Origin of the sequence: Phenylobacterium sp., from assembly GCF_046463815.1 — a bacterium.
Lineage (GTDB): Bacteria > Pseudomonadota > Alphaproteobacteria > Caulobacterales > Caulobacteraceae > Phenylobacterium.
This window is the reverse complement of sequence record NZ_JBKBRO010000012.1, coordinates 54,841-109,650: the sequence shown is the minus strand read 5'-3', so window position 1 is coordinate 109,650 and position 54,810 is coordinate 54,841. Positions and strand designations below refer to the sequence as shown.

At 71.7% G+C, this 54,810-nt stretch carries 55 protein-coding genes and 1 other RNA gene (2 of these 56 cut by a window edge); 31 read left to right on the top strand and 25 right to left on the bottom strand.

Annotated features, from left to right (window positions below; translation table 11 throughout):
- The 6 genes from ACK4TT_RS10125 to ACK4TT_RS10100 form a co-directional block, all read left to right on the top strand.
- Positions 1–76 carry the final stretch of a tyrosine-protein phosphatase gene (locus ACK4TT_RS10125; protein WP_409642643.1) on the top strand. Its footprint begins 698 nt before the window's first position, so only the last 76 of its 774 coding nucleotides appear in the window; its start codon lies beyond the left edge, outside the window; it ends in the stop codon at positions 74–76.
- 238 nt (positions 77–314) lie between these two features.
- Positions 315–1,721, top strand: a complete 1,407-nt coding sequence (locus ACK4TT_RS10120) for an MFS transporter (protein ID WP_409642641.1) — start codon at positions 315–317, stop codon at positions 1,719–1,721.
- 239 nt (positions 1,722–1,960) lie between these two features.
- Complete coding sequence (locus ACK4TT_RS10115; RefSeq protein WP_409642639.1) at positions 1,961–2,137, top strand: Flp family type IVb pilin; 177 nt, start codon at positions 1,961–1,963, stop codon at positions 2,135–2,137.
- Positions 2,138–2,245: 108 nt separating this feature from the next.
- Positions 2,246–2,764: a prepilin peptidase gene (locus ACK4TT_RS10110; protein ID WP_409642637.1), complete on the top strand. Its 519-nt coding sequence runs from the start codon at positions 2,246–2,248 to the stop codon at positions 2,762–2,764.
- Between the two features lie 60 nt (positions 2,765–2,824).
- Positions 2,825–4,198: a leucyl aminopeptidase family protein gene (locus ACK4TT_RS10105; protein WP_410212933.1), complete on the top strand. Its 1,374-nt coding sequence runs from the start codon at positions 2,825–2,827 to the stop codon at positions 4,196–4,198.
- On the top strand, positions 4,195–5,028 hold the full coding sequence (locus ACK4TT_RS10100; RefSeq protein ID WP_409642633.1) for an NlpC/P60 family protein: 834 nt from the start codon (positions 4,195–4,197) through the stop codon (positions 5,026–5,028). Before ACK4TT_RS10105 ends, ACK4TT_RS10100 begins: the two co-directional genes overlap by 4 nt.
- 134 nt (positions 5,029–5,162) lie before the next feature.
- On the opposite strand, the gene ACK4TT_RS10095 is transcribed toward ACK4TT_RS10100, so the two are convergent.
- Entirely contained in the window at positions 5,163–5,879 is a 717-nt protein-coding gene (locus ACK4TT_RS10095) for a c-type cytochrome (RefSeq protein ID WP_410212932.1), read from the bottom strand.
- Between the two features lie 128 nt (positions 5,880–6,007).
- Between ACK4TT_RS10095 and ACK4TT_RS10090 the strand changes: the two genes are divergently transcribed.
- Together ACK4TT_RS10090 and ACK4TT_RS10085 are read left to right on the top strand one after the other, a co-directional pair.
- Positions 6,008–6,754 carry a 3-deoxy-manno-octulosonate cytidylyltransferase gene (locus tag ACK4TT_RS10090; RefSeq protein WP_409634921.1) on the top strand — a complete coding sequence of 249 codons (747 nt, stop codon included), beginning with the start codon at positions 6,008–6,010 and terminating at the stop codon, positions 6,752–6,754.
- The gene (locus ACK4TT_RS10085) at positions 6,751–7,599 is read left to right on the top strand and encodes a prephenate dehydratase (protein ID WP_409634918.1); all 849 of its coding nucleotides are present in this window, start codon (positions 6,751–6,753) and stop codon (positions 7,597–7,599) included. The genes ACK4TT_RS10090 and ACK4TT_RS10085 overlap by 4 nt, the downstream gene beginning before the upstream one ends.
- A gap of 123 nt (positions 7,600–7,722) precedes the next feature.
- On the opposite strand, the gene nudC is transcribed toward ACK4TT_RS10085, so the two are convergent.
- Complete coding sequence (nudC, locus tag ACK4TT_RS10080; protein ID WP_409634915.1) at positions 7,723–8,655, bottom strand: NAD(+) diphosphatase; 933 nt, start codon at positions 8,653–8,655, stop codon at positions 7,723–7,725.
- A gap of 211 nt (positions 8,656–8,866) precedes the next feature.
- Here nudC and ACK4TT_RS10075 point away from each other — a divergent pair, with 211 nt between their 5' ends.
- The 10 genes from ACK4TT_RS10075 to ACK4TT_RS10030 all read left to right on the top strand — a co-directional run bounded on the left by ACK4TT_RS10075 (position 8,867) and on the right by ACK4TT_RS10030 (position 17,236).
- A complete protein-coding gene (locus ACK4TT_RS10075) occupies positions 8,867–9,253 on the top strand; it encodes a calcium-binding protein (protein ID WP_409634912.1) in 387 nt (128 codons plus the stop codon).
- Positions 9,223–9,513 (top strand): hypothetical protein, encoded by a 291-nt coding sequence (locus ACK4TT_RS10070; RefSeq protein ID WP_409634909.1) that lies wholly within the window; start codon positions 9,223–9,225, stop codon positions 9,511–9,513. Before ACK4TT_RS10075 ends, ACK4TT_RS10070 begins: the two co-directional genes overlap by 31 nt.
- 91 nt (positions 9,514–9,604) lie before the next feature.
- Positions 9,605–9,703: signal recognition particle sRNA small type (gene ffs, locus ACK4TT_RS10065), an RNA gene on the top strand.
- Positions 9,704–9,760: 57 nt separating this feature from the next.
- Positions 9,761–11,353 (top strand): family 43 glycosylhydrolase, encoded by a 1,593-nt coding sequence (locus ACK4TT_RS10060; protein ID WP_409634907.1) that lies wholly within the window; start codon positions 9,761–9,763, stop codon positions 11,351–11,353.
- A 55-nt stretch (positions 11,354–11,408) separates the two neighbouring features.
- Positions 11,409–13,226 (top strand): DNA polymerase III subunit gamma/tau, encoded by a 1,818-nt coding sequence (locus ACK4TT_RS10055; RefSeq protein ID WP_409634904.1) that lies wholly within the window; start codon positions 11,409–11,411, stop codon positions 13,224–13,226.
- Positions 13,227–13,328: 102 nt separating this feature from the next.
- A complete protein-coding gene (locus ACK4TT_RS10050; RefSeq protein WP_409634901.1) occupies positions 13,329–13,652 on the top strand; it encodes a YbaB/EbfC family nucleoid-associated protein in 324 nt (107 codons plus the stop codon).
- Positions 13,652–14,809, top strand: a complete 1,158-nt coding sequence (locus ACK4TT_RS10045; protein WP_410212931.1) for a M23 family metallopeptidase — start codon at positions 13,652–13,654, stop codon at positions 14,807–14,809. The genes ACK4TT_RS10050 and ACK4TT_RS10045 overlap by 1 nt, the downstream gene beginning before the upstream one ends.
- Before the next feature lie 11 nt (positions 14,810–14,820).
- On the top strand, positions 14,821–15,423 hold the full coding sequence (recR, locus tag ACK4TT_RS10040) for a recombination mediator RecR (RefSeq protein ID WP_409634896.1): 603 nt from the start codon (positions 14,821–14,823) through the stop codon (positions 15,421–15,423).
- A 32-nt stretch (positions 15,424–15,455) separates the two neighbouring features.
- Complete coding sequence (locus tag ACK4TT_RS10035; RefSeq protein WP_410212930.1) at positions 15,456–16,676, top strand: DNA recombination protein RmuC; 1,221 nt, start codon at positions 15,456–15,458, stop codon at positions 16,674–16,676.
- 50 nt (positions 16,677–16,726) lie between these two features.
- Entirely contained in the window at positions 16,727–17,236 is a 510-nt protein-coding gene (locus ACK4TT_RS10030; protein WP_409634891.1) for a peptide deformylase, read from the top strand.
- A 131-nt stretch (positions 17,237–17,367) separates the two neighbouring features.
- Here ACK4TT_RS10030 and ACK4TT_RS10025 read toward each other — a convergent pair whose 3' ends face one another.
- Positions 17,368–19,809: a hypothetical protein gene (locus ACK4TT_RS10025; protein ID WP_410212929.1), complete on the bottom strand. Its 2,442-nt coding sequence runs from the start codon at positions 19,807–19,809 to the stop codon at positions 17,368–17,370.
- 247 nt (positions 19,810–20,056) lie between these two features.
- On the opposite strand from ACK4TT_RS10025, the gene ACK4TT_RS10020 reads away from it, so the two are divergent.
- On the top strand, positions 20,057–20,287 hold the full coding sequence (locus tag ACK4TT_RS10020) for a hypothetical protein (protein ID WP_409634885.1): 231 nt from the start codon (positions 20,057–20,059) through the stop codon (positions 20,285–20,287).
- 32 nt (positions 20,288–20,319) lie between these two features.
- Here the strand turns inward: ACK4TT_RS10020 and ACK4TT_RS10015 are convergent, their stop codons facing one another.
- A complete protein-coding gene (locus tag ACK4TT_RS10015; RefSeq protein ID WP_409634882.1) occupies positions 20,320–20,643 on the bottom strand; it encodes a hypothetical protein in 324 nt (107 codons plus the stop codon).
- Between the two features lie 82 nt (positions 20,644–20,725).
- Between ACK4TT_RS10015 and fmt the strand changes: the two genes are divergently transcribed.
- The 3 genes from fmt to ACK4TT_RS10000 are packed head-to-tail and all read left to right on the top strand — an operon-like array spanning position 20,726 to position 22,835.
- Positions 20,726–21,652, top strand: coding sequence for a methionyl-tRNA formyltransferase (gene fmt / locus ACK4TT_RS10010; RefSeq protein ID WP_410212928.1), 927 nt, complete (start codon positions 20,726–20,728; stop codon positions 21,650–21,652).
- Positions 21,652–22,389, top strand: coding sequence for a tRNA pseudouridine(38-40) synthase TruA (truA, locus tag ACK4TT_RS10005; protein WP_409634877.1), 738 nt, complete (start codon positions 21,652–21,654; stop codon positions 22,387–22,389). The genes fmt and truA overlap by 1 nt, the downstream gene beginning before the upstream one ends.
- A 32-nt stretch (positions 22,390–22,421) precedes the next feature.
- Positions 22,422–22,835, top strand: coding sequence for a hypothetical protein (locus ACK4TT_RS10000; protein ID WP_409634874.1), 414 nt, complete (start codon positions 22,422–22,424; stop codon positions 22,833–22,835).
- 59 nt (positions 22,836–22,894) lie between these two features.
- Here ACK4TT_RS10000 and ACK4TT_RS09995 read toward each other — a convergent pair whose 3' ends face one another.
- Positions 22,895–23,236: a hypothetical protein gene (locus ACK4TT_RS09995; RefSeq protein WP_409634872.1), complete on the bottom strand. Its 342-nt coding sequence runs from the start codon at positions 23,234–23,236 to the stop codon at positions 22,895–22,897.
- Between the two features lie 117 nt (positions 23,237–23,353).
- The gene (dapE, locus tag ACK4TT_RS09990; protein WP_410212927.1) at positions 23,354–24,496 is read right to left on the bottom strand and encodes a succinyl-diaminopimelate desuccinylase; all 1,143 of its coding nucleotides are present in this window, start codon (positions 24,494–24,496) and stop codon (positions 23,354–23,356) included.
- 42 nt (positions 24,497–24,538) lie between these two features.
- Here dapE and ACK4TT_RS09985 point away from each other — a divergent pair, with 42 nt between their 5' ends.
- On the top strand, positions 24,539–25,018 hold the full coding sequence (locus tag ACK4TT_RS09985) for a cupin domain-containing protein (protein WP_410212926.1): 480 nt from the start codon (positions 24,539–24,541) through the stop codon (positions 25,016–25,018).
- Here the strand turns inward: ACK4TT_RS09985 and ACK4TT_RS09980 are convergent.
- Positions 25,015–28,353: a CHAT domain-containing protein gene (locus tag ACK4TT_RS09980; RefSeq protein WP_410212925.1), complete on the bottom strand. Its 3,339-nt coding sequence runs from the start codon at positions 28,351–28,353 to the stop codon at positions 25,015–25,017. The genes ACK4TT_RS09985 and ACK4TT_RS09980 overlap by 4 nt on opposite strands.
- Between ACK4TT_RS09980 and ACK4TT_RS09975 the strand changes: the two genes are divergently transcribed.
- Complete coding sequence (locus ACK4TT_RS09975; protein ID WP_410212924.1) at positions 28,352–29,536, top strand: S1C family serine protease; 1,185 nt, start codon at positions 28,352–28,354, stop codon at positions 29,534–29,536. The genes ACK4TT_RS09980 and ACK4TT_RS09975 overlap by 2 nt on opposite strands.
- 4 nt (positions 29,537–29,540) lie before the next feature.
- Here ACK4TT_RS09975 and ACK4TT_RS09970 read toward each other — a convergent pair whose 3' ends face one another.
- The 4 genes from ACK4TT_RS09970 to argB form a co-directional block, all read right to left on the bottom strand.
- The gene (locus ACK4TT_RS09970) at positions 29,541–29,990 is read right to left on the bottom strand and encodes a hypothetical protein (protein ID WP_409634859.1); all 450 of its coding nucleotides are present in this window, start codon (positions 29,988–29,990) and stop codon (positions 29,541–29,543) included.
- Positions 29,991–30,083: 93 nt separating this feature from the next.
- Positions 30,084–30,914: a 2,3,4,5-tetrahydropyridine-2,6-dicarboxylate N-succinyltransferase gene (dapD, locus tag ACK4TT_RS09965; RefSeq protein ID WP_409634857.1), complete on the bottom strand. Its 831-nt coding sequence runs from the start codon at positions 30,912–30,914 to the stop codon at positions 30,084–30,086.
- Positions 30,914–31,591 carry a pyrimidine 5'-nucleotidase gene (locus tag ACK4TT_RS09960; RefSeq protein ID WP_410212923.1) on the bottom strand — a complete coding sequence of 226 codons (678 nt, stop codon included), beginning with the start codon at positions 31,589–31,591 and terminating at the stop codon, positions 30,914–30,916. The genes dapD and ACK4TT_RS09960 overlap by 1 nt, the downstream gene beginning before the upstream one ends.
- Complete coding sequence (gene argB / locus ACK4TT_RS09955; protein WP_409634852.1) at positions 31,588–32,502, bottom strand: acetylglutamate kinase; 915 nt, start codon at positions 32,500–32,502, stop codon at positions 31,588–31,590. Before argB ends, ACK4TT_RS09960 begins: the two co-directional genes overlap by 4 nt.
- A gap of 171 nt (positions 32,503–32,673) precedes the next feature.
- Between argB and ACK4TT_RS09950 the strand changes: the two genes are divergently transcribed.
- The gene (locus ACK4TT_RS09950) at positions 32,674–33,906 is read left to right on the top strand and encodes an amidohydrolase family protein (RefSeq protein ID WP_409634943.1); all 1,233 of its coding nucleotides are present in this window, start codon (positions 32,674–32,676) and stop codon (positions 33,904–33,906) included.
- On the opposite strand, the gene ACK4TT_RS09945 is transcribed toward ACK4TT_RS09950, so the two are convergent.
- On the bottom strand, positions 33,903–34,796 hold the full coding sequence (locus ACK4TT_RS09945; RefSeq protein WP_409634849.1) for a LysR substrate-binding domain-containing protein: 894 nt from the start codon (positions 34,794–34,796) through the stop codon (positions 33,903–33,905). The genes ACK4TT_RS09950 and ACK4TT_RS09945 overlap by 4 nt on opposite strands.
- A 107-nt stretch (positions 34,797–34,903) precedes the next feature.
- Between ACK4TT_RS09945 and ACK4TT_RS09940 the strand changes: the two genes are divergently transcribed.
- Genes ACK4TT_RS09940 through ACK4TT_RS09930 form a run of 3 tightly spaced genes read left to right on the top strand, consistent with a single transcriptional unit; the run spans position 34,904 to position 36,806 of the window.
- Positions 34,904–36,346, top strand: a complete 1,443-nt coding sequence (locus ACK4TT_RS09940) for an NADP-dependent isocitrate dehydrogenase (protein ID WP_409634846.1) — start codon at positions 34,904–34,906, stop codon at positions 36,344–36,346.
- Between the two features lie 9 nt (positions 36,347–36,355).
- Positions 36,356–36,577, top strand: coding sequence for a hypothetical protein (locus tag ACK4TT_RS09935; RefSeq protein WP_409634843.1), 222 nt, complete (start codon positions 36,356–36,358; stop codon positions 36,575–36,577).
- A complete protein-coding gene (locus tag ACK4TT_RS09930; protein WP_409634840.1) occupies positions 36,558–36,806 on the top strand; it encodes a hypothetical protein in 249 nt (82 codons plus the stop codon). The genes ACK4TT_RS09935 and ACK4TT_RS09930 overlap by 20 nt, the downstream gene beginning before the upstream one ends.
- A 6-nt stretch (positions 36,807–36,812) precedes the next feature.
- On the opposite strand, the gene ACK4TT_RS09925 is transcribed toward ACK4TT_RS09930, so the two are convergent.
- The 13 genes from ACK4TT_RS09925 to ACK4TT_RS09865 all read right to left on the bottom strand — a co-directional run bounded on the left by ACK4TT_RS09925 (position 36,813) and on the right by ACK4TT_RS09865 (position 49,807).
- Positions 36,813–37,955, bottom strand: coding sequence for an acyl-CoA dehydrogenase family protein (locus ACK4TT_RS09925; protein ID WP_409634838.1), 1,143 nt, complete (start codon positions 37,953–37,955; stop codon positions 36,813–36,815).
- Positions 37,956–38,030: 75 nt separating this feature from the next.
- Positions 38,031–38,681 carry a ribosome biogenesis GTP-binding protein YihA/YsxC gene (gene yihA, locus ACK4TT_RS09920; RefSeq protein WP_410212922.1) on the bottom strand — a complete coding sequence of 217 codons (651 nt, stop codon included), beginning with the start codon at positions 38,679–38,681 and terminating at the stop codon, positions 38,031–38,033.
- Between the two features lie 3 nt (positions 38,682–38,684).
- Complete coding sequence (gene yidC / locus ACK4TT_RS09915) at positions 38,685–40,475, bottom strand: membrane protein insertase YidC (RefSeq protein ID WP_409634833.1); 1,791 nt, start codon at positions 40,473–40,475, stop codon at positions 38,685–38,687.
- A gap of 36 nt (positions 40,476–40,511) precedes the next feature.
- A complete protein-coding gene (gene rnpA / locus ACK4TT_RS09910) occupies positions 40,512–40,880 on the bottom strand; it encodes a ribonuclease P protein component (RefSeq protein WP_409634830.1) in 369 nt (122 codons plus the stop codon).
- A gap of 167 nt (positions 40,881–41,047) precedes the next feature.
- Positions 41,048–41,182: a 50S ribosomal protein L34 gene (gene rpmH / locus ACK4TT_RS09905; RefSeq protein ID WP_293482274.1), complete on the bottom strand. Its 135-nt coding sequence runs from the start codon at positions 41,180–41,182 to the stop codon at positions 41,048–41,050.
- Positions 41,183–41,269: 87 nt separating this feature from the next.
- Positions 41,270–42,019, bottom strand: a complete 750-nt coding sequence (gene map, locus ACK4TT_RS09900) for a type I methionyl aminopeptidase (RefSeq protein WP_410212921.1) — start codon at positions 42,017–42,019, stop codon at positions 41,270–41,272.
- Positions 42,020–42,021: 2 nt separating this feature from the next.
- Positions 42,022–43,002 (bottom strand): NADPH:quinone oxidoreductase family protein, encoded by a 981-nt coding sequence (locus ACK4TT_RS09895; protein ID WP_410212935.1) that lies wholly within the window; start codon positions 43,000–43,002, stop codon positions 42,022–42,024.
- Positions 43,003–43,016: 14 nt separating this feature from the next.
- Positions 43,017–44,063 carry an alpha/beta hydrolase gene (locus tag ACK4TT_RS09890; RefSeq protein WP_410212920.1) on the bottom strand — a complete coding sequence of 349 codons (1,047 nt, stop codon included), beginning with the start codon at positions 44,061–44,063 and terminating at the stop codon, positions 43,017–43,019.
- Positions 44,064–44,068: 5 nt separating this feature from the next.
- Positions 44,069–44,689, bottom strand: coding sequence for a TetR/AcrR family transcriptional regulator (locus tag ACK4TT_RS09885; protein WP_409634820.1), 621 nt, complete (start codon positions 44,687–44,689; stop codon positions 44,069–44,071).
- 102 nt (positions 44,690–44,791) lie between these two features.
- Positions 44,792–46,390, bottom strand: coding sequence for a tetratricopeptide repeat protein (locus ACK4TT_RS09880; protein ID WP_410212919.1), 1,599 nt, complete (start codon positions 46,388–46,390; stop codon positions 44,792–44,794).
- Positions 46,387–47,208, bottom strand: a complete 822-nt coding sequence (locus tag ACK4TT_RS09875; RefSeq protein WP_409634815.1) for a DUF72 domain-containing protein — start codon at positions 47,206–47,208, stop codon at positions 46,387–46,389. The genes ACK4TT_RS09880 and ACK4TT_RS09875 overlap by 4 nt, the downstream gene beginning before the upstream one ends.
- Before the next feature lie 110 nt (positions 47,209–47,318).
- Positions 47,319–48,974, bottom strand: coding sequence for a M28 family metallopeptidase (locus ACK4TT_RS09870; RefSeq protein WP_410212918.1), 1,656 nt, complete (start codon positions 48,972–48,974; stop codon positions 47,319–47,321).
- Between the two features lie 59 nt (positions 48,975–49,033).
- Positions 49,034–49,807, bottom strand: coding sequence for a TetR/AcrR family transcriptional regulator (locus ACK4TT_RS09865; protein WP_410212917.1), 774 nt, complete (start codon positions 49,805–49,807; stop codon positions 49,034–49,036).
- A gap of 183 nt (positions 49,808–49,990) precedes the next feature.
- Between ACK4TT_RS09865 and ACK4TT_RS09860 the strand changes: the two genes are divergently transcribed.
- The 3 genes in view from ACK4TT_RS09860 to ACK4TT_RS09850 are tightly spaced (at most 11 nt apart) and all read left to right on the top strand, a layout consistent with a single transcriptional unit that may run on beyond the window.
- Complete coding sequence (locus tag ACK4TT_RS09860) at positions 49,991–51,475, top strand: efflux transporter outer membrane subunit (RefSeq protein ID WP_410212916.1); 1,485 nt, start codon at positions 49,991–49,993, stop codon at positions 51,473–51,475.
- 11 nt (positions 51,476–51,486) lie between these two features.
- Entirely contained in the window at positions 51,487–52,563 is a 1,077-nt protein-coding gene (locus tag ACK4TT_RS09855) for an efflux RND transporter periplasmic adaptor subunit (RefSeq protein ID WP_410212915.1), read from the top strand.
- On the top strand, positions 52,560–54,810 hold the 5' portion of the coding sequence (locus ACK4TT_RS09850) for an efflux RND transporter permease subunit (RefSeq protein WP_410212914.1). It continues 881 nt past the right edge of the window; the window shows 2,251 of its 3,132 coding nt (coding positions 1–2,251); it begins with the start codon at positions 52,560–52,562; its stop codon lies beyond the right edge, outside the window. The genes ACK4TT_RS09855 and ACK4TT_RS09850 overlap by 4 nt, the downstream gene beginning before the upstream one ends.

The following is a 54,810-nucleotide window of genomic DNA, read 5'->3' as shown; positions in this document are numbered from 1 at the left end:
GGACGGCTATCTGGAAGCCGAACTGGGCCTCACGGGCGAGCTGCGCGAGAAAATCCACGACCGGCTGCTGGCCTGATCGGCGCGCCGGCTTGGTCTGGACGGGAAAGCGCCCGCCGCGGGCTCCGCAACCCGCGACGGGCGCTCTTTCAGGGACAGACCTCAAGAGAAGCCTGGGGGAAGTCTGCGCCCCGCGGGACGCTCGCGGCCAATCACCTGAGCGTGAATCACGGACTGATGATTGCAGGCGCGCCCGGCGGCGCTAACCTGCGGCCCTGAGCCGGGGGCTGAACCGCGGCCTCCCCGGGGAAACTCACGTGATCCGACCTGAAAGCCTCGCCGCCGGCGACGGCCGCCTCGACCGCGGCGGACTGTCCTGGTCCGTCTTCCAGGGCGGGCGCGACCCCTTCATCATCCTGGTCGTCATCTACGTCTTCATGCCCTACGTGGCCTCGGTGCTGGTGGGCGATCCGGTGCAGGGCCAGGCGATGATCTCGCGCTGGGACCAGTACCTGGGCTGGACGGTGATGGCGACCGCGCCGTTCCTGGGCGCCTCCATCGACAAGCTGGGGCCGCGCAAGGGGTGGCTCGGCCTGTGCGTGGGCCTGATGATCCCGGCCGTCGCGGCGCTGTGGTTCGCCAGGCCCGGCGGGCCCCTGCCGCTGACGGCGGTCCTGTTCCTCGCGATCTTCGCCCGCGTGCTCTACGTCTATTCCGAGGTGCTGCACAACTCCCTGCTGGTGCGCGCGGCGGGCATGGCCGGAGCGCACCGGGCCTCGGGCCTGGCGCTGGCGCTGGCCAACCTCTTCTCGGTGCTGGCGCTCGCCTTCGTGGCCTGGGCCTTCGCCCTGCCGGGCAAGGTGGACTGGGCCTGGGTGCCCGCCGCGCCGCTGTTCGGCCTCGACCCCGCCAGCCACGAGCCCGAGCGGGTCGTGGCGCCCATCGCGGCCCTGCTGATGGCGGTGGGGGCGATCCCGCTCTTCCTGTTCACCCCCGACGCGCCGCGCACCGGCACGCCCGTCCTGCGCGCGTTCGCCGAAGGGGCGGCCGAGCTCTGGCGGATGGTGCGCACCGTGGGCCACTTCCGCGACGCCGCCGTCTACCTCGCCTCGCGCATGTTCTTCGTGGACGGGATGAACGGCATCCTGATCTACGCCGGCGTGCTGGCGGTCGGCGTGATGAAGTGGGGGCCGCTGGAGATGCTGGCCTACGGCATCCTGCTCAGCGTCTTCGGCGTGCTGGGCGGCTTCGTCGCCCGCTGGCTGGACGGGACGATCGGCCCGCGCGCGGCCCTGCAGGTCGAGATCGTGATGTCGATGATCGGGCTCGCCGCCATCCTGGGCATGGGCCCCGACCGCATCCTCTACCTGTGGGCCTACGATCCGTCGGCGCACGCGCCGCTGTGGGCCGGGCCGGTCTTCCGCACCCTGCCGGACTGGATCTACGTGGGCTTCGGCTTCGTCTGCGCGACCTTCATCACCGCCCAGTACGCCTCCAGCCGGACGCTGCTGACGAGGCTCGCCCCGCCCGAGCAGGCCGGCGCGTTCTTCGGCGTCTATGCGCTGTCGGGGGTGGCGACGGCGTGGCTCGCGCCCACCCTGGTCAACATCGGAACCAACGTCACCCGGACCCAGCAGGGGGGCGTGGCGATGGTCCTGGTGCTGCTGGCGGTAGGCCTCGCGGGCCTTTTCTTCATCCGCCGGAACGCCGCCGCCTCGCCCTGACGCGGCGGTCGGCCCCAGGCGCGAAGTCCTGTTTTCATTGAATAAAAGGCGGACGCGATGCTGCCTTGGTTAACGAGTATCAATGCTGAATACAAGTAAACCATAGAATATTCAGACAAGAATTCGATTCATTTACTGTGGATTAAGCGCGTTGCGCGACATTGGTCGAGCTATCGGGGCGAGCAGGCGAACGCTTCAAGCCCCCCAACGTCTGCTCGCTGCTTTGAGGAGAGAGATCCATGACCAAGTTCGTTTCGCGTTTCATGAAGGACGAGTCGGGCGCCACGGCCATCGAATACGGCCTGATCGCCGCGCTCATCGCGGTGGTCCTCGTGACCGCCCTCGGCGCCATCGGCACCTCGCTGAACGAGAAGTTCACGAGCATCAGCACGACGATCGAGAACGCCGGCAGCTAATCGCCGCCGCATCTTCTGCATGACGAGGGGCCCCGGCGACGACGCCGGGGCCCTTTTCCATTCGTTCATGGCTGGCGGGCATGCTCGCGCCCCATGGACGCCTCCGCGATGCTCCCGATCCTGGCCATGATCCTGGCGCTGGTCCTGCCGGCGATTCTCCTGGCCGCGGCGGTCAGGGACGCCACGAGCTTCACCATCCCCAACTGGATGAGCCTGACCCTGCTGGCGGTCTTCCCGCTGGCGGGCCTGGCCGCGGGCCTGCCGCCCGAGGTCCTCCTGGCCCATGCGGGCGCCGGCGCGGCCGCGCTCGTGCTGGGCATGGCCCTCTTCGCCTTGCGGCTGCTGGGCGGGGGAGACGCCAAGCTGTTCGCCGCCACGGCGCTGTGGATGGGCTGGGGCGCGGCCGGGCCGTTTCTGCTGGCCACCCTGCTGGCCGGCGGCGCGCTCTCGGTCGGGCTGATCCTTCTGCGCGCCCCGCTGCTCAGGCCCTATGTGCTCTCGGGTCCGGCCTGGTTCGTGCGCCTGGCCGAGCCCAAGGAGGCCGTGCCCTACGGCCTGGCCATCGCGGCGGGGGCGCTGACCGCCTTTCCCGAGTCGCCCTTCATGGCCGTCTTCGCCGCGCTGTAGGTTGCGGGCGCTTCCCACATGGGCGACACGGGAGGCTCCAGTCTCCAAGGCCAGTCCGTCATGTCCGATGTGATCCTCGACGCCTGGGACGGCCAGGCCGTCCCCGTCCACGCCCTCCTGGAAACCGAGGTCGAGGCGGCCCTGGCCGCCGATCCCTTCGCCCAGGGGCTGGCAAGGACCGCCGAGTTCAAGGGCAAGGCCGGCCAGGCGCTGCTGGTCCCCGGCGCGGACGGGACGCTGGAGCGCGTGCTGTTCGGTCTGGGCGGGACGGCCGAGCCCTGGGGCTTCCGGGCGCTGCCGGCGAAGCTGCCGGGGGGCGTCTACCGGATCTCGCATGCGCCCGAGGGTCTCGCTCCCGACCGCGTCGCCCTGGCCTTCGCCCTCGGGAGCTACCGGTTCGACCGCTACAAGGCCCGCGAGGGCGAACGGCCGCGCCTGCTGGTCGAGGCCGACCTTTCCGAGGCCCGCCACCTGGCCCACGCCTGCGCGCTCGCCCGCGACATGGTCAACACGCCCGCCAACGACATGGGGCCGCGGCAGATCGAGACCATCGCCCGCGAGATCGCCGAGCAGCACGGCGGCCAGCTCACCGTCATCGCCGGGGAAGGCCTGCTGGAGGCGAACTATCCGGCCGTGCACGCGGTGGGCCGGGCGGCCCATCCCGACCGAGCGCCACGCATGATCGAACTCCTGTGGGGCGAGGAAGACCATCCCCTGGTGGCCATCGTCGGCAAGGGGGTGGTGTTCGACACCGGCGGCCTCGACATCAAGCCGTCGTCGGGCATGCGGCTGATGAAGAAGGACATGGGCGGAGCGGCGCATGCGCTGGCGCTCGGCCGAATGATCATGGCCGCGAAGCTGCCGGTGCGGGTGGCGGTACTGGTCCCGGCGGTGGAGAACGCCATCTCGGGCGACGCCATGCGGCCCGGCGACGTGCTAGCCTCGCGCAAGGGGCTTTCCATCGAGGTGGGCAACACCGACGCCGAGGGCCGGCTGGTGCTGGCCGACGCCCTGACCCGGGCCGCCGAACTGGAGCCGGCCCTGACTCTGGACCTGGCGACGCTCACCGGTGCGGCGCGGATCGCGCTCGGGCCCCAGGTGATCCCCTTCTACACCGACGACGAGGAACTGGCGGCGGGGATCGTGGCGGCGGCCGAGGCCGAGGCCGACCCCGTGTGGCGCATGCCGCTCTGGAAGCCCTACGCCGAAGCGCTCGATTCGGACGTGGCCGACGTGAAGAACGACCCCGACGGCTGGGCCCAGGCGGGCTCGGTGATGGCGGCCCTGTTCCTGCAGAAGTTCGCACCCGGCGGACCCTGGGCGCACTTCGACATCTTCGCCTGGAACCCCAGGGCGAAGCCCGGCTACCCGGCCGGGGGCGAGGTCCAGGTCATCCGCGGCCTCTACCGCATGATACGGGAGCGCTTCGCGTGAACCTGGACGCCCGCGTCACCCCCCTGCGCGACGGGATCGCGGCGCGCAGCCTGGAGGGGCTGGTCCCCGCCGAGGTCTATCTGGACCCGAAGGCCATGAGCTGCACGGCCGCCGCCGCGGGAATCCATCGGGCGCCGGACGGGGCGTCCGAGCAGATGGACCAGATCCTGTTCGGCGAGCGGTTCGAGGTGCTGGAGGAGGAGGGCGCCTTCGTCCTCGGACAGGCCCGCCGCGACGGCTACGTGGGCTATGTGGAGGCCGCGCGGCTGGGGCCGGTCATGCCCGCGCCCACCCACCGGGTGGCGGCGCTCCGCACCTATGCCTTCGAAGGGGCCAGCATCAAGTCGCGGGCCGGGGCGTTGCTGTCGATCAACAGCCTGGTCCGCGTGGAGACGGTCGAGGGACGGCTCGCCAAGGCCGTGGGCGCGGGCTGGCTGCCGGTCGAGCATCTGGCGCCCATCGGCGTCTTCGAGGGCGATCCCGCCGCCGTGGCCGAGCGGTTCGTGGGCGCGCCCTACCTGTGGGGCGGGCGCGAGAGCCTGGGGCTGGACTGCTCGGGGCTGGTGCAGCAGGCGCTGTTCGCCTGCGGCATGGCCTGCCCCCGCGACACCGACCAGCAGCAGGCCCTGGGACGCGAGATCGACCGCGCCGAGTTCGGCCGGAACGATCTGGTGTTCTGGAAGGGCCATGTGGCCATGGGCCTGGACGCCGACCGGATCGTCCACGCCAACGGCCATCACATGATGACGGTGGTCGAGCCGCTGGAGACGGCGATCGCCCGCATCTCGGCCGCCGGCTACGGCGAACCCACGGCGTTCCGAAGACTTTAGGGAACCAGGAAAAGCACGAAAGGACACGAAAGTCGGAGGCTGAGCTTTCGTGAGTTTCCGTGCCTTTCGTGGTCAGAAACGAAGAGAGCCTCCGCTTGCGCGGAGGCTCGAAACGTTCGGCGAAGGCCGGAAGTTTACTTCTTGGCGGGAACCGCGGCCGAGGCGCCGGGGCCCTGGCCGGCCGGGCCGCCCGACGGGGCGGGCGGCGTGGCCGTGGAGCCGGTGGCCGTGGGCTGGCCCTCGGCGGCCGCGCCGGGCGCCGCGCCGTCGGCCGGGGCCGCGGCTTCCGGCGCCGCCGCGGCGGCCGGGTTCGGCGCCGGGATCGGCAGGGTGCCGCCCTGGCTGCGCAGGTAGGCGATCAGGTTGATGCGGTCTTCCGGCTTCTTGAGGCCGACGAAGGTCATCTTGGTGCCGGCGATGTACTTCTGGGGGCCCTTGATGAACTCGGACAGGTGTTCGTAGTCCCAAACCGGCTGCTTGGCGCCGAAGTCGGTCATGGCCGGCGAATAGGCGAAGCCGCCGTGGGTGCCGGGCTTGCGGCCGACGACGCCCCAGAGGTCCGGGCCGGTGCCGTTCGGGCCGCCCTGCTCGATCGAGTGGCAGGACTTGCACTTCGCGAAGGTCGCCTCGCCGGCCGCCACGTCGGCGGTCGGGAGCACCGTGCCCCAGTCGATGGGGGCTTCCGCGGCCGCGCCGCCCTCGGCCCCGCCTTCGGCCACCTGGACGAGGTAGCCCGGCTTGTCGACCGGGTGAGGCGCGAACACGCCGCTGGAGAGTTCGCGAAGGCCAACGATGGCCAGGCCCGTCGCCAGCACCGCGCCGGCGACCTTGTTGAACGTAAGGTCGCTCATAGTCCTTTGATCACGCCTCTCCTCGGCCGACGCCAACGTCGGCGTACGACGCGGGAAACCCGCCCCTTATTGCGTGCGGCTCTCTTACACGCTACCGGCGCTCGCGCAACCGCCCAGACAGTCCGCAGATGAACCCGATCGTCCTCATCCCCGCGCGCATGGCCGCGACCCGCCTGCCCGGGAAGCCCCTGGCGGACATCGGCGGCGTCCCGATGATCGTCCGCGTCCTGCGCCAGGCCGAGGCCGCCGGGGCGGGTCCCGTGGCCGTGGCCGCCGGCGATCCCGAGATCGTGGACGCCGTGCTGGACGCCGGCGGGCGCGCCGTGCTGACCGATCCCGACCTGCCGTCGGGCTCGGACCGCATCCTGGCCGCGCTCGCCCACCTGGACCCGGGCGGCGAGCACGACGTGATCGTCAACCTGCAGGGCGACATGCCCTTCGTGGAGCCGGACGTGATCACCGCCTGCGCCGGCCTGCTGGCCGAGACGGCCGAGTGCGACATCGCCACGGTGGTCGCGCCCGAGGCCTCGCCCGACGACCGGACCAATCCCGACGTGGTGAAGGCGATCCTCTCCATGCAGCCCGGCGACCGCACCGGCCGGGCGCTCTACTTCACCCGCTCGACCCTCTACGGCGACCATCCGGTGTGGCGCCACGTGGGCATCTACGGCTACCGGCGCGAGGCGCTGGCGCGGTTCAACGCCGCCCAGCCCTCGCCGCTGGAGCAGCGCGAGAAGCTGGAGCAGCTCCGGGCCCTGGAGCTTGGCCTCTCCATCTGGGCCGCCGTGGCCGACGCGGCCCCCATTTCCGTGGACACGCCGGCCGATCTCGAAGCCGCCCGCCACTTCATCCGCACCATCGGGGAACCGCAATGAGCAGGGAACGCATCGCCTTCCAGGGCGAACTCGGGGCCAACAGCCACGAGGCCTGCTCGCAGTTCTTCCCCGACCACGAGCCCGTCCCGCACGCCAGCTTCGAGGACGCCTTCGAGGCGGTGAAATCGGGCGACTGCCAGCTCGGCATGATCCCGGTGGAGAACTCGATCGCCGGACGGGTGGCCGACGTCCACCACCTGCTGCCGTCGTCGGGGCTGAAGATCATCGGCGAGCGGTTCAAGCCGATCCACTTCCAGCTCATGGCCAACAAGGGCGTGACCCTGGAGCAGGTGACGACGGCGGTCTCCATGCCGATCGCGCTCGGCCAGTGCCGCAAGACCCTGCGGCGGCTGAAGCTGAAGACCCAGGCCGCGGGCGACACGGCCGGCGCCGCCAAGGATCTGGCCGAGAATCCCGATCCCGCCAAGGCGGCGGTGAGCCCCGCCCTGTGCGCCGACCTCTACGGCCTCGACATCCTCGTCCGCGACATCGAGGACGAGCACAACAACACGACGCGATTCCTGGTCATGACGGCCGAGAAGGAGCCCGCGCCGCCGCCCTTCACCAGCCCCTGCGTGACCAGCTTCATCTTCCGGGTGAAGAACCTGCCGGCCGCGCTCTACAAGGCCCTGGGCGGGTTCGCGACCAACGGCGTCAACATGACCAAGCTGGAAAGCTACATGGAGAACGGCGCCTTCACGGCGACCTTCTTCTACGCCGAGGTGGACGGCCGGCCCGAGGACATCGGCGTGGCGCGGGCCATCGAGGAGCTGAAGTTCTTCTCCGAGAAGTTCGAGATCCTGGGCGTCTATCCGGCCGATCCCTTCCGCGCGACGCGGGCGTAGGGAACGCCGCCAAGCGGCGACCTCCTGATTGAGAGCCACGGATTTCACGGATGCGGCGCGGACCTCGATCCGTGCAGATTCGTGAAATCCGTGGTTCTGGGATTTCCTTAGCCTGCGGCTCGGCTAGGCTTCCTCGACCCAGGCCTTCAGGAGCTGGTGGGCGATCGCCAGCGGCGGGGGGCAGAACAGGCCCTCGATCTCGCCGGCCAGCAGGGCCCTGGCCTCGGCGCGGGTGAACCAGCGGACCTCGGACAATTCGGTCTGGTCGGGCGTTCCCTCGTCGTCCTCCACCTCGGCCAGGAGGCCGATCATCAGCGACGAGGGCCAGGGCCAGGGCTGGGTCGAGTGGTAGCGGACGGCGCGGGCCCGCAGGCCCGCCTCCTCGGAAAGCTCGCGGGCGCAGGCCTCCTCGATGCTCTCGCCGGGCTCCAGGAAACCGGCCAGCGCCGAGAACATGCCCTTGGGCCAGGCCTCCTGACGGCCCAGCATGCAGCGGTCCCCGTGATAGGGCAGCATGATCACCACCGGGTCGGTGCGCGGGAAGTGCTCGACCTCGCAGGCCGGGCACTGGCGCTTCCAGCCGCCGTCCCTGACCTCGGTGGGCTCGCCGCAGTTGGCGCAGCGGCGGTGCTTGCGCCGCCACTCGAACATCGACTTGGCGGTGGCGCAGATGCCGGCCTCTGGCGCGGGCAGGGAAAGCGCCACCTGGCGGAGGTCCTCGAACCGGCCCAGGCCCTGCAGCGGCCCGTCGGTGGGATCGGCCTGGCCCTCCAGGTCCACGGCGAAGACGGCGGTTTCGTTCCACAGGCCCAGGAACAGCAGCCGTTCGGCCCCGCCGGCGAGCTCGGCCACCAGGCGCGAGGGCAGGTAGGCGATCTGCACGCCCTTCTCTCCGCCTTCCCGGGGCTCGACCAGCGGCCGGCCGTTCCAGAGCGCGATCCCGAGGTTCTCGGCCGAGGCGAGCTGCGAGGCGAGCCAGGCGGCGTCGGGGCGCCGGTCGCTGGCCCGGTTCAGGGGGTTGCCGGCGAAGGTGTTGGTGAAGGCGGTGAGAGGCATGACGAATGTCATAGTCCGCCCGGGCCCGAAAGCCCAAGCATAGGCTTCAAGGGCGCATGAACCCTCGCCCTTTTCGGCCCGCGCGGGCCGGAAGGTCGGAGGGGGCGAACTGGCCCCCAAGGCGTCGGAGACCAGGCGGCGCCGCAGGATCTTTGGATTCTAATCGGGCTGCGTCGCCTCCCCGCGGCCAGCCGGGAGATGGAGCGGGATCATGGCTGATATCGCGGGAACGTTCGGCGACGACCTGCTGAACGGGACGAGCGGCGACGACGTGCTGTGGGGCCTCGCGGGCAACGACACGCTCGACGGGCTCGATGGGCGCGACATCCTGCGCGGGCAGGACGGCGACGACAGTCTCGTGGGCGGCGCCGACTTCGACGACATGCACGGCAACAAGGGCGACGACACCCTGGACGGCGGCCTCGGCGGCGACTGGGTGCTGGGCGGCCAGGGGAACGACGTGCTGCGCGGCGACGCCGGAAACGACATCGTCTATGGCAACCTCGGAAACGACACCTGCTTCGGGGGAGAGGGGCCGACTGGATCCGCGGCGGTCAGGGCGACGACGTGCTGGACGGAGGCGGCGGCGACGATCTGATCTGGGGCGACCGCGGATCCGACACAATCTCGGGCGGCGCGGGCGCCGACCTCCTCGGCCTCCACACGTGGTCGGGCGTGGACCGCGTGACCGATTTCAACCGCGCCGAGGGCGATCAGGTGCGCGTGGAAGCCGGCGCGACCTACACCGTGAGCCAGGTGGGCGCGGACGTGGTCATCAACGTGACCGGCGGCGCCCAGATGGTGCTGGTGGGCGTGCAGCTTTCGAACCTGGACACCGGGTGGATCGTCTCGGTGTGACGCGCGGCCGGCGGGGCCCCGGGCCCGGAGGGAGGAGCGCGCAAATCGCCTTCCCCTTGCCCCTGCGGCGCTCACCGGCCATATAGCGCCTCGGAGACCGGCGGCGGACGAGCGCCTCGCCAACCTGGTCAGGTCCGGAAGGAAGCAGCCACAACGGGTCCCGCTTCGGGTTGTCGTTCGGTCTCCACCTTATCCCTGAAACCGGACTCTCGTTGGGAGCGCGGGGGCGCGGGCCTAGGGTTCGCCCATGCGCATCCACCGACGTGACGCCCTGACGCTCGCCCTCGCGGGCGCGGCCGCGCCCGCCATGGCCCAGGGCCGGCCGGAGGCGGAGCGCCGCGCGGACGGCTGGGGGCGCGGCCCCGAGGGGCAGCGCAAGGCCGACCGGGGGGACGGGACGTTCCTCAACCCCATCCTGGCCGGCGACTTCCCGGACCCGTCGATCCTGAGGGACGGGCGGGACTGGTACATGACCTTCTCGTCGTTCGACGCCTATCCGGGCCTGCAGGTCTGGCGTAGCCGCGACCTGGTGAACTGGCGGCCGCTGACCGCCGCCCTCAAGCACAACGTGGGCTCGGTGTGGGCGCCGGAGCTGGTGAAGCACGACGGCCGCTACTTCATCTACTTCGCCGCCAAGGCGCCGGGCCGCAACCGGGTCTGGGCCATCTGGGCCGACCGCATCGCGGGGCCGTGGAGCGAGCCGGTGGAGCTGGGGCTGGAGCGCTACATCGACCCCGGCCACGCCGCCGACCCGGCCACGGGCGAGCGGTGGCTGTTCCTGTCGGGCGGCGACCGGGTGAAGATCTCGGCCGACGGCCTGTCGCTGGCCGGGGCGCCCGAGCACGTCTACGACCCCTGGCGCTATCCCGACGACTGGGACGTGGAGAGCTTCTCGCCAGAGGGGCCGAAGGTCACCCGGCGGGGCGGCTGGTGGTATCTGATCACCGCCGTCGGCGGCACGGCGGGCCCGCCCACCGGCCACATGGTCATCGCCGCCCGGTCTCGGTCGCTGGCCGGTCCCTGGGAGAACCATCCGCGCAATCCGCTGGTCCGGACGAAGGACGTCTCCGAGCGATGGTGGTCGCGGGGCCACGCGACCCTGGTGGAAGGTCCGGCCGGCGACTGGTGGGCGGTCTACCACGGCTACGAGAACGGTTTCTGGACCCTGGGCCGCCAGACCCTGCTGGCGCCGGTGACCTGGACGGCTGACGGCTGGTTCGACATCGGCGGCGGCGACCTCTCGAAGCCCCTCGCCAAGCCGAGCGGCGGCGAGGCGCTGCCGCACGGGCGGGCGCTGTCGGACGACTTTCGCGAGGACCGGCTCGGGCTCCAGTGGAGCTTTTTCGACCCCGCCCCGGACGAGGCCGCGCGGATCGCCCGGCGGGACGGGGTGCTGACGCTGGCGGGGCGGGGGGTGGCGCCGTCCACCTCCTCGCCCCTGCTGACGGTCGTGGGCGACCAGGCCTACGAGGTGGAGTGCGACATCGAGATCGACCCGGGCGCCACGGCGGGCCTGATCCTGTTCTACGACCGCCAACTCTACTGCGGCCTGGGGTTCGACGCGGAGCGGTTCGTCACCCACCAGTACGGGATCGAGCGCGGCCGGCCGGCCAATCCGCACGGCCGGCGGATGCGCCTCCGCCTGCGCAACGACCGGCACATCGTGAGCTTCCACACCAGCGGCGACGGCGGCCGGACCTGGAGCCGGTTCGACCGGGGGATGGAGGTCTCGGGCTACCACCACAACGTCCGCGGCGGGTTCCTGATGCTGAAGCCGGGATTCTACGCGGCCGGCCAGGGCGACGCCCGTTTCCGGGACTTCCGCTACCGGGCGCTGTAGGCGCCGCGGGATCGCGGTCGCTTTCCCCTTCCGTTCCCGGGGTCCGAGCCATTAGATGGCGGCGATGGTGGACGACGAAGAGATTCCCGAACGGGATCCGAACACCGGGGACATCTTCGGGGACGCCGCGCCTCCCGCGCCGGCGCAGCCCCCTCCTGCGTCGGCCGAGGAGTCGGCCGCCTACACCGTCATCGCCCGCAAGTACCGGCCGCGCACCTTCGAGGACCTCTACGGCCAGGAGGCCATGGTTCGCACCCTGCGCAACGCCTTCGCCACCGGGCGGATCGCGCACGCCTTCATGCTGACCGGCGTCAGGGGGGTGGGGAAGACCACCACCGCCCGCCTCCTGGCCCGGGCCCTGAACTACGAGACCGCCACCGTCCACGAGCCCACCCTCGACCTGAAGGAAGAGGGGCTGCACTGCCGCGCCATCATCGAGGGCCGGCACATGGACGTCCTGGAGCTGGACGCCGCCAGCCGCACCGGGGTGAACGACATCCGCGAGCTGCTGGACGGGGTGCGCTACGCGCCCGTCGAGGCCCGCTACAAGGTCTACATCATCGACGAGGTCCACATGCTGTCGACGGGGGCGTTCAACGCGCTCCTGAAGACGCTGGAGGAGCCGCCGCCGCACGCCAAGTTCATCTTCGCCACCACCGAGATCCGCAAGGTCCCGGTGACCATCCTGTCGCGCACCCAGCGCTTCGACCTGCGCCGCGTCGAGCCCGAGGCCCTGGTCAAGAACCTGGAGATGATCTGCGAGACGGAAGGGGCCAGGGTCGAGAGCGAGGGCCTGATGCTGATCGCCCGGGCCGCCGAGGGCTCGGTGCGCGACGCCCAGTCGATGCTGGACCAGGCCATCGTCCAGGCCGAGCCTGGCCAGACCGTCTCGGCCGCCACCATCCGCGACATGCTGGGCCTGGCCGACCGGGCCCAGACCATCGGCCTCTTCGAACAGCTCATGCGCGGCCAGGCGGGCGAGGCGATCACGACCTTCCGCACGCTCTACGGCTACGGCGCGAACCCCGACCAGGTGATGCTGGACCTGCTGGACCACTGCCACGGGGCGAGCGTCGCCAAGGCCATCGGGCCCCAGGCGCTCGTCCTGCCCAAGGAGCAGGCCCAGCGGCTGGCGGCCATCGGGGCGTCGGTCTCGGCCGGGACCCTGTCGCGCATCTGGCAACTGACGCTGAAGGCCTACGAGGAGGTGCGCCGCGCCCCAGACGCGGCCGCGGCGGTGGACATGGCCCTGATCCGGCTGGCCTACGCCGCCGACCTGCCCGGCCCCGAGGAGGCGCTGAAGAAGCTGCAGGCGGGCGAACCGCCAGTCGGAGGTCCTGGAGGCGGCCCCGGCGGCGGTGGGGGCGGGCGTCCGGCTTCGGGCGGAGGCGCGACGGCGGTGGCGCGCCAGACGGCGGTCCAGCCGCAGGCGTCGGCGGAGCCGATGGCCCAGCTCACCAGCTTCGAGGCCATCCTGGGGCTGATCGACCGAAAGCGGGACATCACGCTCAAGCTGGACGTGGAGCGGTTCGTGCGCCCGATCAGCGTGCGGCCCGGCGCCATCGAGTACGAGCCGGCGCCCGGCGCGCCGCGCGACCTGGCCCAGCGGCTGGTGGCGCGCCTGCGCGAATGGACCGGCGAGCGGTGGCTGATCTCGGCCCAGGGCGGCGGCGGCGCCGAGAGCCTGTGGGAGAAGCAGAAGCGCGAGCAGCGCGAGGTCCGCGAGACCATCGAGCAGGACCCCTTCGTGCGCGCGGTGATGGCGGCCTTCCCCGGGGCCGAGATCGTGGGCGTCCGCCAGACCCTCCAACCGGCAGCCGCCGAGGGCGAGGCCCCGCCGGTCGAGGCGGACGACGAGGACGAGGAAGGATAGAACCGCAGAAGGCGCGGAAGGACGCTGAACGCCGCGGCGCCTTCTGCGATTTCTGCGTCTTCCGCGGTTTCAAGACAGCGCCTTCGGCGCGAGGTGAGTGAGATGAAAGACCTGAATTCGCTGATGAAGCAGGCCCAGGCCATGCAGCAGAAGCTGGCCGACGCCCAGGGGAAGATCGCCGAGCTGGAGATCGAGGGAACCTCGGGCGGCGGCATGGTGAAGGTGAAGCTGAAGGGCACCGGCGAACTGGCCCGCGTCGATATCGACGAGAGCCTGATGGCCCCCGGCGAGGCCGAGGTGGTCTCGGACCTGGTGGTGGCCGCCCACGCCGACGCCAAGCGCAAGCTGGACGAGAAGCAGGCCGAGGTGATGCGCCAGGCCGCCGGCCCGTTCGCCGGCATGCCCGGAATGCCGAAGCTGTTCTGATGCGGATGGTCCTGGGGGCGCTGGCGGCGGTGCTGCTGGCGGGAGCGGCTACGACTTCCAGGGCGGCGGCGGAGCCGTCGGTGGTCCCGCTCGACGTCCTGGTTCCGGCGCGGGCGACGCCGGTGCAGGGCGCGGGCCGCCTGCACCTGCTCTATGAGCTGCGGCTGACCAACTTCGCGCCGCGGCCGGTGACGCTGGAGGCCCTGGAGGCGCTGGCCCCCTCGGGCGCGGTGATGGCGGCCTTCGACGCGGCGGCGCTGAAGGGGATGGTGTCCCATCGCGGCGCTCAGCCGGCCGAAGGAGCCGAGCTCATCGTGCCGGCCGGGGGCTTCGTGACCGTGTTCATGGATGTGGAGAGCGCGCCCGGCCAGGCGCCGGCGAAGCTGTCGCACCGGATCAGGGTGCGCGCGACCGCTCCCGACGCGCCGGCCAGCCGCACCACGGCGCAGGCGGGCGAGGTGGCGACCGAGGGCGCGCCCCTGATGCTGGGCCCGCCGCTCCGGGGCGTGGGCTGGGTGGCGGCCAACGCGCTCTCCAACGAGTCGGACCACCGGCGCACGATCGCCGTGGTGGACGGCAAGGCGCGCATCTCGCAGCGCTACGCCATCGACTTCGTGCAGCTCGACGCCCAGGGCCGCGCGTTCCGGGGCGACCTCGCCCGCAACGAGAGCTGGACCGGCTACGGCGCCGACCTGCTGGCCGTGGCCGACGGGACGGTCGTGGCGGTGAAGGACGACCTGCCGGACAACACGCCGGGCCAGGCGCCGGCGGTTCCGATCAGCCTGGCCACCGTCGGCGGCAACCACGTGGTGCTCGACATCGGCGGCGGGGCCTACGCCTTCTACGGCCACATCAGGCCCGGCGGGGTGCTGGTGAAGCCCGGCCAGAAGGTCCGGCGCGGCGAGGTCGTGGGCAAGCTCGGCAACTCGGGCCAGTCGGACGCACCCCACCTGCACCTGCACGTCTCGGACGGCGTGACCGCGCTGGGCGGCGACGGCCTGGCCTACGCCTTCGAGGCGATGGCGGTGCGCGGGACGGTCCCCTCGCTGGAGGTTCTGGAACGCCCCGAGGGCTGGACGGGCATGGCGGCGGCGCGGCCGAAGCCCGTGGCGGGCGAGCTGCCGACGGCGGGCGCCGTCGTCGACTTCGCGCCATGAGGGACTGACGCATGGCCGCCTCCGCCGGACCCGAGATCGAGCGGCTGATCGGGCTGCTTTCCAAGCTGCCGGGGCTCGGACCCCGGTCGGCCCGGCGCGCGGCGCTGGCGCTGCTGAAACGGCGCGACCAGTTGCTGCTGCCCCTGTCGGACGCGCTGTCGGAAGCGGCGGCGCGGGTGAAGACCTGCTCCGTCTGCGGCAGCCTCGACACCCAGGACCCCTGCGCCGTCTGTTCGGACGGGAGCCGCGACGCCTCCCTGATCTGCGTGGTCGAGGAGGTGGGCGCGCTCTGGGCCATGGAACGGGCCGGCGCCTTCCGGGGCCGCTATCACGTCCTCGGCGGCCTGCTCTCGGCGCTGGACGGGGTGGGGCCGGAGGCCTTGCGGGTGGGGCCGCTGGTGGCGCGGGCCTCGGACCCGGCGGTGCGCGAGGTGATCCTGGCCCTGCCCGCCACGGTCGACGGCCAGACCACGGCCCACTACCTGGCCGAGCGGCTGTCCGGCGCGGACGTCACCGTGACCATGCTGGCGCGCGGCGTGCCGGTCGGCGGCGAGCTCGACTGGCTGGACGACGGCACCATCGCCCAGGCCATGCGGGCCAGGCGGCCGGCGTAGAAGCGACACACGGAATCTGGTAGGAACGCAGCATGAACGCCATGCTGATCCTCGCCGTCGCGTGCGCCCTCGCCGCTGTGGGGGCCGTCGCCTTCGCGCTCAGGGAACGGGTGCGGGCGGCCACCGCCGTCGCGCGGATGGAGGCGCTGGAGGCCCAGGGCGAACTGCTGCGGGCCCAGCTCACCCAGTCGGCGACCAGCGTGGCCCAGGAGATCCTGCGGCAGAACGAGGAGGCGCAGCGCAACCGCGAACAGCTCGCCCAGGCCAGGCTGGAGGCGCAGCTCAAGCCGGTGGCCGACACCCTCCAGAAGTTCCAGGAACAGGTCGCCCAGGTCGAGAAGCAGCGGGCCGAGGACAGCGGCGGCCTGAAGGCCCAGATTCAGCAGCTCTTGCAGGCGTCGACGGCGACGCAGGAGGAAGCCCGCAAGCTGTCGGCGGCGCTGCGCCGGGGCGCCGGCGTGCAGGGCCGCTGGGGCGAGCAGACCCTGCGCAATGTGCTGGAGGCGGCGGGGCTTTCGGCCCGCTACGACTTCGAGGAGCAGGCCTCCACCGACACCGAGGAGGGCCGGCGGCGGCCGGACGTCACCGTGCGCCTGCCGGGCGGCGGGGTGTTCGTGATCGACGCCAAGTGCTCGCTGAACGCCTTCCTGGAATTGCAGGAGGCGCTGGACGATCAGGCCCGCGACGCCGCCGGCCTGCGCCACGTGGCCTCGGTGAAGGGCCACATCAACGGCCTGTCGGCCAAGGCCTACTGGGACCAGTTCGACGCCTCGCCGGACTTCGTGGCCATGTTCGTGCCGCTGGATTCGGCCCTGGCCGCGGCGCTCGACCGGGCGCCCGAGCTGATGAACGAGGCCATGGACCGGCGCGTGGTGATCGTCACCCCAACCACCCTCTTCGCGCTCTGCAAGGCGGTGGCCTACGGCTGGCGGGTGGAGGAGCAGGCGGCCAACGCCCAGAAGATCGCCGAGCTCGGCAAGGAGCTCTACAAGCGCATCGCCGTGATGGGCGAGCACGCGGGCTCGGTGGGCAAGGCGCTGAGCGCCGCCGTCGAGCGCTACAACCGCTTCGTGGGCTCGCTGGAGACCCAGGTGCTGACCCAGGCCAGGCGCTTCGAGGACCTGAAGGTCGATCACCAGGGCAAGGAGATCGCCGAGCTGCCGCACGTGGAGCTGGGCGTGCGCCCGCTCTCCAAGCTGACCGACGAACCGGCGCCCAACGTCCGGCTGGCGGCCGGCGGCAAGGGCGACTGAGACCTTCTCCCACCTTGACGCTCGGGAATAGCGCTCTTACCTCGCGCACCATGGCCATCCGCGAAATCCTCGTCGTCCCGAACCCGGTGCTGAAGCAGGTCTCCCAACCCGTCGAGCGGGTGGACGACGAGCTGCGCGCGCTGATGGACGACATGCTGGAGACCATGTACGCGGCGCCCGGCATCGGCCTGGCCGCCATCCAGATCGGCGTGCCCAAGCGGGTGATCGTCATGGACCTCGCCCGCCCGGACGAGGACAAGCAGCCGCGCTACTTCGTGAACCCCGAGATCCTGTGGGCCTCGGACGAGACGGCCCCCTACGAGGAGGGCTGCCTCTCGGTCCCCGAATACTACGACGAGGTCGAGCGTCCGGCCCGGGTGAAGCTGCGCTACCTGAACTACCAGGGCGAGCAGGTGGAGGAGGATGCCGAGGGCCTCTTCGCCGTCTGCATCCAGCACGAGATGGACCACCTCGAAGGCGTGCTGTTCATCGACCACCTGTCGCGGCTTAAGCGCGAGCAGGCGGTCAAGAAGGTCAAGAAGCTGGTCAAGGCCGCCTAGAGCCTTTCCCGTTCAAACGGAATCATTTGAACGGGATAAAAGGGCGCTAAATCAAAGCCTTGAACGCCATCTGATCGCAAAACCGGCGTCCACTTTCGCGGATCTCGCCCTACGACTGCATGAGGGCTCGTTTATGCCGCCGGCCGCCTCGTTTCCGGAGGCGGCGCCGCGAGCCTGGGCAGGAAGAGCTTGCGGAAGCTGAGGCGGATGGTCCGCCCCTGGGGGTCGATCAGGTCGGGCTGGTAGCTGAGCGGGACGGTCCCGCCCGCGTCGCGCACGTCGCGCACCTCGTCGAAGATGTTGTCCACCGCCAGCGTCACGCGGGCGCCGCGCATCCAGGGATGCTCGCGGGCCATGGGCTGCAGGCCGAGGTCGGCGAACAGGCGCAGGTCGAAGGTGGTCAGGTCCGAGAAGCGCAAGCTCTCGCCCGAGGGACCGCCGTTGACCGTCGTGCCCTCCTGCCAGCGGCCGTTGAGGCGCGCGCCCAGGCCGTTCCTGGACACGCCCGTCTGGACGTCCACCTGGTGTCGCGACGTGCCGCCGCCCTGGCTGAGCGCCGCGCCGTCCAGCAGGTCGAGCACCGGGACGCCGGGCCGGATCAGCACCTCGTCCTCGATGCGCCAGGTGTGGAAGACGGCGAACTGGAGATTGCCGCCGGCGAAGTTGCGGCGGGCGAAGCCGCCGCCCGGGCCGCCGAAGCCGCCGCCGCCCGCGCCGCCTTCGCCCGGGGGACCGCCTTCCGGCGGCGGGCCTCCAGGCGCCCCTTGCGGCCACTGCGGCGCGAACGGCGGGGGCCGGGTGTTCTTCAGCGGCCGGGAGTAGTTGAAGCCCCAGCGGAGCTGTTGCTCGTCGTGGCGGGCGAAGTTCACCGGCCGGACGTCCACCTGCACCAGCCGGCCCGCCGCGTCGCGGACGAAGCGGTCGGGGAAGGCGGCCTCGACCTGCGGCGTCGCGGCCGGGAAGGACGCGATCTCGTCCTCGGTGCGCGTGCGGGTGTAGTCGGCGCGGATGACGAAGTCGGTCTCGTCGAACGGCTTCAGCGTCAGGCCCAGCTTCACGACCCGCCGGTTGTCGGCCGAGAGGCCGGGATTGCCGCCGCTGACCTGGGTCACCTCCACCGTCTGGCCGGTGGTGAAATCGAACACCCGGACGTTCGGCGTGACGGTCTCGGGATCGCCGAGCTGCTGGATCGAGGGCGCGCCGTCCTCATCGGTGATCGAGGCGATCAAGCGCACCGGCTCGATGGGCGACCAGGTGAGCCCGCCGCCCAGGGTCCAGAGCGTGCCGAAGTCCGAATAGTTCTCGACGTTGGCGTTGACGTTCACCGACAGGTCGCCGATGCCCCCGATCCCGCCCCGCTTGCGGCTGGCCAGGGGCACGTCGAGGTTGGCCTGGGCGGTGACGGTCTGGCGATCGAGGTCGGTGTCGCGGACGACGCCGGAGCGGAACGATTCACCTTCCACCCGCTGGGTTCCGGCGGCCACGGTGAAGCCCGCGTTCACGCCGCCCGCCGGCAGGGTGACGAGCGTGCCGTTGACCAGCCCCTGGACGTCGGCCGAGGTCACGGTCGAACGCGAGGTGTTGGGCGCGCGCCAGACGCCGGCGACGGGATCGTAGGCGACCTCGGTGGTGGTCTGGGTGTCGGTCCAGTCGGCGTTGCCGGTCAGCGACCAGCGCCAGCCCGAGCGGGCGCCGTTCACCGTGCCGCCCAGGTGGGCCGTGTCGGTGTCGGTCAGGCGTCGAAGCGCGTCCCGGGTCCCGGCGTTCAGCCCGAGCCGGCCGGTGGAGTCCGTCCACTCCAGGCTTCCATTCAGGGTCGCCGCCACGCCCTCGCCGAGGGGACGGGCGTAGACGCCGTTCAGCGACAGGCTCTCCTGACGGGGCAGGAGGGTGCGGAAGGCGGTCTCGTCGGGCGTGCGCACGACGTTGCGCTCGGACTCCAGCAGCGGCGTCTGGAGGCTGGCCTTCAGGTCCACCTGCTGGCGGGCGTCGTCGCGGATGACGAGGCCGTCGAGCGTGGCGTCGTACGCGGCCTGGCCGCCCGCTGTCGGCAGCTTCACGCCGGCCTCGGCGGTGATCGCCCGGAAGCGGCGGCGCAGGACGAAGTTCACCACCCGCTGGTCGGCCCGGTAGCCATAGCGCAGGGCCACCTCCTCGGGGAGGATCTCGAGGCGGACGATGGCCTCGGGCGGCAGGTCGCGAATCTCGCGGAAGCTGGAGATGCGCTGGCCGTTGACCAGCATGATCGGCCGGCCGCCCGCGCGGCCCCGGCCGCTGGCGAGCTGCGGCTCGAGCGCGGTCAGCAGCTCGGCCACGGAGGAGACGCCCAGGGCGCGAATCTCCCGCTGGTCGAAGGTCATCTCGGGCTGGGCCTCGCCCACCACCGAGCCGCGCGGAACCACGTCGCGGGCGGCGGTGACCACCAGCTCGTCGACCTCATAGCCCTCGTCCAGGCCGGGTTCGGGGGCGGGCGCCTGGGTCCGAGCCTGGGCGTGAGCGGCGGTGGAAAGGCCGAGCGAGATGGCGGTGGTGGCGAAAAGGACGGCGCAGCGGGCGCCTTGGCGTCGGATCAACGTCTTACTCCCTGGCCGACAGGTCGGCTCACCAAACGTTCCAACCCTTCCCAGGGTCGGTCTGGGGCCGAACTAACAGGCCTGGTTTGCGGGCGTGTGTCCGCGGCGCCGCAGTTTGGCCGTCAAGCCCGTCGCAAACCCCGAAGGCCTGGTTCGGGCAAGGAGACGGAGGCCCGCGGTTGATCCGTTGCGGAAGCCAGATATTCCCAGTCATAGTTCGCGCGGCCCTGGCGGAAGGATGACGGCGGTGAGCCCCGACACACGCAACTCGCTCTACGTCTGGGCGGTCATGCTGGCGCTCTTCGGACTCAACTGGGTCCTGGTGCGCTTCGACCTCACGCCGTCGGCGCCGGCCTGGCTTCACTGGGTGTTGAGTTGCGTCAACCTGCTGGTTTTCGGCCGGTACCTGCTGGGTTTTTGGCAGCGCCGCGCTTCGAACCCCAACAACCCGAACAATCCCAAGGATCCGCCGGGGTGAGCCCTAAGGGGCGGAAGCGGCCCCCACGCCCCTCAGTTCTTGGCGCCGTGGGGGGCGTCACCCGCGTCGGGGCCGGCGTCGCGGGTCTCGGCCTCGACCTTGGCGGCGCCTTCGCGGGCGCCTTCGGCGGCGCCCTTGGCGGTCTCCTTGATCACCTGGCCGGCGTCGCCGGCGGCCTCCTTGATCTCGGAGCCGACCTCCTTCAGCTCGGGGGAGCCTGCGGCGTCGCGGGCCTCGTCGGCGATCTTGCCCGCCGCGGCCTCCACGTCGTTTCCGGTGTCGGCCCGCTCCTCGCGGGTGCAGCCGGCCAGCGCGATGGCGACGCCCAAGGTGGTGACGGCGAAGAGGTTCTTCATGGCGGGCTCCTTCAAGCGCGGGATCAACGGCGCCGCTTGGGCCGAAGTTCCCTTCCGGACCTGCGCCCGCTAAACCCCGGCCATGCGTCTCGCCTTCCTGGGCACCCCCGATTTCGCCGTCGCCGCCCTCGCCGCCATCGTGGAGGCGGGGCATGAGGTGGCCTGCGTCTATTCCCAGCCGCCCGCCCCGCGCGGCCGCGGCCACGAGCTGAAGCCCTCGCCCGTGCATGCCTTCGCCGAGGCCCGGGGCATCCCGGTGCGCACGCCGGCCTCCATGCGCGATCCGGCCGAGATCGCGGCGTTCCGGGCGCTGGACCTGGACTGCGCCGTGGTGGTGGCCTTCGGCCAGATCCTTCCCAGGGAGGTGCTGGAGGCGCCGCGACTGGGCAGCTTCAACGTCCACGGCTCGCTCCTGCCGAGGTGGCGGGGCGCGGCGCCCATCCAGCGGGCGATCATGGCCGGGGACAAGGTGACGGGCGTGCAGGTCATGCGCATGACCGAGGGCCTGGACGAGGGGCCGGTGCTGTCGACCGCCACCGTGCGCATCGACGCCCTGGAGACGGCGGGCTCCCTGCACGACCGGATGGCCGCGGCGGGCGCCGCCCTGATCGTCGAGACGCTCGCGGAGATCGAAGCGGGCCGCGCGGTGGAGACGCCCCAGGCCGAGGACGGCGTCACCTACGCCAAGAAGATCCGGCCCAGGGAGGCCCGCATCGACTGGACCAAGCCGGGCGCCGAGATCGACCGCAAGATCCGCGGCCTCTCACCCTTCCCCGGCGCCTGGTTCGAGCTGCCCACGGACAAGGGCCCGGTGCGGGTTAAGGCCCTGCTCTCGGCGTTCGAGGAGGCGGAGGGCCCGCCGGGCGTCACCCTGGACGACCGGCTGCTGGTCGGGACCGGGCAGGGCGCCGTGCGGCTCCTGAAGGTGCAGCGCGAGGGGCGCGGCCCGCAGGACGCCGAGACCTTCCTGCGCGGCACCCCCGTACCGGCCGGGACGAGGCTGTCCTGATGCCGCGCTACCGGCTCCTGCTGGAATACGACGGCCGGCCCTACCACGGCTTCCAGGCCCAGGAGCGGTTGCCGTCGGTCCAGGGCTCGCTGGAGCGGGCGGTGAAGGCCTTCTGCGGCGAGGACGTCCGGGTGCACGCGGCGGGGCGGACCGACACCGGCGTCCACGCCACCGGCCAGGTGGTCCACATCGACCTCGAAAAGGACTGGAAGGCCGAGACGGTGCGCAACGCGCTGAACGCCCACCTGGTCCCCGAGCCGATCGCCGTGCTGGAGGCGAGAGTCGCGCAGGAGGGCTGGCACGCCCGCTTCTCGGCCACCGAGCGGCGCTACCTCTACCGCATCCTCAACCGCTGGGCGCCGCCGGCCCTGGACCAGGGCCGGGTCTGGCACGTGAAGAAGCCGCTGGACGCGGACGCCATGCACGCCGCCGCCCAGGCGCTGGTCGGCCACCACGACTTCACCACCTTCCGCGACCTGGGCTGCCAGGCGAAGTCGCCGATGAAGACGCTGGACGTGGCCCGGGTGCGCCGGGAAGGCGAGGAGGTGGTGCTGGAGTTCGCCTCGCGCTCGTTCCTGCACCGGCAGGTGCGCTCGATGACCGGCAGCCTGGCCGAGGTGGGCGCCGGCCGCTGGACGAAGGGCGACCTCGCCGCCGCCCTGGAGGCCCGCGACCGCCGGGCCTGCGGGCCCGTCGCGCCGGCCGAGGGCCTCTATTTGACAGGCGTCTCCTACTGAGGAACCTTCGCCGTGCTTCTGGGGGACCGCGCGTGATCCGATCGACGAGCCTCGCGGCCTTGGCTCTCCTGGTCTCGACCCCCATCGTCCCGGGCGGAGCCGCCGCCGCCGAGCGCTGCCAGGTCTACGGCGCCGCCGACACCACGCTGAAGGGCAAGGTCTATGCCTTCGAGGCCTTCACGGACGAGGAAGGCTCGATCATGCGCGAGCGCAAGACCGACTACTACGCCCTCGTCCTGCCCGACCGGATCTGCGTGGCCGACAGGGCGACGGCGCTCACCGAGGCGCCGGACTTCCGCGTCACGATCGTGCGCCTCGACGTCCCCGCCCGGGAGGTGAAGGGCCTGTTGCAGAAGACCGTCGAGGCCACCGGGCCGCTCTCCCGCGCCGAGGGCGAGGAGCCGGAGGTGGCGATGAAGGTCTGGAAGCTGACGCCGGTCCCGTAGCCTAGGGCTTCAATCGCGATCTGATCGCAAGACCGGCTTCCACTTTTGCGGATCGCGCTTTAGCGCCGCACCCAGCGCCCGGCCCGCTCGTCCCAGTAGCCGTAGGCAGGGTCCAGCGGATAGCCGCCGAAGCCGTAGCCGCACGGGTCGTCGCGCTTGGAAAGCTGGCTGCCGATCAGGCCGCCGGCGATCGCCCCGATGGCGGCGCCCGCCGCGTCGTCCTTGGCGACGGCCGCGCCGGCGGCGCCGCCGATCACCGCGCCCGCCGCGATGGCCGCGGCCCGGTTGCGCTGGTAGTCCCGCTCGCACGCCGAGGCGTAGCCGTCGCCGTAGGTGCTGGCGCATCCGGCCAAGGCCGTCGCCGCGAGCGTGGCGGTCGCCGATATCACAAGGGCGCGCATATCGTCCTCCTGGGTTGCCGCCGGCGCAACGGTCCATGGGCCCCGGCTGTTCCGCCACGCGAGCACGGCCAAGCTCGGGCCGCCTTGGCGCAGATAAAACGGCCGACGTCGAAGCCTCTACGCGAAATAGCGTTCGAGGATGCGGGCGTAGACGGCCTGGAGGCGGCGGATCTCGTCCACCGGCGCGCGTTCGTCCACCTGGTGCATGGTGCGGCCGACCAGGCCCACCTCGACGACCGGGCACAGCGCGCGGATGAAGCGGGCGTCCGAGGTGCCGCCCGAGGTGGAGAGCTCGGGCTCGGCGCCGGTGACGTCCTTCACGGCGGCGGCGATGAGGTCGGTGAACGGGCCGCGTTCGGTCAGGAAGGCCTCGCCGCTGATCTGGGGGGTGACGGTGACGCGGCCCTTGAAGCCCTCGGCCGCCTTCTCCGCCTCGGCGGCGATCCAGTCGGCCAGGCCCTGGCCAGTGTGGTTGGGGTTGAAGCGTATGTTGAGCCGCGCGCGGGCGACGCCCGGGATGATGTTGGCCGCCGTGTTGGGCGCCTCGATCATGGTGACCTCCAGGTTCGAGGGCTGGAACTCGGGATAGCCCTCGTCCAGCACCCGGTCCTGGAGGGCGGCCAGCAGGCGCACCAGCACGGGGACGGGATTGGCGGCCCGGTGGGGATAAGCCACGTGGCCCTGGATACCCTCGACCAGGATGTCGGCGTTGATCGAGCCCCGGCGGCCCACCTTGACCATGTCGCCGAAGGACTCCGCCGAGGTCGGTTCGCCCACCACGCAGTGGTCGATGGCCTCGCCCTCGGCCAGCAGGGCCTCGACGACCTTCTTCGTGCCGTGGGTCGCCACGCCCTCCTCGTCCCCGGTGATGAGGAAGGAGACCGAGCCCGTCACCCTGCCCGCCGCGATGGCGTCGGCGCACGCCGCGGCGAAGGCGGCGATGGCGGACTTCATGTCCACCGCGCCCCGGCCGATCAGCACGCCGTCCACCACCTCGGCGGCGAAGGCGTCCTTGGACCAGGCGGCGCCGTCGCCCACCGGCACCACGTCGGTGTGGCCGGCGAAGCAGAGGTTGGGCCGGGCCGTCCCGAATCGGGCGTAGAGGTTCTCGATGTCGCCGAACTTCATCCGGCGGCAGGCGAAGCCCAGGCCGGCCAGGGTGCGCTGGACCACGTCCATGGCGCCCTCGTCGGCGGGCGTGACGGAGGGCTTGCGGATCAGCTCGCGCGAAAGCTCGACGGCGTCTATGGCGGCGCTCATGGGGCCGCATTACCTGCCAAAGCGGCCAGAGGCGAGAGGGACATGCCCAAGATCGACATCGACAGCGCGCCGACGCGTTTCGGGACGGCCTATCCGCCGCCGTTCGACGAGCCCTGCCGGGAACGGAAACGCTGGAAGCTCGGCGACGCGGCCGGGCTTACCCAGTTCGGCGTGAACCTGATGCGCCTGCCGCCGGGCGCCTGGACCAGCCAGCGGCACTGGCACACCGCCGAGGACGAGTTCGTCTGGGTGGTCGAGGGCGAGGTGGTGCTGGTGGACGACGCCGGGGAACACGTCCTGCGGGCCGGCGACTGCGCGGGCTTCCCGGCCGGCGCGCCCAACGGCCACCACATCCAGAACCGTTCCGACCGCGAGGCCGTGCTGCTGGAGGTGGGTTCGCGCAAGCCCGCCGAGGACGCGGTGGACTATCCCGGCATCGACCTCCTCCTGAACCAGGGCGAGGTGACCTACCGCCACCGCGACGGGACGCCCTACGAGACGTCGAGCGGGCGAAAGCGCTAGCGCCCCTCGGTCAGCCGGAAGATCGCCGCCTGGCCCGCGACGGCGCCGGCCAGCAGGATGTCGTCAGCATCGGCCGCCAGGGCGGTGACGTAGATGTTGGAGCCGGAGTCCAGCAGCCGGGGCGCGCCGGCCCGGCCGTCGGGGCCCAGGGTCACGAGCAGGCCTGAATAGGTGTGGGGGAAGGGCAGGAGGGCATAAGGGTTGGCCCGCCGCGCCCGGGCGAGATCGGGCGGGCGGTAGTCCACGACGTTCTCCTTGCTGGCCGCGATCAGGGTTTGGCCGCCGGGGCGGGGCGCGAGCGCGCGCACGTCCGAGGCCCCCAGGCTGTCGTCGAGGTAGACGGTGCGGGCCTTCAGCGAGGCGTCCAGGGCCACGACGACGGCCTTGGCCTCGCCGCAGCCCTCCCGGCGCGAGCCGCCCAGCAGGACGCTCCCGCGCGGGCCCGGGACGGCGGCCGAGGCGAGCACGCCCGGCAGCTCGGCCGAGGCGAGCCGGGCCCCGGTCGCGCCGTCCAGCAGCTCGGCGCGGGTCGTCCGATCCCAGCGGCAGTAGGGGGCGTCGTAGTCGTCGGTCCAGTCGGGTGGGCGCTGGGCCATGGGCGCCTGGTCGTCGCTCCAGGTGACGAGCAGGCGCTCGCCGAGCGCCGTGACGGTGGCGCTCGAGATGATATGGCCCGGCGCCGCCAGGGTCGTGAGCACGCGGGGCGGCTGGTCGGGCCGGACGGCGAGCAGGTGCAAGCGCCCGCCGCCGGCCTCGGGCGGGTCGCGCAGGTTCCGCTCGGCCACGGCGACGACGAGCCGGTCGCCGCTCATGGCGGCGGCCATGGGGAAGGCGTCGACCCGGGCGAGGCCTTCGCCGCGCCAGGTTCCAAGCGTCGCGCCGGTCCTCGCATCCAGCAGGTCGAGCACGGGGACGTAGCGGTCCTGGACTCCCAGGGCGGCGCCGCCGACCACCAGGGTGTCGCCGAACCGGGCCAGGACGCGCGCGGCGCCCGTGCCGGGGGCCTCCGTCCGCCAGGACTCCCGGCCCTCGCGGACCAGGCGCACGGCGGCGGCGTGACGGCCGGTCTGGTCGGCGTCGGAGATCAGGCGGGCCGCGACTTCGCCGCCGCTGCGGTCCAGGGCCAGCACCTCGCCGCCCCTGCGGGTCAGCACCTCGACGCCCGCCAGGCGCAGGCCATCAGACGCCGGGACCGCCGCCGCGCCGCCGTCGCCCAGGACGAGGAACGGGGCCCAGAAGCGCGGGTGCAGCCGGGCCCGGTCGGGGGGCGCGTCGAGGAAGGCGCGCTGGGCGTCGGCCAGGGCGTCGGCCGGCGCGGTCCCTGGGGCCTTCAGCCGCTCGAAGACGCCGGTCACCACCCGCTGGCCGGTTTCGGAGTCCACGGGCCAGAGCGTGCCCAGGGTCACGGGCACGCCGGCCACCGCGAAAGCCGAGGCCAAGGCCGGCAGGTCGCGGGCCATCTGGGTGAGGTCGAAGTTGGCCGTGTTGCAGGCCGAGAGCGCCACGAAGGCGGCGCGCAGGTTGAGGTCGGCGATCTCGGAGGCGGTGAGGAGGCCGTCGTCCAGCGGATCGCCGGCGGCCACGGGCGTCAGCACGAGGGCGGGGTCGGAGAGGCCCTGCAGGTCCTCGCGGACCAGGCCGTGGGTGGCGAAGGAGAGGTAGCGGTAGGCGCCTGTCATCTCGCCGCGCAGGGCCCGCTCGGTGGCGTCCCCCTGCATCAGCAGGCGCGGGGCGGCGAAGCCGCGCGCCGAGGCGATGAGTTCGTCGCGGGTTTCGGGCAGGGGCGCGAGGGCCGAAAGGCCGGTCCCGCGGAGCACGGCCTCATCCTGGCCGGGGCCCAGCACCGGATCGCCCACGCCCAGGAAGTCGAAGTCGGCGCCCGGTCGGCGGGGCCCCGAACGGCCGGCGAGGACAACGCCGGCCGAACCCGCGTAGGCGATGGCGTGGCGGCGCACGAGCCAGTCGGCCCGGGCGAGGTCGTAGCCGTGCTCCAGCTTCGGCGGAACGGCGGGCAGCAGGGCGGCGAGCGGGACCTGGGCGCCTGCCGCGCCGGCCAGCCAGAGGATGCGGTCGCCGGGCTTCAGGCATCCCTCCACGGGGCGCACGAGGGCGTCGTACAGGCGCGCGGCGGCCTCGGCCGGGAACTGGGCGTCGAGTGCTTCGGACGGAGCATGGGTCGCCGTCAGGGCCTGCTGCACCACGCGGGTGTCCAGCTTCAGGCGCTGGGGATCGACGGCGGCGAAGGCGCGGGTGACGCCGTCGCGGCGGACGCAGACGAGGGCCTGGCCGCCGGCCGCGGGGACCGCCGCCAGGGCCGCTTCGCCGGGGCCGAGCGCCCGCTGGAAGGCGGCCAGCCGAACGGCGGGAGGGGGCGTGAGCGACAGGCCGTCCCGGGCGAGGGCCGACCGGGCGTCGGCGAGCCTCCGGTTGAAGTCGCGCAGCACGAGGCGGGCTTCGGGATCGTGGCCGAGCACGCCGCCCGGCGCCTTTCCGGCCGCGGCCCGGGCCATGACCCGCTGGATCGCCGTCCGCTCCAGGCGGTCGCGGCGGGCCGTGAGCCGCAGGGCCTGGTGGATCGTGCGCCGCTGCAGCTCGTCGCGGGCCTGGGCGAGGACGGTGAGCGCGTCGGCGTCGAAGGTGGGGCCCGTGCGCCCGGCGAGCTGGATCAGCACGAAGGCCGTCTCGGGATCGGCGCGCTCCACCTCCGACAGGGCGGCGGCCACCAGCATCCGGTCCGCGGCCTCGGGGCGGTTCCAGCGGCGGTCCGCGCCGGGCGCGAGCGCGCTCGCGCGGATCGACCGGCCGAGCGCCAGGAGGCCCGTCTGGCGCTCGGGTCCGGGCGGCAGCGCCAGCGCGGCGGCGAGCGGATGGCCGGCGAGCTCGCCGCCCTGCTGCAGCAGGCGGGCCTCGGTCGCACGGAAGAGCTCCATCTCTGGGCCGGGCGGCAGGGCGCGGGCCACGTCGGCGCCGGCGGCGCGGTAGAGGCCCCAGGCCCGCTCGCCCTCCCCCGCCTCGACCAGCACCTTGAGGGTGCGCGACACGGCCACGGCCACGACCTGGGGCGCGGCTTCCGGATTTCGCAGGCTGGCGACCAGCGAGAGCGTCCGGTCGGCCGCGTCGATGGCGTCCGCCTCGCGGCCGTCCCCGAGCGCGCGCTCGGCGGCGGCGACCTGGCCGCCCAGGTAGGCCTCGCCGTCAGAGGCGTTCAGCCCGGCCTGTGGCTCCGGCGCCGCGGCCGCCAGGGTGAAGTGTGGCGAGGCCAGAAACACGCTTGCCGCGAACAGGACCCCAGCTAGTCTTCCCGCCGACAGGCGTTCCCGGGGGGCGAGGCTCATGAAGACGATCCATGCGGCGGCCGCCGCGGCGGCGCTTTCGGTGGCATCATACGCATGGGCCGCGCCACTGGAAGCCGGGCCGCCGGCAGCCAGGTTGGGCCAGGCCGTGGAACTGCCCGGCGGGACGCCCGCGAGCGGCAAGGCGGACCTGCCGAACCTCGACGGATCGGCGGTGCGCTATGGACAGGCGCTGTCGCGCCTGAAGCCCGAGGGCCAGGCGGCGACGCGCGGGGCCGCCGAGACCCGCATCTACCAGAAGGCCTCGCCCGCGGTGGTGCTGATCGTCACCCGCGACGGCCTGGGCTCGGGCGCCCTGATCTCGGCGGACGGCAAGATCCTCACCAACCTGCACGTCGTGGACGACGCCGAGGTGGTGGGCGTGATCTTCAAGCCCGCGGTCGAAGGCGCGGCCATCGGCAAGGGCGACGTGCGCCGGGCCAGGGTGATCCGCCGCGACGAACTGACGGACCTGGCGCTGGTCCAGGTGGAGGAGGTTCCGGCGGGCGTGACGCCGCTCGCCATCGGCAACTCCACGACCCTCCAGGTGGGCGCCGACGTCCACGCCATCGGCCACCCGACCGGCGAGGCCTGGACCTATACCCGGGGCATCGTCAGTCAGGTGCGCCGCGCCTACCACTGGCAGCCCAAGGGCGACGTGCGCCACGAGGCCACGGTCATTCAGACCCAGACGCCGCTCAACCCCGGCAACTCGGGCGGGCCCCTGCTGAACGACGATCTGGAGATCGTGGGCGTCAACAGCTTCATCGGCGAGGGCGAGGGGCTGAACTACGCGGTCTCGGCCGAGGACGTGAAGTCGTTCCTGGCGCGCACCGAGGACCGCATGATCCGCACCACGAACGCGGCGGCGGGCGACAAGTGCGAGCCGACCACGGTGTCCGAGAAGCGGACGACCGATCCCAAGGGCCGCGAGATGCTGGTGGACCGCGACTGCGACGGCGAGGCCGACTCCATCGTCAGCATCCCGGACAGCAGGCGCCAGCCGATGACGGTGTGGGTGGACGAGGACGGCGACGGCAAGCTGGACGCCATGTACTTCGACGACGGCCAGGACGGGACCTTCGACACGGCGCTCTACGACACCGACGCCGACGGCAAGCCCGACACCCGCGGCTTCTTCCGCAAGGGCGAGGACGAGCCGTACCGCTGGGAGAAGCTCGACTAGCCGGCTATGGCCCGCAGGGGGCGGCGAAGGTCCAGACCACGCGGTCGGCGCCGGCGACGAAATCGCGCGCGGTGATCGTCAGGCCGTACACGTTCCCGTCACCCCCCTGGGTGAAGGCGATATCCAAGGTCCCCGCAGGGGACTGGACGCCATGGGCGGCATAGGTGACAGCCGCGCCATAGCTCAGGCTCCATGTGAACGGTCCGGTGAGAAGGCCCTGGTCGTCGGCGAGCCTTCCGCCGGGCGCCCCCGGGGCGAAACCCACGCTCTGATCCAGCGTGACGACGATGCGCCGCTGCAGGTCGCCGTAACCGGCGTCCGGCGTGGCGCGGGCCAGGCCGGAGCACCGAAAGGTCGAGATGGCCGCCTTGCCCGAGGGCGGGCCCTGGTAGGCCGCCGCCGGTCCCGCGGAGACCAGCGCGCAGATTGTAGCCGTGATCGCCGCCGCCCTCATGGTCCCTCCTATTCCGTGCAGCCGAAGCCTAACCTTGGGTTGCAGCAATCCACAACGGCGTTATGCCGGGCGGGAGGGCTGTTTTCCGGTGGATCAGTCCCGGAGCAGCTCGTTGATGGACGTCTTGGAGCGGGTGCGCTCGTCGACGCGCTTCATGATCACCGCGCAGTAGGTCGAGGGCAGGGCCGGGTCGACCGGGTTGGGGCGATTGCCGGAAACCACCACGGAATAGGGCGGCACCTCGCCGGTGAAGACCTCGCCGGTCTTGCGGTCGATGATCGGCGTCGTGGCGGTGATGAAGGTGCCCATGGAGAGCACGCTGCCCTCTCTCACGATGACGCCCTCCGCCACCTCGGCCCGGGCGCCGATGAAGCAGTTGTCCTCGACGATGGTGGGGTTGGCCTGCAGGGGCTCGAGCACGCCGCCGATGCCGGCCCCGCCCGAGATGTGGCAGTTCTTCCCGATCTGGGCGCAGGAGCCGACGGTGGCCCAGGTGTCGACCATGGTGCCCTCGCCCACGTAGGCGCCGATGTTCACGAAGGACGGCGTCATCACCACGCCCTTGCCGACAAAGGCGCCCTTGCGGACGATGCAGCCGGGGACGGCGCGGAAGCCCGCGGCCTCGAAGCGGGCGGCGTCCCAGCCGGTGAACTTCAGCGGGACCTTGTCCCAGTAGGGGTGCGGGGCGTCGGCGTCGATCAGGCGGTTCGCGGTCAGGCGGAAGAACAGCAGGATCGCCTGCTTGGCCCACTGGTGGGTGAACCAGGTCCCGTCGGCCTGGCGCTCGGCCACGCGGATCTGGCCCGCGTCGAGCTGCTCGATGGTGGTCATCACCGCGTCGCGGACGTGGCCGGTGGTGGTGGCGCTGATCCCGTCGCGGGCCTCCCAGGCCTCCTCGATCACGCGCTTCAGCTCTTCGGACATCAGGCGGCCCCCTTCACGTGCGCGCCCAGCAGGAAGGGCGCGAGCTTCTCGGTTCTGTGGTGGACGAACGGCGCCTCGGCCGTGGGCGCATGCGGACCGACCAGGACGGTGGTCATGCCGAGCGCCGCGGCGGGCTCCAGGTTGCGCTGCGAGTCCTCGAAGAAGGCCGTGACCGCGGGATCGACCGCATGCGCCGCGCCGATGCGGGCGAAGGCCTCTGGGCTGGGCTTGGGCTCGTAGCCCGCCGAGCCGATGTGGAAGACGTCGTCGAACAGGTGCGACAGCTCCAGCCGCTCCAGCACCCGCCGGGCGTGGACGTCGTCGGCGTTGGTGAAGATCAGCCGCCGGCCGGGCAGGCGCGCGAGACCCGCCAGCAGCTCGGGGTCGTGCGCCAGGGCTTCCAGCGACAGGTCGTGGAAGATGGCGTGGAACTCCAGCGGGTCGACGCCGTGGTTCAGCATCATGCCCTTCAGCGTCAGGCCGTGCTCGGCGAGGTAGGCCTTCTGGAGCGCATGGGCCGCCTCGCGCGGCAGGCCGGTGACCTTCTGCACGAAGTCGGTCATCCGCGACGTGATCTCGGCCATGAAGCCGGACTCGGCCGGGTAGAGCGTGTTGTCCAGGTCGAACAGCCAGGTGTCGACATGGCGAAGATCGGGCGAGGTCGGGTCGGCGTTCACCGGCAAATCAGCGTTCCCGCGCCGTGCTCGGTGAACAGCTCGACCAGCATGGCGTGGGGGCGGCGCCCGTCCAGGATGACCACGGCCTCGACGCCGGCCTCGACCGCGGCGATGGCGGTCTCCAGCTTGGGGATCATGCCGCCCGTGGCGACGCCGTCGGCGATGGCCTGGCGGGCCTCCCCGACGGTGAGCTGGCGCATCAGCTCGCCGTTCGCATCCAGCACGCCGGCCACGTCGGTCAGCAGCAGCATGCGCTTGGCGCCCAGGGCGCCGGCCAAGGCGCCGGCCACCGTGTCGGCGTTGACGTTGTAGGTTTCGCCCTTCTCCGACACGCCGATGGGGGCGACGACCGGGATGTAGTCGTCCTCGGCGTGGATCAGGGCCTCCAGGAGGGTGGTGTCGATGGCCTTGGGCTCGCCGACGAAGCCCAGATCCACGACCTTCTCGATCTGGCTGTCGGGGTCCTTCTTGGTGCGGGTGACCTTCTCGACGGTGATCAGCCGGGCGTCCTTGCCTGACAGGCCCACGCCGCGCACCTTGGCCTCTGCGCCGGCCTGGGTGATCCACGAGGCGATCTCCTTGTTGATGGCGCCCGACAGCACCATCTCGGCGACCTCCATGGTGGCCGCGTCGGTGACGCGCAGGCCGTCCACGAAGGTGGATTTCACGCCGGCCCGCTCCAGCATGGCCGAGATCTGCGGGCCGCCGCCGTGGACCACGACCGGGTGCAGGCCCAGCATCTTGAGCAGCACCACGTCGGCGGCGAAAAGCTTGGCCACCTGCTCCTCGCCCATGGCGTGGCCGCCATATTTGATGACCACGGTTTCGCGGTCGTAGATCTGGATGTAGGGCAGGGCCTCGGCGAGCGTCTTGGCCGTCGCCCAGCCTTGGCCTTCGGTCGTCTCGCTCACCGTCTTGCGGGCTCCCTTAGAGGTCGGGGCTCCGATAGCGGACGAGGGGCCCCCTGTCACCCAGGCGCGGGCGTGCTAAGCGGAAACCGGACTTTCAATCGAGGGAGCGGTTCCGTGGGCAGGACGTGGGGGTGGGCGGCGCTGGCCGCGGGAGTGGCGCTGACCGGGACGATGCTGGCGGGTGCGGCTCAGGCGGGCACGGTGGCGGTGAGCGCCGAACGGCTGCTGGACGTGGCGAGCGGCAAGTACGTCGAGAAGCCCCTGGTGGTGATCACCGACGGACGGATCGCCTATGTGGCTCGCCAGGGCGACGCGGTCCCGGAGGGCGCGGAACGGGTGGACCTGCCGGGCGTGACGCTGCTGCCGGGCCTGATCGACATGCACGTCCACCTGACCAGCGTGGCCGAGATCGGCGGCTACAATTACCTGGAATACTCCGACGCCTTCTGGACGGCGGTGGCCACCCGGTACGCGAAGGACACGCTGGAGGCGGGCTTCACCACCGTGCGCAACGTGGGTTCGGAATTCTACGCCGACGTCGGCCTGCGGGAGGCCATCGACGGCGGCTACATCCCGGGTCCCCGGGTGGTGAGCGCGGCCTATGCGATCGGCGCCACCGGCGGCCACTGCGATTCCACCTTCTTCCCGCCGTCCATGGACGAGAAGAGCCCCTACCTCGCCGACAGTCCCGACCAGGGCCGCGAGGCGGTGCGCCGGCTGAAGAAGTACGGCGCCCAGGTCATCAAGATCTGCGCCACCGGCGGGGTATTCTCGCGCGGGGCCTCGGTCGGCGCCCAGCAGCTCACGCTGGAGGAGATGAAGGCCATCGTGGACGAGGCGCACATGGCCGGTCTGAAGGTCGCCGCCCACGCCCACGGGGCCGCCGGGATCAAGGACGCCATCCGCGCCGGCGTCGACACCATCGAGCACGTCAGCCTGGTGGACGACGAGGGCGTCCGGCTCGCCAAGGAGCGCGGGACCTGGTTCAGCATGGACATCTACAACACCGACTACACCCAGGCCGAGGGCAAGAAGAACGGCGTGCTGGAGGCGAACCTGGCCAAGGACCGCGAGGTGGCCGAGGCGCAGCGCGAGGGCTTCCGCAAGAGCCTGAAGGCCGGCGTGAAGCACGTGTTCGGCACCGACGCCGGCATCTACCCGCACGGCCAGAACGCCCGCCAGTTCGCGGTGATGGTGCGCTTCGGCGCGACCCCGCTGCAGGCGATCCAGTCGGCCACGGTGAACGCCGCCGAGGCCCTGGGCTGGTCGGCCGACGTGGGCCAGGTGGCCAAGGGCCGCTACGGCGACCTCGTCGGCGTGGCGGGCGACCCGCTGGCCGACGTCACCGTGCTGGAGCATCCGGTCTTCGTGATGAAGGGCGGCGAGGCGGTGAAGCGGCCCTAGGGGGGCATGGCCTGCCCGCGGTCGAGCGACGACAGGACGAAGTCGGCGAGGCGCTCGGCGGCGGGCGGGACGGCGGTGGGCGCCCGCAGCAGGGCGATCTCGGCGTCGGGCAGCGGCGGCAGGCCATCCTCGGCGCCCAGCACCACGAGGTCGGCTGGCGTCATGTCGCGCGGCAGGACGGTGATCCCCAGGCCGGCGCGCAGGGCCGCGTGCTGGCCGGCCAGGGACGGGCTCGTGTAGGCCGCCCGCCATGACCGGCCCGCGCTCTCAAGGGCGGTGATCGCGCGCTTTCGATAGACACAGGGACTGGGCGCCACGACCAGCGGCGCGACCCCGCCCGGCTCCAGCACGCCCCGGTCGGCGGCGGCCCAGACCAGCGGCTCGCGCCACACCCGCACCCCGATGTCCGGCCCCATGGGCTCCCGCTTGATGAGCGCCAGGTCGAGGGCGCCGTCGCGCAGGCGGTCGAGCAGGTGCAGGGTCAGGTCGCAGGTGACCGCCAGGCTGACCTTCGGGTGGGCGCGGGCGAAGGCTCCCAGGATCTCCGGCAGGTGAACGGTGGCGAAGTCCTCCGGCGCCCCCAGACGCACCTCGCCCGCCAGGTCCTCCTCGGCGAGCTGGCTGACGATCTCGTCGTTGAGCCGCAGGATCCGCCGGGCCTGGGGCAGGATCGCCTCGCCCTCGGCGGTCAGCACCACATGCCGCGGGTCGCGCGACAGCAGCCGGCGGCCGAGCCGATCCTCGAGCCTGCGCATCTGCAGGCTGATTGCCGACTGGGAGCGGCCCAGCCGCTCGCCGGCGCGGGTGAAGCTCCTGGCCTCCGCGATGGTCACGAAGGTCCGCAGGAGATCGATCTCCAGATTGAGCAGGCCCGAGCGTGTCGCACTCATGATTTAAATCGCTAATCTCGACTATCTGTAAAATCAACTGCGAACATGATCGGCCCTGGGCTATCGGCCCGTCCGAACGGGGCGCTGGAGCCCCAGGGGACATAGAGATGAGCAAAGCGAAGACGCCGATCACCGTGGCCTATGGGGACGGCATCGGCCCCGACATCATGCGGGCGAGCCTCAAGGTCCTTGAGGCGGCCGGCGCGGCGCTGGAGATCGAGACGATCGAGATCGGTGAGGCGGTCTATCGCCGCGGCCTGACCGCCGGCATCGAGCCGTCGGCCTGGGACAGCCTGCGGCGCACCCGGGTGTTCTACAAGGCGCCCATCACCACGCCCCAGGGGGGCGGCTTCAAGTCGCTGAACGTCACCGTCCGCAAGGCGCTGGGCCTCTACGCCAACGTCCGCCCGTGCGCCGCCTACGCCCCCTTCGTGCCCACCCGCCATCCGAAGATGGACGTGGTCATCGTGCGCGAGAACGAGGAGGACCTCTACGCCGGCATCGAGCACCGGCAGACCGACGAGGTCTATCAGTGCCTGAAACTGGTGAGCCGGCCCGGCTGCGAGCGCATCGTCCGCTACGCCTTCGAGTACGCCCGGGCCAACGGGCGGCGGAAGGTCACCGGCTTCACCAAGGACAACATCATGAAGCTGACGGACGGCCTGTTCCACCGGGTCTTCCAGGAGGTGGCCGCCGAGTACCCCGACATCGAGAACGAGCACTGGATCGTCGACATCGGCGCCGCCAAGCTGGCCGACAGCCCCGAGGCGTTCGACGTCATCGTCATGCCGAACCTCTACGGCGACATCCTCTCGGACGTGGCGGCCCAGATCGCCGGCTCGGTCGGGCTCGCGGGCTCGTCCAACATCGGCGAGCACATGGCCATGTTCGAGGCCATCCACGGCTCGGCCCCCAGGCTGGCCGGCCAGGACGCGGCCAATCCCTCGGGCCTGCTGCTGGCCGGGGTGATGATGCTGAACCACATCGGCCAGGCCGAGGTGGCCGAGCGGGTCCACAACGCCTGGCTCGCCACGCTCGAGGACGGAATCCACACCAAGGACATCTGGCGCGACGGCGTCTCGCGCGAGCGGGTCGGCACCCAGGCCTTCGCCGCGGCGGTGTGCGACCGGCTGGGCCGCGAGCCGCAGCGCCTGGCGCCCGTGCGCTATGGCGCCGACCGGCCCTTCACGCCGCCCGCGACCAAGCCGCGGCCGGCCGCGCGGAAGGAAACCGTGGGCGTGGACCTGTTCGTCGAATGGCGGGGCGGGCCGGACGACCTCGCCCAGCGGCTGAAGGCCATCGAACAGGGGCCGCTCGGCCTGAAGATGATCACCAACCGGGGCGTGAAGGTGTGGCCTGACGGCCTGCCCGAGACCTTCTGCACCGACCATTGGCGCTGCCGGTTCATGAACGGCGGCGGTCCGGTGCCGTTGACCGAGATCGCGGCGCTGAGCAGCCGCGCCGCCGCGGCGGGGGTCGAGTTCATCAAGACCGAGCACCTCTGCACCTTCGACGGCGAGCCCGGCTTCAGCCTGGGCCAAGGTCAATAGGAGGCGGCGATGACCCGCTGGGACCCGACGGAAAACGGCGGCTACTGGGTGATCGGCGGCCGCTACACCGACCTCAGCTTCACATCCCGCACCTGGGTGGCGGAGCTGGGCCCTTTCCCGACGCGCTACGACGCCGAGGCGTGCTGGCGGAAGCTGAGCTTCGCCCACACGCACGATGCGCGGGTGCGGTTCACGATCGTGGAGGACGCCCATGCCGCCCGCGCGGCCTGACGCCCCGCCGCCCCGGCCCGCGCCCGTTCAGGACTCCTCGGCCCTCTATTGGGTGATCGGGGGTTGCTGGGGCGACGGCACGCGGTCGTGGCGTCGCTGGGCGGAGGTGGTCGGCCCCTACGCCGGGCGCGAACCCGCCGAGGCCATGCGGCGGCGGTTGCAGGCGATCTGGGCGGGGGACGACCGGGTCCACTTCGAGGTGGTCCGCGCGGACAACGACGACGGCTGAGCAGCATCAGATCGTCCGGGCGACGACCTCCTTCATGATCTCGGACGTGCCGCCATAGATCCGTTGAACCCGGGCGTCGCGCCACATGCGGGCGATCGGGTACTCGTTCATGTAGCCCGCGCCGCCGTGGAGCTGGAGGGCGGCGTCGCAGACCTCCCACTGGAGCTCGGTGTGGAAGAGCTTGGCGGCCGAGGCCTCGGCGGCCGTGAGCTTGCCTTCCAGATGGCGGGCGATGCACCAGTCCAGGTGGGCCCAGCCGGCCTGCAGCTTGGCCTTGAGGCCCGCGAGCGTGAAGCGGGTGTTCTGGAAGTCGAACACCGTCTGGCCGAAGGCCTTGCGCTCCTTGGTGAACTTCACCGCCTCGTCGAAGGCCCGCTGGGCGCCGGCCTGGCCCGAGACGGCGATGCCCAGGCGCTCCTGCGGCAACTGCGTCATCAGGTAGGCGAAGCCCTTGCCCTCCTCGCCCAGGCAATTGGCCGTGGGCACGCGCACGTCCTCGAAGAACAGCTCGGAGGTGTCGGCCGAGTTCTGGCCGATCTTGTCGAGGTTGCGGCCGCGCTTGAAGCCGGCGCGGTCTGCCTCCACCAGGATCAGCGACACGCCCTTGGAGCCGGCGTTGGGGTCGGTCTTGGCCACCACGATGACGAGGTCGGCGTTCTGGCCGTTGGTGATGTAGATCTTGGACCCGTTGACGACGTACTCGTTCCCGTCGCGCCTGGCGGTGGTGCGCACGGCCTGGAGGTCCGAGCCGGTGCCGGGCTCGGTCATGGCGATGGCGGTGATGGCCTCCCCCGAGACCATCTTGGGCAGCCACTCGCGCTTCTGTTCTTCCGAGCCGTAGTTGACGATGTAGTCGGCGACGATGTCGGACTGCAGCGTGATGCCGGCCGAAGAGCCCGCGTAGGACAGCTCCTCGTCGATCACGGCGTTGTAGCGGAAGTCGAGGCCCAGGCCGCCGTACTCGGCCGGGACGCCGGGGCAGAGCAGGCCGGCCTCGCCGCAGGCCCGCCAGAAGGCGCGGTCGACGATGCCCTCCTCCTCCCATCGGTCGAGGTTGGGGATCAGTTCGCGTTCGAAGAACTTGCGCACCTGGTCGCGGAAGACGTTCAGGTCCTCGTCGTAGACGGTGCGGGCGTCGGTCTGCAGCATCGGGATCTCCGGCGTTTCCGGAGCCGAGTTAGCGGGTTGCCGTTGGGTCGGGGAAGAGGCTTGCCCGGCCCGTCCTCAGACGGACGGGAAACACGCCGCCAGGATCTCGGCGCGCAGCTCGGGGATGCCGGTCCCCTTCTCGGAGGAGGTGGCCAGCACGCGCGGGAAGGCGGCCGGGCGTCTGGAGACCTTTTGGAGCGTCTCGGCGGTGACCTTCGCCACCTCGGCGGCCTTCAGCTTGTCGGCCTTGGTGAGCACGATCTGGTAGGAGACGGCGGCCACGTCGAGAGCGTCGAGCGCCTCCCGATCCGGTTCCTTCAGGCCGTGGCGGGCGTCGATCAGCAGATAGACCCGCTTCAGGTTCGGCCGGCCGCGCAGGTAGTCGCGGCCGAGGTTCTGGAACTTCCGGGCCACCGACTTCGAGGCCCGGGCCCAGCCGTAGCCGGGCAGGTCCACCAGGCGCAGCTTCTCGTCGGCCACGAAGAAGTTCACCTCGCGGGTGCGCCCGGGCTCGTTGGAGGCGCGCGCCAGGTCCTTGCGGCCGGTCACCGCGTTGATCAGCGAGCTCTTGCCCACGTTGGAGCGGCCGGCGAAGGCCACCTCGGGCAGGTCCGTGTCGGGCAGGCCCGCGATCGACACCGCCCCCATGAGGAAGCGCACGGGATGCGCGAACAGGACGCGCGCGGCCTCCAGCTCCTCGGCGTCGAAGGCCGCCTCGTCCGCCATCGGCTAGCCGACGTCCCTGGCCCGGCCGCCGCCGGTCACCTTGCGGATGATCTGGTCGATCGGATTGTCGACCTGGAACCGGCGCATGATCACGTACTGCTGCAGGAGCGTCAGCACGTTGGACCAGGTCCAGTAGATCAGCAGGCCCACGGCGAAGGGGGCCATGATGAAGGTGAAGATCAGCGGCATGAACTGGAAGATCTTCTGCTGGACGGGGTCGCCGGCCGGCGGGCTCATGGCCATGGTGAGCCACATGGTGACGCCGTAGAGGATCGGCAGCACGCCCAGGTGCAGGGGGCCGTTCAGGAAGCCGCCGATCAGCGGGGCCGTGGCGGGGTCCCAGGGGACCAGGCCGAACAGGTTCCAGATGGTCGTGGGATCGCGCGCCGAGAGGTCCTTGATCCAGCCCATGAACGGCGCGTGGCGCATCTCGATGGTGACGCTGAGCACCTTGTAGAGCGAGTAGAAGACCGGGATCTGCAGCAGCAGCGGCAGACAGCCTGCCAGCGGGTTCACCTTCTCGCGCTGGTAGAGGGCGAGCAGCTCCTGCTGCTGCTTGGCCGGGTCGTCCTTATATTTCTTGCGCAGCTCCTCCATCTGGGGCTGCACCTTCTTCATCTTGGTGATCGACTCGTACTGCTTGTTGGCCAGCGGGAAGAAGATCAGCCGGACGACGACGGTCAGCGCCAGGATGGCCAGGCCGAAGGCGCCCACGTAGCGGTGGATGAATTCCAGGAACTGGAAGATCGGCCGGGTCAGGAACCAGAAGTTGCCCCAGTCGACGGCGTTGTCGAAGTGGGTGACGCCCAGGGCCTTCTCGTACTCGCGCAGCACCGGGACCTGCTTGGCGCCGGCGAAGACGTGGGTGGTCTCGCTGATCTGGCGGCCGGCCGGGATGATCCGGGGCTGGCCGACGAAGTTGGCGTCCAGCACCTTCACGCCGGGGGCCTGGGTCTGCCGGAACTGGCCGGTGACGCGCTCGCCCTGGCCGGGGATCAGGGCCGCCAGCCAGTACTTGTCGGTGACGCCGAGCCAGCCGCCGGTGGAGTCGTAGGCCGGGCCGCCGCCCTCCTTCTCCCACTTGCGGTACTTCACCTGGCGCAGCTTGCCGTCGAGCCAGCCGATGGCGCCCTCGTGGACGATCTGGTTCTTGCCGAGGTCGGCGGGCACGCCCTGGCGCTGGACCGTGCCGTAGGGGGCGAGGGTGACCGGCTGGCCCGTGGTGTTGGCCACCGTGTCGGTGACGGTGAACATGTAGCGGTCGTCGATCTCCACCTTGCGGGTGAAGGTCAGGCCCTGGCCGTTGGTATAGGTCAGCACCACCGGCTGGCCGGGCGCCAGGGTCGAGCCCTGGGACAGCGTCCACACCGTCTGGGCGGTGGGCAGGCCGGGCACGTTGGCGCCGACCCAGCCCAGCTCCACGAACCAGGGGTACTGCGCGCCCTCGGGGCGCAGCAGTTCGACCGGCGGCGCGTTCTTGTCGACCGTCTGGCGGTACTGGACGAGGTAGAGGTCGTCGATGCGCGCGCCGCGCAGCGACAGCGAACCCTTCAGCGAGGCGGTGTCGATCGGCGCCCGGGGCGTGGCCGCCACGGCGGCCTGGCGGGTCATGGCCTGGGGGACCTGGGGCGCGGACGGCGCGCCGGCGGCGGCCGCGGCGGGCGGCGCCTGGCGGGCCAGCTCGGCCTCGCGGCGCTTGGCGGCCGGATCGATCACGAACACCTGGTACAGCACCAGGAGGAGGGCCGCGCACACGAAGAAGATGATCGTGTTGCGGGTGTTTTCGTCTCTCATGTCGGGGGAGGGTTCCGAAGAGGGGGACAGAGGCCTTCAGCCAGGAGGGGCCTCACGGTCGGCCGCGAGCCTTATCAGCGCGCTTTTCACGTCGTCAAGCAAACGGGCCCACGGGCGGGTGGTCACACCGCCACGGGCGATGAACACATAGTCGAAGCCGGGGCGGGCGTGGTCGGGCAGCAGCAGCCGGGCGGCCTCCCGCATCCGGCGCTTGGCCCGGTTGCGCTCCACGGCGCCGCCGATGCGCTTGGTGGCGGTGAAGCCGGCGCGGACCAGGGTCCGGTCGTCGGCGCGGTCGCGGGCCTGGACCACCACGGCGCCCTTGGCGCACGAGGGCGCCTGCGCGCAGAGCAGGAAGTCCGGCCGCTTCTTCAGGCGTTCGATGGGGAAGGGGGCGTCCGGCATCAACCTAGCGTGTCATCCCGGTTTCCGCGCAGCGGAAGACCGGGACCCATACGCGGAAAGGGCGCAGGATCAAACACGGCGCCGCCGCCGTGGGCCTTGTATCAGGGATCGGTGTCCGTGGGTCCCGGTCTTCGCGTTCCGCGAATCCGGGATGACAAACGCGCGCCTTAGGCGCTCAGGCGCTTGCGGCCCTTGGCGCGACGACGGGCCAGCACCTTCTGTCCATTCTTGGTGGACATGCGCAGACGGAAGCCGTGACGGCGCTTGCGCACGAGACGCGAGGGCTGAAAGGTCCGCTTCACTGGGTGGCTCCGGGGTCGAAAATCGAGGCGCGGTGGATAGTTGAACGGGCGGGGCCTGTCAACAGCCCCCGCTCATCAATCCGGCCATCAATCGGCCAGCGTCAGCACCACGGGGCCCCGCGGAGTGACCACCAGGGTGTGCTCGTACTGCACCGTGGGCTGGCCGCCCGGCGGGAACAGGGTCCAGCCGTCGTCGGCCTCCTCCACCCAGTCGGCGCCCAGGGACAGGAATGGCTCGATGGTGAAGACCAGGCCCTCGGTCATGGTGCGCCTGTCGGATGGCTCCCACCAGGTGGCGATCTCGGTGGGCGCCTCGTGCAGGCTGGCGCCGACGCCATGGCTGGCGAGATTGCGCACCAGGCTGTAGCCGTTCTTCCGCGCGAAGGCCTCGATGGACTTGCCGATCGCGTTGAGCGGAGCCCCGGGACGGACCGTGCGGATGCCGCTCCAAAGCGCCCGGCGGCCGTCGCGGCACAGCTTCTCGACCCTGGGCGCGGTCGGCGGCACGGCGAAGCTCGCGCCGGTGTCGGCGAAGAAGCCGTCCAGCTCGGCCGAGACGTCGATGTTGATCAGGTCGCCCGCCTCGACCTTCCGGTCGCCCGGGATGCCGTGGGCCACGTCGGGCCCGATGGAGATGCAGGTGGCGCCGGGGAAGCCGTAGGTCAGCTCGGGCGCGGACCGTGCGCCGGAGTCCTCCAGCATCCGGCGGCCGAGGTCGTCCAGCTCGCGCGTGGTCATGCCGGGCTCCAGGGCCTCGCCCATGGCCTTCAGCGTGCGCGCCACGAGGCGCCCCGCGGCCTTGAGCTTCTCCAGTTCGTCCTCGCTGCCGATGGTCATGGTCAGAGGTCCGGGCGGATGATGGTCTTGCCGACGACTGTGCGCCTCGCCAGGGTCTCGAACGCCTCGCGCCATTCGTCCAGCGGGAATTCGCGGTCGACGCGGGGTTTCACCCGGCCCTCCTCGGCGAGCTTCCAGATGGCCTCGGTGTTTTCGCGGCCCTTGTCGGGGAACTGGCGGCCGTACTCGCCGGCGCGCACGCCGTGGACCGAGAAGCCCTTGATGAGCGCGATGTTCACGGGGAGCGTGGGCAGGCGGCCCGAGGTGAAGCCGATCGTGAGGATGCGGCCGCCGAAGGCGATGCAGCGGGTCGATTCGTCGAAGACGTCGCCGCCCACCGGATCGTAGATGACGTCGGCGCCCCGGCCCCCGGTGATCTCCTTGACCCGCTCGCGGAACCCGCCGGCGACGTTGACCGTCGCGTCCGGGGCGTACTCGTCGGCGATGACCTTCAGCTTGGCGTCGGAGGCCGACGCGGCGATCACCTTGGCGCCCAGCAACTTGGCGAGGTCGACGGCGGCCAGGCCCACGCCGCCGGCCGCGCCATGAACCAGCACCCACTCGCCCGGCTGGACGTTCGCCGCGCGCACCAGGGCCACGTAGGCGGTGAGGTAGGCCACCGGATAGCCGGCCGCCTGGGCGAAGGTCAGGGCCTGCGGCTTGCGGCGGAGCTGGGCGGCGGGGACGATGGCGAACTCGGCGCAGGCGTTGCGGGCGCCGCCGGCCACCGGATCGCCTGGGACGAAGTCCGTCACGCCCGGTCCCACCGCGTCCACCTCGCCCGCCAGCTCCATGCCCGGCGTGAAGGGGAGCGGCGGCTTGTGCTGGTGCTCGCCGCGCGTCTGCATCAGGTCGGGGAAGTTGACGGCGGCGGCGCGGACCCGGACGCGGACTTCGCCGGGACCCGGCTCGGGGACGGGCAGCTTCTTGACGACGCAGCCGGCGTAATCGGGCGCCAACCTCTCGACCACCAGGGCCCGCATCACGTCCCCGCCCATCAGGCGATACGGCCTTCGAAACCCTCGCGCACGAGGCCGGCGATTTCCCGGCAGGCGACGTCGGCGGCGGGAACGGCGCCCGTGAAGGCGGTGAAGGCGTGGGCCAGGCCATCGTAGCAGCGGTAGGCCACGGGGACGCCCGCGTCGCGGAGCTTCTTCGCATAGGCCTCGCCCTGGTCGACCAGGGGATCGAAGCCGGCGGTGGCCACCACGGCGGGCGCCAGGCCCTTCAGGCTCCTGGCGCGCAGGGGCGACAGGCGCGGGTCGGCCGGATCATCGCCTGGGCCCAGGTAGTGGCCCATGAACCAGTCCATCATCGGCCGCGAGAGCGGGAAGGCGTCGCCGTAGGTCTGCATGGAGGCGCTCTGGGAGGCCACGTCGGTGCAGGGATAGACGAGGAGCTGCAGGGCGGGCTGCGGCTCGCCCGCCTTCCTGAGCTCCTGGCAGACGATGGCGGCGAAGTTCCCGCCCATGGAATCGCCGCCGATGGCCGCATGGCCATCGGGCGCGCCGAAGCGGCCGGCGTTGTCGCGGCCGAAGCGGTAGGCGGCGAGCACGTCCTCCAGCCCTGCCGGGAAGCGGTGCTCGGGCGAAAGCCGGTAGTCGACGGACAGCACGGCGCAGCGGGCGATCCTCGCCAGCAGGGTGCAGAAGGCGTGGGTGGTCCCGATGGAGCCGATCACGCCCCCGCCCATGTGGGCCCAGACCATCAGGGGCGCGGACGGGTCCTGGACCTCGGGACGATAGGCGCGGGCGGGGATATCGCCGGCGGCGCCAGGGATCGTGAGGTCCTCCCAGCGCACGCCGGGTTCAGGATCGCCGGACACCTGGGCGATGGCGTTCTCTTCGCTTCGACGGGCCTCCTCCACCGACAGGCTCTGCATGGGCGGCGCCTTCCTGGCCTGGGCGGCCAGGAACTGCAGGCGCGGGTCGAGGGTGCGGCCGCCCCGGTAGACCACGCCGCCGCCGGCCATCAGCCGGAGCACCGGGGCGGGCAGGGACAGAAGGGCGCGGACGGCGAAGCGCTGGACGGCGGGCGAGGCCATGCCGTTCAGGCCTTGGCCGGCAGGCCGTGCAGGCCGCAGAGGATCATGGCCACGGCGAAGTCGGTGGCGGCCTCGGTGTCGATCGGGCGCCGCTCCAGCATCTTGTCGCCGATCTCGCGGGCGATGGCGATGCAGGCGGCGGCCATGTAGTCGGGGTCGGAGGCCGGCTCGCCGCCGGCGGCGATGGCCTCGACGATGGCGTCGCGCACCTCTGCGAACACCGCGGCCATCTCGGGCGTCTCGCCCTGGACGTGGGGCTGGGGCTCGCCCGGCGGGCGCTTGGCCATCCAGCTCGTGTGCTCGTCGGCCAGGAAGCCGAAGTAGGCGGCGATGGCCTGGCGCACGAAGGTCTCGAAGTCGGCGCCCGAGGCGCGCAGGGTCTTCAGCACCGGGGCGAAGCGGCGGGCGCCGTCGTCGGCCAGGGCCGCGAACACCTCCTCCTTGGAGCGGTAGTAGTTGTAGAAGGTGCCGGCCGCGAGGCCGGTGCGGCGGATGATGTCCCGCACCGTAGCCTGGTCGTAGCCCAGCTCCCCGAACACCTCGCGCGCGGCGTCCAGGATCGCCTGACGGTTCTGGACCTTCGTCTGCTCGCGCTTGCCGGCAGGGAGATAGGCGACCTGGGCCATGGGGCGTGTACGGACTCGAGCTACGAAAGTGACGCCCGTCACTTACGCGCGTCCCGCGATGCGCCGCAAGGGTCTCGTAAGGTTACGGCCGCGGGCCGATGCTCAGCCCATCGCGGCCGCGGCCTGGGCGACGCGATCCAGCACGGGGCTCCAGTCTTCGTCGCTGGCCTGCCGGAAAAGCCGCACCGATCCGTACCAGGGCATCCGTTCGCCCGCCGCGCCGTAGCGCCATTCCGGCTTCTTCGGGACCATGACCAGGGCGGGCCTGCCCAGCGCCCCGCTCAGATGCACGACCGCGGTCTGCACCGTCACGATCAGGTCCAGGGCGCAGACCAGGCCGGCCAGGTCTTCGAAGTCGTCGATCTCGGCGGGATCGAACAGGCGGACGGGCCGATCGAGGGCGGCGTTCGCGGCCTCCACCTCGGCTTCCACGTCGCCGTACTGCAGGCTCACCAACTCCGTTCCGGGCCCCGACAGGGCCGAGGCGAGCCGGGCGAGCGGCAAGGACCGCGCCGCGGCGCCGGTCCGCTTCGCTCCACCCCGCCAGGAGATCCCGATGCGCCGTCGCGCGGGCCGCTCGGCCAGACGGGCCTTCCAGCCTTCGGTGGCTGTGGTGCGAGGCGCCAGATATGGCCGCCCGGTGAAGGCGCTGTCGTCTCGCCGCCAGGCGTGGGGGAGGCTGCCGATCGCCACCGTCAGGTCGAAGGCCTCCCGGTCCAGCGCCGGGACGTCTTCGTTCGCGACGCAGGCGACTCCCGGGAAGCTCAGGCGAAACAGGGACACGAGCCGGGGATCGCAGGCCAGCGTCACCCCGCGCGCCACGGAGGCGAGGTCGGGCAATATGCTGGCGAACAGGATTTGATCCCCAATCCCCTGTTCGGCGAGGACCAGGACCCGTTGGCCCTCGAAATCGGCAGGTCGCGGCGCGAGGGCCAGACGCGATCGGGTTTCCGGCGTGACGACGCCGGACGAGCTGCGCGTGAACAGCGGCGTGGACCAGCGACTTTCATAGTCGGCCCACCCGCGGCCGAAGTCGCCGACCGTCAGCCGGGCGTGGGCGCGGCGGTAGCGGGCCAGGCCCTCGGCCGGCCGCGCCTCCACGGCGGCGTCCAGCACGGCGGCGGCCTCGCCATAGCGGCCGAGAGCGGTCAGCGCCATGCCGGCGTTGCAAAGCGCGTCATAGTCCCCCGGCCGGACGGCCAGCCCCGAGCGAAACGCCTCAAGCGCCTCCTCATAGCGCGCCAGGCTGTAGAGGGCGTTCCCCAGGTGGCCCCAGGCGGCGGCATGGCCGGGCTGCAGAGCCAGCGCCGCCCGCGCGGCGGCGGCGGCGTCATCGGGCCGCTCCAGTTCGTTGAGCGCCTGGGCCCGGTTCCCGTGCGCCTGGGCCATCGCGGGGTCGAGTTCCAGCGCGCGGTCGTAGCTCGACAGCGCCTGGGCGAAATCTTCCAGGCGGGCGAGCGCCGCTCCGCGATTGAGGTGGTTGGCGGCCCGCGCCGGTTCGAGCGCGATCGCATGATCGAAGGCGGTCAGTGCGGCGCGCGGGTCGGACAGTTCCAGCCGCAACTGCCCGAGCATGGCCCACCCCCGGGCATGTTCCGGCGCCAGCGCCACGAGGCGCTCCAGCCGGTCGGCCGCCTCGGCGATCCGTCCGGCGCGCGCCAGCGCGAGGCCTTCGGCGTGGAGATCGTCCGATGCGGTCACACGCCGGCCCTGAACTCCGGGTCCACGCGCCTGATGAACTCCATGGCCGCGGCCGGGGCGCGGACCTTCCCCTCGTGGATGACGAAGGCGTAGACGTCGCGCGGCGTCTCGGGGGGGCCGGTGCGGTCCAGGGGCTGGAAGTCGCCCGGCACGCCGCCCGCCGCATAGGCCCGGAGGCGGTCGGCCCAGGCGTCCAGGACCGGCGCCTCGTAGCCCGTCGGGATGCTGTCGTCGGCCGACAGCAGGCGCAGGTAGACGAAGTCGGCGGTGACGTCCGGGATGAAGGGGTAGTTCTCGTTCTCGGAGTTGCAGATCGCCACGTTCCGGTCGCGGCACAGGCCCACGAACTTCGGATCGGCGAAGGAGGCGTTGCGCACCTCGACCACGTGCTGCAGCGGCAGGCCCTCCAGCTTGCGCGGCAGGAGGTCGAGCCAGGCGGCGAACTCGTCGTGGTCGAACTTCTTGGTCGGCGCGAACTGCCACAGGATCGGCCCCAGGCGGTCGCCCAGCTCGGTCAGGCCCTGGCCCAGGAAGATGTCCATGCTGGCCTTGCCGTCGGACAGCACCTTGCGGTTGGTGCAGAAGCGGCTGGCCTTCACCGCGAACCTGAAGCCGTCGGGCGTCGCCGCCCGCCACTTGGCCCAGCTGTCGGGCTTGAAGCTGGAATAGTAGGTGCCGTTGATCTCGATGGCGGTGAGGCGCCGGGACGCGTAGGCCAGTTCGTCGGCATGCTTCAGCCCCTTGGGATAGAAGACCCCGCGCCAGGGCTCGAATGTCCAGCCCCCGATCCCGCAGCGGATCCGGCCCATGCCCGTCATCGGGACCTCCCTCGTCAGCTCCGCCTAGCTAACGCCGATCGGTTGTGTTCTCAAGATGTTCCCGCAGGTTGGGGGCGGCGCGCCCGGCGCCGCCCCTCGCCCCTTGCGTCCTACTTCCGCGACGCCGCGGTCTTGTCGCGCTCGGCCTTGAACTCGGCGCCGGCCTTCCATTCCGGCCAGGTCTTCGAATTGGCCAGCTCGGAGCCCATCTCGTAGAAGATCGAGAGCTCCTGGACGAGGCCGTCGGTCTTCCAGTTCGGATCGAACTCGTCGGCGGGCTGGTGGTACTTGTCCTTCACATAGGCTTCGCTGAGCGCCTTTCCGGCGGCCTTGCCCCCGTCGACCAGATCCTCGCCAGAGCCGAACGAGATCGCCGGCACGCCGCGCTTGGCGAACGGGAAGTGGTCCGAGCGGAAGAAGCTGCCCGCCTGCGGGTTCGGGTCGGGCGAGAAGGTCATGCCCTTGGCGGCGGCCACGCGGACCAGGTCGTCCTTAAGGGTCAGGGGCGCGTCGCCCGACATGGTCACGTCCCTGGTCGGGCCGATGAGGTTCACGCCGTCCATGTTCAGCGAGGCGACGGTGGTGGCCAGCGGATAGATCGGGTTGTCGGCGTAGTATTCCGAACCCAGCAGGCCCTTCTCCTCGGCGGTCACCGCCAGGAAGACGACCGAGCGCTCGGGCTTCGGCCCCTTGGCGAAGGCGCGGCCCAGCTCCAGGAGGGCCGCCGTGCCCGAGGCGTTGTCGAGGGCGCCGTTGTAGATCCTGTCGCCCTTGGCGTCGGGCAGGCCCACGCCCAGGTGGTCCCAGTGGGCGGTGTAGAAGACGCGTTCCTCGGGCCGGCTCTTGCCCGGGACGACGCCCAGCACGTTCTTGGAGACGACCTTCTGGGCGTCGACGGCGTAGTCGGTGGAGAAGGTCACGCCCTTCAGTTCCACCGGCTTGAAGTCGCGGGTCTGGGCCTGCGCCTTCAGGGCCTCGAAGTCGAGGCCGGCGGCCTTCATCAGGTCGACGGCGAGGTCGCGCTGCACCCAGCCCTCCAGCGGCGCGTGCGCCTCGGTCGGGTCCTTGCGGATGACGTCGAAGATCTCGTTGGTGTTGGAGTTCTTGACGGTCGCCCAGCCGTAGGAGGCGGGCGCCGTCTCGTGGATCACCAGGAAGCCGATCGCGCCCTGGCGGGCGGCTTCTTCGTACTTGTAGGTCCAGCGGCCGTAGTAGGTCATGGCCTTGCCGCCGAAGTCGCCTTCACCGGTCTCGAAGTCGGGGTCGTTGACGAGGACGAGGGCCACCTTGCCCTTCAGGTCCATGCCCTTGAAGTCGTCCCAGTTCCGCTCGGGCGCCTTCACGCCGTAGCCGACGAAGACGACGGGGGCGTCCTTGACGGTCAGCCGGTCGACGCCGGTCTGGGCGGCGCGGATGGCGATTTCCTCGCCCTGGGTCAGGCTGCGGACCTGGCCCGCGGCGGTGAAGCTGGCGGCCACCGGGCCCTTGGTGGCGAAGCGGGCGAGCGGCACGTCCTGGGTCCAGGCGCGGCTTCCGTCGGCCTGCTTGTCGCCGGCCGGCTGGAGCCCGGCGGCCTTCATCTGCTGGATGAGGTAGGCGACGGTCTTCTCCTCGCCGGGGGTGGCCGGGCCGCGGCCCTCGAACGCGTCGGACGACAGGACCTTGATGTCCTGCATGATCCGGGCGCCGTCGAGCGGCGCCGGGGCCGCGTAGGCGGCGGTGGCGAAAGCGGCGGCCGCCGCGGCGCAGAGGAGAAGCTTTTTCATTCGCACACTCGGTATGGGGTCGAAAGTTGCGCGACCCTAATGGCGTCCGGATGAAACGGCTAGGGCGTCCCGCCGCGGCGCGCGATGAACGCCGCGATTCCGTCGAGCACGACCTCCAGCCCGAGCTCGAAGCGGGCGGTGGGATCGGCCAGCTGGGCGATGTCGGGCGCCGTGCGCCAGGCCTCGCCCAGGCGGATCAGCGCGGCGTGGCTCCTGGGGTCCAGGCGCTGCTGCAGGGCGGGCTCGGCCAGCTCGAACCACTGGGCGTCGGTCAGGCCCGTGCGCTGCTCGGCCTCCCGGGCGTCGCGGGCGTCTTGCAGGGCGCCTTCGATATAGGCCCGGAGCACGTCGACCATCAGGTCCTTCTCGAGGTCCGAGAGGCCGGTCGGCTCCATGGCGCGCAGGATGGCCTCCATGCGGGCGATGATGTTGGGCCCGAGCGGCGGGCGGTGGTGAACGGCGTCCATCAGCCAGGGGCGTTCCAGGCCCATGCTCCACCGCCGCCGGGCCATGAAGGCGAGGCTCTCGCGCCAGCCGGCGCCGGGCGGCGCGTCCTCCAGCTCGCCCGCCACCCGGTCGACCATCAGGGCCAGCAGCTCCGACTTCGAGCGGACATAGGTGTAGATCGACATGGGCGAGACGCCGACGGCCTGGGCCACCGCGCGCATGGACAGCGCCGCCAGCCCTTCGCGGTCGGCGATGGCGATGGCCGCCTCGACCACGTCCTCGGTCGAGAAGCGCGGCTTGGGCCCGCGCTTGCCGGGTTCGTGCAGGCCCCACAGCAGCTCGATGCTGCGCCGGGGGTCGTGGTCTGAAGGGTGTTCCTTGGCCATTCGGCTCGACGTTACCACAATTACACTTTACATGATACGGAGTTTGCGGCACACGGCGCGCTGCACGGGGCCCGCAAGAGGTCCCGGCGAGGCGACGCTGCAGAATGGTCCCCGGCGACGGCGCACGTTGCGTCGGGCGCGCAAACCTTGTTCAACCAACGCCGGCCGCCGAACCCGATTTCCATGAGTTCCATGCGAAACGCCTCCTCCGCCGCCATCCGGGCCTCCCTGGGGCTGGCGTCCCTGACCCTGGTGTCGGCGACCCTGGCCGCCTGCGCGACCCCCAGGCCCGCAGACGTGGCCCTGCCCCAGGCCTACGAGGCGCCCACCGCGCCGCCCGGCGCGGTGGCGCTGGACGCCTGGTGGACGGCCTTCAACGATCCCGAGCTCACCGGGCTGGTGGAGCAGGCGCTGGCCCGCAACCCCGACGTCCGCACGGCCGCCGCGCGGCTGGCCGAGGTCCGCGCCCAGCGGACCAGCGCCATTCTCCAGTATCTTCCGACGGGCGACGCCAGCGGCTCGGCCAAGCGCACCCAAACCGAGCAGCTTTCGGGGACGGCGGTGGACATTCCGGGCTTCTCGACCAGCGGCGCGTCCGAGACCTACCAGGCCAACTTCAACGTGAGCTGGGAGATCGACCTCTTCGGTCGCTCGCTCGCCGCGCTGGGCTCGGCCAACGCGGAGGTCGCCGCCGCCCGGTTCGGCTGGGAGGGCGCGCGCGCGGCCATCGCCGCCCAGACGGCCGACGCCTATTTCCAGGCCCGGGGGCTGGCCATCCAGCTCGCCGACGCGCGGGAGACGGCGCGCATCCAGCGCGAGCTCTACGACGTGGCGGTCAAGCGCGGGACGCTGGGCCTGGCGGCCAGCTCGGAGGCCGATCGCATCTCGGGCGAGCTCGCCCAGGCCGACGCCCAGGTGACCGCCCTGGAGGCCGAGCTGCAGGCCCAGAAGCGGGCCATCCTGATCCTGGCCGGCCGGGTCGTGGAGCCCACCGCCAACATCGCCGCCCCGCCTCGGGTGGGCGAGGCTCCACCCGTCCCCGCCGCCATCCCGAGCGAGCTCCTGGAGCGCCGGCCCGACGTGCGCGAGGCCCAGGCCCGGCTGCGCTCGGCGGCGGGCCAGCAGCGGCTGGCGGGCCTCGCCTTCTTCCCCAAGCTGACCTTCACCCCAGGCCTCGGCTGGTCCCGGCAGGAGCAGCCGAACTTCTTCTCGGAATCGCAGAGCTGGACGCTCGGCGGGACCATCACCCAGCCGATCCTGTCGATCCCTCGCCTGATGGCCGAGCTGAAGGCGCAGAACGCCCGCACCGAACAGGCGGTGATCGCCTACGAGCGTTCGGTGCAGACGGCCTTCCAGGAGGCCGAGGGCGCGATGGTGCGCCTGGACGCCGACCGCCGCCGCGTGGCGCTGCTGACCGAGGGCGAGCGCCGCGCCGCCCGCGCCTACGATGCGGCCCGGACCGGCTACGCCCGGGGCCTGACCGACCTCACCACCACGCTGAACGCCGAACAGTCCTGGCGCGCGACCCGGACCCAGCTCACGTCCGCCCAGGTGCAGGCGCTGCGCCGGACCGTGCAGGCCTACAAGGCCCTGGGCGGCGGCTGGCCCGCCCAGGCCTACGCCCAGAATAGCCGCGAGAACACCACCCAGGCCGTCCAGGCCCGATGATGCGAGACCGCATGCGACTGAAGCTCACCCTCCTCCCGGTCCTGGCCGCCGCCGTGGCGCTGTCGGCCTGCCACAGGCCCGAGCCCGCCAAGCAGACCGCCCAGCAGGCCCGCGCCGTGCGCGTGGTCGCCGTCGCGCCGCGCGCGATCACCGGCGCGATCTCGGCCTCGGGCGACCTGATCCCGCGCGAGGAGGCCGCGGTCACCGCCGAGGTCACCGGTTTCCGCGTGGCCCGGGTGCTGGCCGACGTCGGCGACTATGTGAAGGCCGGCCAGACCCTGGCCCAGCTCGATCCGGCGCTGCTGGAGGCCCAGCTCGCCCAGGCCCAGGCCCAGGCCGACCAGGCCGAGGACCAGGCCCGGCGCGTCCAGGGCCTCGACGGCGAAGGCGTCCTGTCGCAGGAGCAGATCGCCCAGCGCCGCTTCCAGGCCCAGGCGGCCCGCGCCAACCTGCGCGACCTGCAGGTCCGCATGCGCAAGATGGCGGTGACCGCGCCGGTCTCGGGCCTGGTGCTGGAGCGCACCGTACGGCCGGGCGACCTGTCGGCCGGCGGCGCGACGCCCTGGTTCCGGCTGGCCCGCGACGGTCAGATCGAGCTGTCGGCCGACCTTTCCGAGGACGACCTCGCCCGCGTGCGGCGCGGCCAGCGGGCGACCGTCACCCTGCCCAGTGGGACCACGGTGACCGGTACCGTCAGGATCGTCAGCCCCCAGATCGACCCCCAGACCAAGCTCGGCGAGGTGCGCGTCACCCTGCCGGTGCGCGGCGACATCCGCGCGGGCGGCTTCGGCCGGGCGGTGTTCGAGGACGTGTCGGGCCCGGTGCTCGCCGTGCCGGAGACGGCGATCCGCTATGACGCCAACGGCGCCAGCGTCATGGTTGTCGGCGCCGACAACCGCGTGAAGCGCGTGGCCGTCCAGACCGGCCAGCGCGGGTCTGGCCTGGTGCAGATCGTCCGCGGCCCCGGGGCCGGCGCGCGCGTGGTCGAGAACGCCGCCTCCTTCCTGCTGGATGGCGACCTCGTGAAGCCCGTGCTGGCCGGCGCGCCGGCGCGACCCGCCGCGGAACCGACCGGGGCGGCGCGATGAGCGAACACCGCAGCGCCTCCTCGCACTTCCCGGTCTCGGCCTGGGCGATCCGCAACCCGGTTCCGGTCGCCCTGCTGTTCCTGGGCCTGCTGATCGCCGGGCTGATCGCCTATTCCGGGCTGGCGGTGAAGCAGTTCCCCAACATCCAGTTCCCCGTCGTGGCGGTCACCGTCACCCAGAGCGGCGCGGCGCCCGGGGAGATGGAGACCCAGATCACCCGGCCGGTCGAGGACGCCATCTCCGGCATCACTGGGGTCAAGAACGTCCAGTCGGTGGTGACCCAGGGGGTCTCCACCACCTCGATCCAGTTCGAAATGGGCGAGGACCTGCAGAAGAAGACCGACGAGGTCCGGGCCAAGATCGACCAGACGCGGCAGATCCTCCCGCGCGACATCGACGAGCCGACCGTCACCCGCGTCGAGATCGACGACGCCTTCCCGATCATCACCTACGCCGTCGAGGCGCCGTCGATGTCGGACGAGGAGCTGTCCTGGTACGTGGACGACCGCATCGCGCGCGAGCTGCAGACGGTGGCGGGTGTGGCCCAGGTGACGCGCGTCGGCGGCGTGGCCCGCGAGATCAACGTCATCATCGATCCCGACCGGCTGGCGGCCCGCGGCCTCACCGCCGCCCAGGTGAACAACGCCCTCGTGAGCTTCCAGCAGGACGCGCCTGGCGGGCGCGTCCAGGTGGGCGGCCGGGAGCAGACGGTGCGGGTCCTGGGCTCGGCCGCGACCGTGGCCCAGCTCCGCAACATGACCATACCCACCGGCGCGGGCGGTTTCGTGCGCCTGACCGACGTGGCCCAGGTGGGCGACGGCTCGTCCGAGGCGCGCGGCTTCGCGCGCCTGAACGGCCGGCCGGTGGTCGGCTTCCAGGTCAGCAAGACCAAGGAGTCCTCCGACGTCGACGTCGAGGACGGCGTCAAGGCCAAGCTCGCCGCCATGGAGAAGGCCAATCCAGCCGTCCGCTTCACCAAGATCTTCGCCTCGGTGGACGAGACCCGCGCCAACTTCCGCGCCACCCAGCACGTGCTGCTGGAGGGCATGGCGCTGGCCGCGCTCGTGGTGCTGTTCTTCCTGCGCGACTGGCGGGCGACGATGATCACCGTGCTGGCCATGCCGATCTCGCTGATCCCGACCTTCTTCGTGATGCAACTGGCCGGCTTCTCGCTGAACCTGGTCACGCTGCTCGCGCTCACCCTCGTCATCGGCATCCTGGTCGACGACGCCATCGTCGAGATCGAGAACATCGAGAAGCGCGTGGCCCGCGGGATGCGGCCCTATGAGGCCGCCCTGGAGGGCGCCGACGCGATCGGCCTGGCGGTGGTCGCCACGACCATGGCCATCGTGGTGGTGTTCACGCCGGTCAGCTTCATGCCGGGCATCCCGGGCCAGTTCTTCAAGGAGTTCGGCCTGACCGTCTCGGTGGCGGTGCTGTTCTCGCTGCTGGTGGCGCGCCTCGTGACCCCGCTGATGGCCGCCTACTTCCTCAAGCCCTCGGTGAGGCCGCACGAGCGCAAGCCGTTCGAGGGCTTCTACCGCCGGAGCCTGGAGTGGGCCCTGGCCCACCGGATCGTCGCGGCGCTGGCCGGCCTCGTGATGTTCGCCGGTTCCGTGACGCTGGTGGGCTTCCTGCCCCAGGGCTTTCAGCCGCCGGGCGACCCGGACTACATCTACATCAACGTCCAGGGCCCGCCCGGCGCGACCATCCAGGACATGGAGGCTGCGGTCCAGGAGGTCACCCGCGTGATGACCGCCCAGCCGGAGGTCACCGACGTCTTCGCCCAGGTGGGCTCCACCGTGGCCAACTTCGGGCCCGGCGGCGGCCCCGGCGCCAGCGACCTGCGCTCCGGTACGATCACCATCCTGATGCGGCCCGACCGCAAGGTCACCGGCAACCAGCTCAAGGATCGCGTGCGCGACCAGATCGCCGCCATTCCCGACGTGCGGCTGAACTTCCTCGACTTCCAGGGATCGGCCGGCTTCGAGCAGGTGCTGACCGCCCAGGATCCCGTCGCCCTGGAGCGCGCGAGCCTCGAACTCGAGCGGCAGATGCGAACCCTGAAGGTGATCGCCGATCCACGGCCGGCCAATCCCCCCGTGGGGCCCGAGGTGGCCATACGGCCCCGGCCCGACGAGGCCGCCCGCCTGGGCGTCTCGGTGGCGACCATCGCCCAGGCCGCGCGCGTGGCCACCGTCGGCGACATCGAGGCCAATGTGCCGAAGCTGAACGAGGGCGAGCGGC

Coding starts and splice junctions, on each gene's coding strand:
- ACK4TT_RS09980 (WP_410212925.1), bottom strand. CDS start 28,353: ATGAGCCTCGCCCCCCGGGAACGCCTGTCGGCGGGAAGACTAGCTGGG.
- ACK4TT_RS10055 (WP_409634904.1), top strand. CDS start 11,409: ATGGCGGCGATGGTGGACGACGAAGAGATTCCCGAACGGGATCCGAAC.
- ACK4TT_RS09885 (WP_409634820.1), bottom strand. CDS start 44,689: ATGGCCCAGGTCGCCTATCTCCCTGCCGGCAAGCGCGAGCAGACGAAG.
- ACK4TT_RS09895 (WP_410212935.1), bottom strand. CDS start 43,002: ATGCGGGCCCTGGTGGTCGAGAGGTTGGCGCCCGATTACGCCGGCTGC.
- ACK4TT_RS09860 (WP_410212916.1), top strand. CDS start 49,991: ATGAGTTCCATGCGAAACGCCTCCTCCGCCGCCATCCGGGCCTCCCTG.
- ACK4TT_RS10085 (WP_409634918.1), top strand. CDS start 6,751: ATGAGCAGGGAACGCATCGCCTTCCAGGGCGAACTCGGGGCCAACAGC.
- ACK4TT_RS10095 (WP_410212932.1), bottom strand. CDS start 5,879: ATGAGCGACCTTACGTTCAACAAGGTCGCCGGCGCGGTGCTGGCGACG.
- ACK4TT_RS09935 (WP_409634843.1), top strand. CDS start 36,356: ATGACCCGCTGGGACCCGACGGAAAACGGCGGCTACTGGGTGATCGGC.
- yihA (WP_410212922.1), bottom strand. CDS start 38,681: ATGGCGGACGAGGCGGCCTTCGACGCCGAGGAGCTGGAGGCCGCGCGC.
- yidC (WP_409634833.1), bottom strand. CDS start 40,475: ATGAGAGACGAAAACACCCGCAACACGATCATCTTCTTCGTGTGCGCG.
- ACK4TT_RS10035 (WP_410212930.1), top strand. CDS start 15,456: ATGAACGCCATGCTGATCCTCGCCGTCGCGTGCGCCCTCGCCGCTGTG.
- ACK4TT_RS09930 (WP_409634840.1), top strand. CDS start 36,558: ATGCCGCCCGCGCGGCCTGACGCCCCGCCGCCCCGGCCCGCGCCCGTT.
- ACK4TT_RS09870 (WP_410212918.1), bottom strand. CDS start 48,974: ATGAAAAAGCTTCTCCTCTGCGCCGCGGCGGCCGCCGCTTTCGCCACC.
- ACK4TT_RS09945 (WP_409634849.1), bottom strand. CDS start 34,796: ATGAGTGCGACACGCTCGGGCCTGCTCAATCTGGAGATCGATCTCCTG.
- ACK4TT_RS09970 (WP_409634859.1), bottom strand. CDS start 29,990: ATGAGGGCGGCGGCGATCACGGCTACAATCTGCGCGCTGGTCTCCGCG.
- map (WP_410212921.1), bottom strand. CDS start 42,019: ATGACCATCGGCAGCGAGGACGAACTGGAGAAGCTCAAGGCCGCGGGG.
- dapD (WP_409634857.1), bottom strand. CDS start 30,914: ATGTCCGAAGAGCTGAAGCGCGTGATCGAGGAGGCCTGGGAGGCCCGC.
- ACK4TT_RS09855 (WP_410212915.1), top strand. CDS start 51,487: ATGCGACTGAAGCTCACCCTCCTCCCGGTCCTGGCCGCCGCCGTGGCG.
- fmt (WP_410212928.1), top strand. CDS start 20,726: ATGCGTCTCGCCTTCCTGGGCACCCCCGATTTCGCCGTCGCCGCCCTC.
- ACK4TT_RS10050 (WP_409634901.1), top strand. CDS start 13,329: ATGAAAGACCTGAATTCGCTGATGAAGCAGGCCCAGGCCATGCAGCAG.
- ACK4TT_RS09975 (WP_410212924.1), top strand. CDS start 28,352: ATGAAGACGATCCATGCGGCGGCCGCCGCGGCGGCGCTTTCGGTGGCA.
- rnpA (WP_409634830.1), bottom strand. CDS start 40,880: ATGCCGGACGCCCCCTTCCCCATCGAACGCCTGAAGAAGCGGCCGGAC.
- recR (WP_409634896.1), top strand. CDS start 14,821: ATGGCCGCCTCCGCCGGACCCGAGATCGAGCGGCTGATCGGGCTGCTT.
- ACK4TT_RS10115 (WP_409642639.1), top strand. CDS start 1,961: ATGACCAAGTTCGTTTCGCGTTTCATGAAGGACGAGTCGGGCGCCACG.
- ACK4TT_RS09985 (WP_410212926.1), top strand. CDS start 24,539: ATGCCCAAGATCGACATCGACAGCGCGCCGACGCGTTTCGGGACGGCC.
- ACK4TT_RS10075 (WP_409634912.1), top strand. CDS start 8,867: ATGGCTGATATCGCGGGAACGTTCGGCGACGACCTGCTGAACGGGACG.
- ACK4TT_RS10090 (WP_409634921.1), top strand. CDS start 6,008: ATGAACCCGATCGTCCTCATCCCCGCGCGCATGGCCGCGACCCGCCTG.
- ACK4TT_RS09875 (WP_409634815.1), bottom strand. CDS start 47,208: ATGACGGGCATGGGCCGGATCCGCTGCGGGATCGGGGGCTGGACATTC.
- ACK4TT_RS09950 (WP_409634943.1), top strand. CDS start 32,674: ATGCTGGCGGGTGCGGCTCAGGCGGGCACGGTGGCGGTGAGCGCCGAA.
- ACK4TT_RS10030 (WP_409634891.1), top strand. CDS start 16,727: ATGGCCATCCGCGAAATCCTCGTCGTCCCGAACCCGGTGCTGAAGCAG.
- ACK4TT_RS09995 (WP_409634872.1), bottom strand. CDS start 23,236: ATGCGCGCCCTTGTGATATCGGCGACCGCCACGCTCGCGGCGACGGCC.
- ACK4TT_RS09925 (WP_409634838.1), bottom strand. CDS start 37,955: ATGCTGCAGACCGACGCCCGCACCGTCTACGACGAGGACCTGAACGTC.
- ACK4TT_RS10110 (WP_409642637.1), top strand. CDS start 2,246: ATGCTCCCGATCCTGGCCATGATCCTGGCGCTGGTCCTGCCGGCGATT.
- ACK4TT_RS10060 (WP_409634907.1), top strand. CDS start 9,761: ATGCGCATCCACCGACGTGACGCCCTGACGCTCGCCCTCGCGGGCGCG.
- ACK4TT_RS10045 (WP_410212931.1), top strand. CDS start 13,652: ATGCGGATGGTCCTGGGGGCGCTGGCGGCGGTGCTGCTGGCGGGAGCG.
- dapE (WP_410212927.1), bottom strand. CDS start 24,496: ATGAGCGCCGCCATAGACGCCGTCGAGCTTTCGCGCGAGCTGATCCGC.
- nudC (WP_409634915.1), bottom strand. CDS start 8,655: ATGCCTCTCACCGCCTTCACCAACACCTTCGCCGGCAACCCCCTGAAC.
- ACK4TT_RS09865 (WP_410212917.1), bottom strand. CDS start 49,807: ATGGCCAAGGAACACCCTTCAGACCACGACCCCCGGCGCAGCATCGAG.
- ACK4TT_RS09940 (WP_409634846.1), top strand. CDS start 34,904: ATGAGCAAAGCGAAGACGCCGATCACCGTGGCCTATGGGGACGGCATC.
- truA (WP_409634877.1), top strand. CDS start 21,652: ATGCCGCGCTACCGGCTCCTGCTGGAATACGACGGCCGGCCCTACCAC.
- ACK4TT_RS10015 (WP_409634882.1), bottom strand. CDS start 20,643: ATGAAGAACCTCTTCGCCGTCACCACCTTGGGCGTCGCCATCGCGCTG.
- ACK4TT_RS10105 (WP_410212933.1), top strand. CDS start 2,825: ATGTCCGATGTGATCCTCGACGCCTGGGACGGCCAGGCCGTCCCCGTC.
- ACK4TT_RS09890 (WP_410212920.1), bottom strand. CDS start 44,063: ATGGCCTCGCCCGCCGTCCAGCGCTTCGCCGTCCGCGCCCTTCTGTCC.